The organism is Streptomyces sp. NPDC048291, from assembly GCF_043201715.1.
Classification (GTDB): domain Bacteria; phylum Actinomycetota; class Actinomycetes; order Streptomycetales; family Streptomycetaceae; genus Streptomyces.
Genome location: NZ_JBICZC010000006.1, coordinates 226,868 through 283,356, shown reverse-complemented (window position 1 = coordinate 283,356; position 56,489 = coordinate 226,868). Strand labels below are relative to the sequence as shown.

The 56,489-nt window shown below is 69.9% G+C and carries 54 protein-coding genes and 2 tRNA genes (1 of these 56 cut by a window edge); 31 read left to right on the top strand and 25 right to left on the bottom strand.

Annotated features, from left to right (window positions below; translation table 11 throughout):
* Positions 1-204: 204 nt before the first annotated feature.
* Positions 205-277 (bottom strand) — tRNA-Ala (locus tag ACGF5O_RS18065).
* Between the two features lie 184 nt (positions 278-461).
* Between ACGF5O_RS18065 and ACGF5O_RS18060 the strand changes: the two genes are divergently transcribed.
* Both ACGF5O_RS18060 and ACGF5O_RS18055 read left to right on the top strand, forming a co-directional pair.
* Positions 462-1,010 carry a DNA-binding protein gene (locus ACGF5O_RS18060; RefSeq protein ID WP_089100435.1) on the top strand — a complete coding sequence of 183 codons (549 nt, stop codon included), beginning with the start codon at positions 462-464 and terminating at the stop codon, positions 1,008-1,010.
* 164 nt (positions 1,011-1,174) lie between these two features.
* Complete coding sequence (locus ACGF5O_RS18055; RefSeq protein WP_393810841.1) at positions 1,175-2,923, top strand: protein kinase; 1,749 nt, start codon at positions 1,175-1,177, stop codon at positions 2,921-2,923.
* On the opposite strand, the gene ACGF5O_RS18050 is transcribed toward ACGF5O_RS18055, so the two are convergent.
* Complete coding sequence (locus ACGF5O_RS18050; protein WP_393810840.1) at positions 2,887-4,197, bottom strand: hypothetical protein; 1,311 nt, start codon at positions 4,195-4,197, stop codon at positions 2,887-2,889. The two genes, ACGF5O_RS18055 and ACGF5O_RS18050, sit on opposite strands and share 37 nt — an antisense overlap.
* A 211-nt stretch (positions 4,198-4,408) precedes the next feature.
* Complete coding sequence (locus ACGF5O_RS18045) at positions 4,409-4,537, bottom strand: DLW-39 family protein (RefSeq protein ID WP_003999697.1); 129 nt, start codon at positions 4,535-4,537, stop codon at positions 4,409-4,411.
* A gap of 351 nt (positions 4,538-4,888) precedes the next feature.
* Here ACGF5O_RS18045 and ACGF5O_RS18040 point away from each other — a divergent pair, with 351 nt between their 5' ends.
* The 3 genes from ACGF5O_RS18040 to ACGF5O_RS18030 all read left to right on the top strand — a co-directional run bounded on the left by ACGF5O_RS18040 (position 4,889) and on the right by ACGF5O_RS18030 (position 6,984).
* A complete protein-coding gene (locus tag ACGF5O_RS18040; RefSeq protein ID WP_393810839.1) occupies positions 4,889-5,230 on the top strand; it encodes a DUF6344 domain-containing protein in 342 nt (113 codons plus the stop codon).
* A 207-nt stretch (positions 5,231-5,437) separates the two neighbouring features.
* The gene (locus ACGF5O_RS18035) at positions 5,438-6,226 is read left to right on the top strand and encodes a GntR family transcriptional regulator (protein WP_393810838.1); all 789 of its coding nucleotides are present in this window, start codon (positions 5,438-5,440) and stop codon (positions 6,224-6,226) included.
* Positions 6,223-6,984, top strand: coding sequence for a glycosyltransferase family 2 protein (locus ACGF5O_RS18030; RefSeq protein WP_393810837.1), 762 nt, complete (start codon positions 6,223-6,225; stop codon positions 6,982-6,984). The genes ACGF5O_RS18035 and ACGF5O_RS18030 overlap by 4 nt, the downstream gene beginning before the upstream one ends.
* A gap of 31 nt (positions 6,985-7,015) precedes the next feature.
* On the opposite strand, the gene ACGF5O_RS18025 is transcribed toward ACGF5O_RS18030, so the two are convergent.
* Genes ACGF5O_RS18025 through ACGF5O_RS18015 form a run of 3 tightly spaced genes read right to left on the bottom strand, consistent with a single transcriptional unit; the run spans position 7,016 to position 9,411 of the window.
* Complete coding sequence (locus ACGF5O_RS18025) at positions 7,016-7,942, bottom strand: FkbM family methyltransferase (RefSeq protein WP_393810836.1); 927 nt, start codon at positions 7,940-7,942, stop codon at positions 7,016-7,018.
* Positions 7,943-7,945: 3 nt separating this feature from the next.
* Positions 7,946-8,152 (bottom strand): ferredoxin, encoded by a 207-nt coding sequence (locus tag ACGF5O_RS18020; protein ID WP_393810835.1) that lies wholly within the window; start codon positions 8,150-8,152, stop codon positions 7,946-7,948.
* A 47-nt stretch (positions 8,153-8,199) separates the two neighbouring features.
* On the bottom strand, positions 8,200-9,411 hold the full coding sequence (locus tag ACGF5O_RS18015; RefSeq protein WP_362580618.1) for an amidohydrolase family protein: 1,212 nt from the start codon (positions 9,409-9,411) through the stop codon (positions 8,200-8,202).
* Positions 9,412-9,646: 235 nt separating this feature from the next.
* Here ACGF5O_RS18015 and ACGF5O_RS18010 point away from each other — a divergent pair, with 235 nt between their 5' ends.
* The 3 genes from ACGF5O_RS18010 to ACGF5O_RS18000 all read left to right on the top strand — a co-directional run bounded on the left by ACGF5O_RS18010 (position 9,647) and on the right by ACGF5O_RS18000 (position 15,162).
* Positions 9,647-10,096 carry a DoxX family protein gene (locus ACGF5O_RS18010; protein ID WP_393810834.1) on the top strand — a complete coding sequence of 150 codons (450 nt, stop codon included), beginning with the start codon at positions 9,647-9,649 and terminating at the stop codon, positions 10,094-10,096.
* 102 nt (positions 10,097-10,198) lie between these two features.
* A complete protein-coding gene (locus ACGF5O_RS18005; RefSeq protein WP_393810833.1) occupies positions 10,199-10,675 on the top strand; it encodes a hypothetical protein in 477 nt (158 codons plus the stop codon).
* Positions 10,676-11,019: 344 nt separating this feature from the next.
* Positions 11,020-15,162 carry a hypothetical protein gene (locus ACGF5O_RS18000; RefSeq protein ID WP_393810832.1) on the top strand — a complete coding sequence of 1,381 codons (4,143 nt, stop codon included), beginning with the start codon at positions 11,020-11,022 and terminating at the stop codon, positions 15,160-15,162.
* Positions 15,163-15,701: 539 nt separating this feature from the next.
* Here ACGF5O_RS18000 and ACGF5O_RS17995 read toward each other — a convergent pair.
* The 3 genes from ACGF5O_RS17995 to ACGF5O_RS17985 all read right to left on the bottom strand — a co-directional run bounded on the left by ACGF5O_RS17995 (position 15,702) and on the right by ACGF5O_RS17985 (position 17,903).
* Positions 15,702-15,866, bottom strand: coding sequence for a hypothetical protein (locus tag ACGF5O_RS17995; protein ID WP_393810831.1), 165 nt, complete (start codon positions 15,864-15,866; stop codon positions 15,702-15,704).
* Positions 15,867-16,073: 207 nt separating this feature from the next.
* Positions 16,074-16,253, bottom strand: coding sequence for a hypothetical protein (locus tag ACGF5O_RS17990; protein ID WP_393810830.1), 180 nt, complete (start codon positions 16,251-16,253; stop codon positions 16,074-16,076).
* Positions 16,254-17,144: 891 nt separating this feature from the next.
* The gene (locus tag ACGF5O_RS17985; RefSeq protein ID WP_393810829.1) at positions 17,145-17,903 is read right to left on the bottom strand and encodes a GntR family transcriptional regulator; all 759 of its coding nucleotides are present in this window, start codon (positions 17,901-17,903) and stop codon (positions 17,145-17,147) included.
* A 189-nt stretch (positions 17,904-18,092) separates the two neighbouring features.
* Here ACGF5O_RS17985 and ACGF5O_RS17980 point away from each other — a divergent pair, with 189 nt between their 5' ends.
* The 13 genes from ACGF5O_RS17980 to ACGF5O_RS17920 all read left to right on the top strand — a co-directional run bounded on the left by ACGF5O_RS17980 (position 18,093) and on the right by ACGF5O_RS17920 (position 25,517).
* Positions 18,093-18,428, top strand: coding sequence for a hypothetical protein (locus ACGF5O_RS17980; protein WP_362559180.1), 336 nt, complete (start codon positions 18,093-18,095; stop codon positions 18,426-18,428).
* Positions 18,429-18,430: 2 nt separating this feature from the next.
* A complete protein-coding gene (locus ACGF5O_RS17975) occupies positions 18,431-19,768 on the top strand; it encodes an FtsK/SpoIIIE domain-containing protein (RefSeq protein ID WP_393810828.1) in 1,338 nt (445 codons plus the stop codon).
* An 84-nt stretch (positions 19,769-19,852) separates the two neighbouring features.
* The gene (locus ACGF5O_RS17970; protein ID WP_393810827.1) at positions 19,853-20,017 is read left to right on the top strand and encodes a hypothetical protein; all 165 of its coding nucleotides are present in this window, start codon (positions 19,853-19,855) and stop codon (positions 20,015-20,017) included.
* A 39-nt stretch (positions 20,018-20,056) separates the two neighbouring features.
* A complete protein-coding gene (locus ACGF5O_RS17965) occupies positions 20,057-20,713 on the top strand; it encodes a DUF2637 domain-containing protein (RefSeq protein WP_393810826.1) in 657 nt (218 codons plus the stop codon).
* A gap of 17 nt (positions 20,714-20,730) precedes the next feature.
* Entirely contained in the window at positions 20,731-20,916 is a 186-nt protein-coding gene (locus ACGF5O_RS17960; RefSeq protein ID WP_393811086.1) for a mobile element transfer protein, read from the top strand.
* 20 nt (positions 20,917-20,936) lie between these two features.
* Entirely contained in the window at positions 20,937-21,260 is a 324-nt protein-coding gene (locus tag ACGF5O_RS17955) for a SpdD protein (protein WP_393810825.1), read from the top strand.
* A 91-nt stretch (positions 21,261-21,351) separates the two neighbouring features.
* Positions 21,352-21,534 carry a hypothetical protein gene (locus ACGF5O_RS17950; RefSeq protein WP_393810824.1) on the top strand — a complete coding sequence of 61 codons (183 nt, stop codon included), beginning with the start codon at positions 21,352-21,354 and terminating at the stop codon, positions 21,532-21,534.
* A gap of 5 nt (positions 21,535-21,539) precedes the next feature.
* On the top strand, positions 21,540-21,782 hold the full coding sequence (locus tag ACGF5O_RS17945; RefSeq protein WP_393810823.1) for a hypothetical protein: 243 nt from the start codon (positions 21,540-21,542) through the stop codon (positions 21,780-21,782).
* The gene (locus ACGF5O_RS17940) at positions 21,775-21,972 is read left to right on the top strand and encodes a hypothetical protein (RefSeq protein ID WP_393810822.1); all 198 of its coding nucleotides are present in this window, start codon (positions 21,775-21,777) and stop codon (positions 21,970-21,972) included. Before ACGF5O_RS17945 ends, ACGF5O_RS17940 begins: the two co-directional genes overlap by 8 nt.
* Entirely contained in the window at positions 21,969-22,784 is an 816-nt protein-coding gene (locus ACGF5O_RS17935) for a phosphoadenosine phosphosulfate reductase (RefSeq protein WP_393810821.1), read from the top strand. Before ACGF5O_RS17940 ends, ACGF5O_RS17935 begins: the two co-directional genes overlap by 4 nt.
* A complete protein-coding gene (gene repSA, locus ACGF5O_RS17930; protein ID WP_393810820.1) occupies positions 22,781-24,175 on the top strand; it encodes a replication initiator protein RepSA in 1,395 nt (464 codons plus the stop codon). Before ACGF5O_RS17935 ends, repSA begins: the two co-directional genes overlap by 4 nt.
* The gene (locus tag ACGF5O_RS17925; RefSeq protein ID WP_294011435.1) at positions 24,172-24,363 is read left to right on the top strand and encodes a helix-turn-helix domain-containing protein; all 192 of its coding nucleotides are present in this window, start codon (positions 24,172-24,174) and stop codon (positions 24,361-24,363) included. The genes repSA and ACGF5O_RS17925 overlap by 4 nt, the downstream gene beginning before the upstream one ends.
* Positions 24,360-25,517: a tyrosine-type recombinase/integrase gene (locus tag ACGF5O_RS17920; protein WP_393810819.1), complete on the top strand. Its 1,158-nt coding sequence runs from the start codon at positions 24,360-24,362 to the stop codon at positions 25,515-25,517. The genes ACGF5O_RS17925 and ACGF5O_RS17920 overlap by 4 nt, the downstream gene beginning before the upstream one ends.
* 69 nt (positions 25,518-25,586) lie before the next feature.
* Here the strand turns inward: ACGF5O_RS17920 and ACGF5O_RS17915 are convergent.
* The 9 genes from ACGF5O_RS17915 to dnaA form a co-directional block, all read right to left on the bottom strand.
* Positions 25,587-25,663: transfer RNA gene (locus ACGF5O_RS17915), tRNA-Ile, on the bottom strand.
* 111 nt (positions 25,664-25,774) lie between these two features.
* On the bottom strand, positions 25,775-26,548 hold the full coding sequence (locus ACGF5O_RS17910) for a DUF3566 domain-containing protein (protein ID WP_393810818.1): 774 nt from the start codon (positions 26,546-26,548) through the stop codon (positions 25,775-25,777).
* Positions 26,549-26,566: 18 nt separating this feature from the next.
* Entirely contained in the window at positions 26,567-29,170 is a 2,604-nt protein-coding gene (gene gyrA, locus ACGF5O_RS17905; RefSeq protein WP_393810817.1) for a DNA gyrase subunit A, read from the bottom strand.
* 42 nt (positions 29,171-29,212) lie between these two features.
* Entirely contained in the window at positions 29,213-31,294 is a 2,082-nt protein-coding gene (gene gyrB, locus ACGF5O_RS17900) for a DNA topoisomerase (ATP-hydrolyzing) subunit B (RefSeq protein WP_393810816.1), read from the bottom strand.
* Positions 31,295-31,668: 374 nt separating this feature from the next.
* A complete protein-coding gene (locus ACGF5O_RS17895; protein WP_362580630.1) occupies positions 31,669-32,196 on the bottom strand; it encodes a DciA family protein in 528 nt (175 codons plus the stop codon).
* Positions 32,193-33,314, bottom strand: coding sequence for a DNA replication/repair protein RecF (gene recF, locus ACGF5O_RS17890; RefSeq protein WP_393810815.1), 1,122 nt, complete (start codon positions 33,312-33,314; stop codon positions 32,193-32,195). The genes ACGF5O_RS17895 and recF overlap by 4 nt, the downstream gene beginning before the upstream one ends.
* A 72-nt stretch (positions 33,315-33,386) precedes the next feature.
* Positions 33,387-34,262 carry a phosphogluconate dehydrogenase (NAD(+)-dependent, decarboxylating) gene (gnd, locus tag ACGF5O_RS17885; RefSeq protein ID WP_393810814.1) on the bottom strand — a complete coding sequence of 292 codons (876 nt, stop codon included), beginning with the start codon at positions 34,260-34,262 and terminating at the stop codon, positions 33,387-33,389.
* Positions 34,263-34,450: 188 nt separating this feature from the next.
* Positions 34,451-35,581: a DNA polymerase III subunit beta gene (dnaN, locus tag ACGF5O_RS17880; RefSeq protein ID WP_365695064.1), complete on the bottom strand. Its 1,131-nt coding sequence runs from the start codon at positions 35,579-35,581 to the stop codon at positions 34,451-34,453.
* Positions 35,582-36,538: 957 nt separating this feature from the next.
* A complete protein-coding gene (gene dnaA / locus ACGF5O_RS17875; protein WP_393810813.1) occupies positions 36,539-38,500 on the bottom strand; it encodes a chromosomal replication initiator protein DnaA in 1,962 nt (653 codons plus the stop codon).
* 373 nt (positions 38,501-38,873) lie between these two features.
* Here dnaA and rpmH point away from each other — a divergent pair, with 373 nt between their 5' ends.
* The 9 genes from rpmH (at position 38,874) to ACGF5O_RS17830 (ending at position 45,884) form a co-directional block, all read left to right on the top strand.
* On the top strand, positions 38,874-39,011 hold the full coding sequence (gene rpmH, locus ACGF5O_RS17870; RefSeq protein WP_015659252.1) for a 50S ribosomal protein L34: 138 nt from the start codon (positions 38,874-38,876) through the stop codon (positions 39,009-39,011).
* A gap of 21 nt (positions 39,012-39,032) precedes the next feature.
* On the top strand, positions 39,033-39,404 hold the full coding sequence (rnpA, locus tag ACGF5O_RS17865) for a ribonuclease P protein component (protein ID WP_362580638.1): 372 nt from the start codon (positions 39,033-39,035) through the stop codon (positions 39,402-39,404).
* Positions 39,401-39,766 (top strand): membrane protein insertion efficiency factor YidD, encoded by a 366-nt coding sequence (gene yidD / locus ACGF5O_RS17860; RefSeq protein ID WP_093500828.1) that lies wholly within the window; start codon positions 39,401-39,403, stop codon positions 39,764-39,766. Before rnpA ends, yidD begins: the two co-directional genes overlap by 4 nt.
* A gap of 3 nt (positions 39,767-39,769) precedes the next feature.
* Positions 39,770-41,080, top strand: a complete 1,311-nt coding sequence (gene yidC, locus ACGF5O_RS17855) for a membrane protein insertase YidC (protein WP_393810812.1) — start codon at positions 39,770-39,772, stop codon at positions 41,078-41,080.
* A gap of 15 nt (positions 41,081-41,095) precedes the next feature.
* On the top strand, positions 41,096-41,608 hold the full coding sequence (locus tag ACGF5O_RS17850; protein WP_393810811.1) for a protein jag: 513 nt from the start codon (positions 41,096-41,098) through the stop codon (positions 41,606-41,608).
* 117 nt (positions 41,609-41,725) lie between these two features.
* Positions 41,726-42,442 carry a 16S rRNA (guanine(527)-N(7))-methyltransferase RsmG gene (gene rsmG, locus ACGF5O_RS17845; protein ID WP_362580644.1) on the top strand — a complete coding sequence of 239 codons (717 nt, stop codon included), beginning with the start codon at positions 41,726-41,728 and terminating at the stop codon, positions 42,440-42,442.
* Between the two features lie 298 nt (positions 42,443-42,740).
* Positions 42,741-43,814, top strand: a complete 1,074-nt coding sequence (locus ACGF5O_RS17840; RefSeq protein ID WP_393811085.1) for a ParA family protein — start codon at positions 42,741-42,743, stop codon at positions 43,812-43,814.
* Positions 43,811-44,932, top strand: coding sequence for a ParB/RepB/Spo0J family partition protein (locus tag ACGF5O_RS17835; protein ID WP_393810810.1), 1,122 nt, complete (start codon positions 43,811-43,813; stop codon positions 44,930-44,932). Before ACGF5O_RS17840 ends, ACGF5O_RS17835 begins: the two co-directional genes overlap by 4 nt.
* 334 nt (positions 44,933-45,266) lie before the next feature.
* Complete coding sequence (locus ACGF5O_RS17830; protein ID WP_393810809.1) at positions 45,267-45,884, top strand: GNAT family N-acetyltransferase; 618 nt, start codon at positions 45,267-45,269, stop codon at positions 45,882-45,884.
* 61 nt (positions 45,885-45,945) lie between these two features.
* Here ACGF5O_RS17830 and trxA read toward each other — a convergent pair whose 3' ends face one another.
* From trxA to ACGF5O_RS17795, 7 genes are all read right to left on the bottom strand, one after another.
* On the bottom strand, positions 45,946-46,278 hold the full coding sequence (trxA, locus tag ACGF5O_RS17825) for a thioredoxin (protein ID WP_089100462.1): 333 nt from the start codon (positions 46,276-46,278) through the stop codon (positions 45,946-45,948).
* 49 nt (positions 46,279-46,327) lie between these two features.
* A complete protein-coding gene (trxB, locus tag ACGF5O_RS17820) occupies positions 46,328-47,296 on the bottom strand; it encodes a thioredoxin-disulfide reductase (protein WP_362580651.1) in 969 nt (322 codons plus the stop codon).
* A 193-nt stretch (positions 47,297-47,489) separates the two neighbouring features.
* Positions 47,490-48,383 (bottom strand): anti-sigma factor family protein, encoded by an 894-nt coding sequence (locus tag ACGF5O_RS17815; RefSeq protein WP_393810808.1) that lies wholly within the window; start codon positions 48,381-48,383, stop codon positions 47,490-47,492.
* Entirely contained in the window at positions 48,380-49,105 is a 726-nt protein-coding gene (gene sigM / locus ACGF5O_RS17810; RefSeq protein ID WP_393810807.1) for an RNA polymerase sigma factor SigM, read from the bottom strand. The genes ACGF5O_RS17815 and sigM overlap by 4 nt, the downstream gene beginning before the upstream one ends.
* A 35-nt stretch (positions 49,106-49,140) precedes the next feature.
* A complete protein-coding gene (locus ACGF5O_RS17805) occupies positions 49,141-50,865 on the bottom strand; it encodes a protein kinase family protein (protein WP_393810806.1) in 1,725 nt (574 codons plus the stop codon).
* Positions 50,866-50,983: 118 nt separating this feature from the next.
* Positions 50,984-53,317 (bottom strand): murein biosynthesis integral membrane protein MurJ, encoded by a 2,334-nt coding sequence (gene murJ, locus ACGF5O_RS17800; RefSeq protein WP_393810805.1) that lies wholly within the window; start codon positions 53,315-53,317, stop codon positions 50,984-50,986.
* Positions 53,318-53,363: 46 nt separating this feature from the next.
* Entirely contained in the window at positions 53,364-55,835 is a 2,472-nt protein-coding gene (locus tag ACGF5O_RS17795) for a DUF6049 family protein (RefSeq protein ID WP_393810804.1), read from the bottom strand.
* A 289-nt stretch (positions 55,836-56,124) separates the two neighbouring features.
* Here ACGF5O_RS17795 and ACGF5O_RS17790 point away from each other — a divergent pair, with 289 nt between their 5' ends.
* Positions 56,125-56,489, top strand: partial view of a CCA tRNA nucleotidyltransferase gene (locus tag ACGF5O_RS17790; RefSeq protein ID WP_393810803.1) — the beginning only. It continues 1,078 nt past the right edge of the window; only the first 365 of its 1,443 coding nucleotides appear in the window; the start codon lies at positions 56,125-56,127; its stop codon lies off the right edge, out of view.

The window sequence follows — 56,489 nt, the reverse complement described above, 5'->3', positions numbered from 1 at the left end:
CGCGGCCGTCTTCGAGCGGCTGCCCCGCACCGCACGGCCGACGGGAGAGACCGGGCCACGGCAGTGCGCGGCCCCGCCTACGGCAGCGGCCTGGTCGGTGCCGCTCCGGACACGTCGGTCGATCACACGGCCACACCGGCCCGGAAAATCGGCAGAAAAGAACCCCCCTGACCGCGTTTCCGCAGGTCAGAGGGGCTGTACGAGTGGAGCCTAGGGGAGTCGAACCCCTGACATCCGCCATGCAAAGACGGCGCTCTACCAACTGAGCTAAGGCCCCGTACGGGAAGCGACCGGCCAGCGGAAGATCCGCGGGGTCGGTGCCGCAGACCAGAGTACCGGGTCACCCCCCGAACCTCGCAAAAAGATTGGGGGTCCCCGCAGATGACCACTCTCCGTAAGATGCTCGACGGGGTTCGCTGTAGCGAACCGTGGTTTTTTTGGGGAAGCGATGGGGAGACGCAATGGACGCCGCACAGCAGGAAGCCACCGCCAGAGCGCGGGAGCTGCAGCGGAACTGGTACGGAGAGCCGTTGGGGGCGCTCTTCCGTAAGCTCATCGACGACCTGGGGCTCAACCAGGCACGTCTCGCGGCGGTCCTCGGACTGTCCGCGCCCATGCTGTCGCAGCTGATGAGCGGACAGCGGGCGAAGATCGGCAACCCGGCCGTGGTCCAGCGGGTGCAGCTGCTCCAGGACCTCTCGGCTCAGGTCGCGGACGGCAGCGTGAGCGCGGCCGAGGCGACCGAGCGCATGGACGAGATCAAGAAGTCCCAAGGGGGCTCGGTGCTCAGCAACACCACGCAGACGACGAGCGGTTCGGGGGCGCCGACCGTCAAGCGGGTGGTCCGGGAGATCCAGTCGCTGCTGCGCTCGGTGGCCGCCGCCGGCGACATCATCGACGCGGCGGACACGCTCGCTCCGACCCACCCGGAGCTGGCGGAGTTCCTCCGGGTCTACGGAGCCGGCCGCACGTCGGACGCGGTCACGCACTACCAGTCGCACCAGAGCTGAGCCACGGCCCGGCACACCGGAGGGGGTCCGGTGAACCGGGCGGGGCCAGGCTCTGGCAGAGGGGGTCACGCGAGAGGGGTCGTATCGCTCATCCGGGGGAAGCAAGGGGGGTAACAGGCAAGGGGGGTGGCAGGGGAACCCGAGGGGGAGGGGTACGGGCAGTCATGGGTGAGGTCTTCGCGGGCCGGTACGAACTGGCCGACCCGATCGGTCATGGCGGAGTGGGCGCCGTCTGGCGTGCCTGGGACCACCGGCGCAAGCGCTACGTGGCGGCCAAGGTGCTCCAGCAGAGCGACGCCCACGCGCTCCTGCGTTTCGTGCGGGAGCAGGCGCTGCGCATCGACCATCCCCATGTGCTGGCTCCGGCCAGTTGGGCCGCCGACGACGACAAGGTCCTGTTCACGATGGACCTGGTCGCCGGCGGCTCGCTGGTCCACCTCGTCGGGGACTACGGTCCCCTGCCCCCGCTGTTCGTCTGCACCCTCCTCGACCAGCTCCTCGCCGGCCTCGCCGCGGTGCACGGCGAGGGTGTGGTCCACCGGGACATCAAGCCCGCGAACATCCTGCTGGAAGCGACCGGCACCGCCCGTCCCCGGCTGCGCCTGTCCGACTTCGGCATCGCCATGCGGTTCGGCGAGGCCCGGCTGACCGAGACCAACCTCGTGGTCGGTACGCCGGGTTACATCGCACCCGAGCAACTCCTGGGCGCCGAGCCCGACTTCACGGCCGATCTGTTCGCCGTCGGCCTGGTCGCCCTGTATCTCCTGGAGGGCGCCAAGCCCGACGCCAAGGCGCTCGTCCAGCACTTCGCCGAGCACGGCACCCCAGGAGCGCCCAAGGGCATCCCGGACCCGCTCTGGCAGGTCGTCGCCAGTCTTCTCCAGCCGGACCCGCGTGCCCGTTTCCGCACGGCCACGGGAGCCCGCAGGGCCCTCGCCGAGGCCCGCGAGCTCCTCCCGGAGACGGACGCCGACAACGAGTCGATCGAGATCTTCGACCAACTGGGCCCGCTGCCCCCGGGGTTCGCGCCGACGGGTCCGGTGCGGCTGGCTTCGGGGGTCGACACGGCGCACGGGGCGCCGGGGACTTCGACAGCTTCGACAGGCTCTGACGCGCCGGGGACGTGGACGAAGACGGGTTCAGGGACGGGTTCTGGGACGGATCCAGGGACGGGTCCAGGGACGGGGGCTCGGGGAGCGGCGACACCGGGTCCGGCGGCACCGGGTCCGGACACGACGACCGTGACGGGGGCGCGGGCGGCCGCAGCCGTCCCGGGTCGGCAGGCCGCCGACGAATGGGCCGCTCAGGAACCGGCCGCCGCGGCGGGCACGGGGACGGGCTCGGGTACGGGCTCGGCACCCGGCTCAGGCACGGGTCCGGGTGCGAGACCGGCCACGCCAGCCGGGGCGGGACAGGGCCCGGCGTCGGGAGCGGGCCCGGCCACCGCGGCACCCGGGGCCGAGGACGGGACGGGGACGGGGGCCCGGGCGGGAGCGGAGGGCGTCGACAGGTCGGCCCCCGTCTCCATGTCCGAGACCGGCAGCTTCCGGCTCCCCCCGCCCAGGACGCCGGTCAGCCCGACCCCCACCACCGGGCGGCCCGGCCCGGCCACGCCCTACCCGCCTTACTCCCGGCCACAGGCCGCCCAGGTCGCGCAGCCCCACACGCCCTGGCCGCCCGCGCAGCCGCTCCCCCCGGTCCAGCCGTCGCACACGGACACCCCCACCCCCACCCCCACCGCCACGTACACCGCGCGGGACCCGCAGACCGCGACGCCGTCGGTCCGTACCCACGGCCGACGACGGCGGCGGCGGGCGCCCCGGCCCGGGCCGCCCGCCAAGGCGGCCGTGCCCATCCTTCTCCTCGCGCTGGCCTGCTACGCCGTCGGTTTCTGGGCGCTGACCCGGCTCTGAGCGCGCCGCGCGGTCAGGGTCCACACGCCGAGGACGAGCAGCAGGGCGGTGCCCGTGCCGATGCCGCCGGCCGCGAGCGCCCGCATCGCCGTGTCGTCGTCGCCCCCCGCTGCCAACAGGCCGCCTCGGTCCCAGGACACGCCGAAGATCCCCTTCGGGACGGATGAACCGGCGTACGCGGGACCGGAGTTCGGGGTGCCGTCGACGCGGACCCGGAGGGTGACGCCGTACGGCCCCTGCCCGAAGGTGTCCGCGGTCTGCCCGGTGAGGTGGACGACGAGGTAGTAGGCGCCGGCGAAGCGGACGGCGTTCTCCGTGCCGGAGGCGGCGTACCGGTTGGCGTAGGCGACGGGCGGCAGGGGGTCGAGGGAGGACGACTTCTGGGTGCCGTCGTAGCCGAGGGAGACGTCGTCGACGGGGCCGCGGACGGGGTTGTAGAGGGAGAGGTTGAGCGCGGCGCTGACATAGCCACGGGCGTCGCCGCCGGAGCTGCCGAGGTCGACGGTGGCGTGGAGCTGCTGGCCCCAGTCGACCGGGACGGCGTAGTAGAGGGTCTGGCCGGGTGTGATGCCGGTCTGCCAGACGCCCTGGTCCAGGGTGCGGGCCGTGCTGAAGCCGGCGCCCCCGGTGCGGTGGCGGGGGTCCGAGGTGAGCGGCTCGGGTGACGCGGAGTTCCAGACCTCGGGGGCGGTGGTGGCGCCGGCCCTGGCCAGGGCCGGTTCGGTGACGGGGGCGATCTCCAGGTCCCAGCTGCCCGGGGTGGTGGTCCGTGAGCCGGACACGACCCGCTCGACGACCACGTAGTAGGTGCCGGCGCCCTGGCACAGCGCCTTGCCCGCGTCCCGCCGCCCCACCGCGGTGACCGGCCGGGGGCTGAGCCCGGCGCCGAAGCGGGCACTGTCGTAGTCGCAGGCGGTGCCGTTGGCGTCCTCGATCGAGACCTCGATGCCGTCGCTGGCCGAGACCGTCGCGGCGGCGGGCGGAACGGCGGTGACGGGGACGTAGGCCGTGGTGCCGGCGGTGAGTTCGAGGCGGAAGTACCGCTCGCCCTTGTCGGGGAGGGTGCTGCGGTAGGTCGTGCCGGGGTCCAGCGGTACGGCGTCCGTGGTGCTCGCCGCTCCGGTGACGGTACGGGCGTCGGGGGCGAAGGCGTAACCGCCGTCACCGTCCGCGGAGGCGGCCGAGGCGCCGGTGGCCGGCAGCAGTGCCGTCAGTGCGAGGGCGGCCGTCACGCAGATGCCCCGCCATGCCGCCGTACGCCACCGCCGTGTCACGCGCGCCCCCAGTCGTCGTCCGCCGACCGCCGGAGTCACGGCCCGGCCGGGCCCCATACTGCCCCGCCCGCCTCCGCGCCACCCGACGATCCGCACGACCGTCCGAAACGCCCCCCGTGAAACCCCCGCAACGCACCGCGCGGCCGTCCCGGCAACGCAAAACCCCGACCGCGCCGGCGGTCGGGGTCTCAGTGTCGTCTGTTGTCGGTACTCACGAACCCGTGGGCACGGAGTCAGTCGCCTCCGTCCACAGATCCTGCTCGGCGCGATCCGCCTGGATCTGGCGGTACACGAGGAGCCCGCCGATGGCGGCCAGTGCGACCAGGAGAAGCTTCTTCACCGCGCGACCTCGTCTCTTCCTTGACGTAGGGGACCTCTGGCGCCCGACTATACACACCGACCGATACCGATCGGTGACCTGGCTTCCGACCCCCAACTCCGGTCCGCCGCAAGGCGTTGCACAAGGTCGGACCGCTCCGATCGGAGGGTGATCACACCCCCACGGACGGTTACTTTGCTCCCCCTCGACTGCGTTCATGACCCTTTCTTGGGATTTTTCCCACGCCATGCACCCATCCGTGTGGTGTTCATCAGAACATCGACGCGCCACAGGCCGACGTCCCCCACTTCGCGACCCCCATACACATCATGAGGAAAGTACGCAAATCGCCCAACCCGAAAGTGAGGGGCCATGGCCCGGAACTCCAAGGTCATGAAGCTGTGGACCGCCATCGTCACCGCCTTCCTCGCGCTGTGCACGGCGCTCGGATTCGTCTCCGCCGCCACCGCCGCCGCGGTACCGCAGACCGAGACCCCGCGCAACAGCACGGGCGAGGAGCACGGCACGGACCGGGTGACGATCCCGGCACAGACCCACTGGCTCTGGTCCCAGGCAAGGTCCCTCCCGCCCACGATGAAGCAGCGGATCCGGGCCGAGGCCCACGGCAAGACCCCCAGCTGCCGCCAGCGCCCCGTGGACACCACCGAGTCGGAGAACCCGGCCGAACCCCCCGCGGCACCGCTCGACTGCTGACCAGCCCAGGCTGGAGACGGATCGGACGCAACGGCGCAGGGCGACTTGCGTACGTACCAGCGCCTACTGCGACACAGACCCGCGACCGGGATCTATCCGGCCGCGGGCCTCCGCACGTCCACGGACGGGTCTCCCGACTCCCTCCCGACCACCTCTCTGCTCCCTCCCGACTCCTCAACTCCTCTTCAGGAGTCGTACGCTGATCATGTGCCCAAGGCCTACGAGGAGATCGCCGACGATCTCCGCCGCTCCATCCGGCAGGGCGAGCCCAAGCCGGGCGCCCGGCTCCCCTCGGAGGCGGAGCTGGCCCGCCGCTACGGCCGCAGCGTGCCGACGGTCCAGAACGCCCTGCGGCTGCTGAGCGCCGAGGGACTGATCGACAAGCGGCACGGCAGCGGCACCTTCGTGCGCCGCCCGCGCACCCGCGCGGTCCGCGACAACGGACGGCACCAGTGGGAGAAGGACCGCGCCCGCATGCCGGAGGCCACCCGCGCCGAGACCGGTGCGACCGAGCGCGACACCGGCCTGGTCATCGACGACCTGGTGTTCTTCGCCCGCTACCGAGAGCTGACCGCGCCCAGCGACCTGGCCGACGCGTTCGGGGTGCCCGAGGGCACCGTGCTCCTGGAGCGCACCTACCGGACCCGGCACGCCGCCGAGACCGCCCCCTTCAGCCTGGTGACCTCCTACCTCGTCCGCGACCTGATCGCGGCCAACCCGGACCTGCTGGACGAGGCCAACGAACCCTGGCCGGGCGGCACCCAGAACCAGCTGCACACCGTCGGCATCGAGGTCGACCGCGTCGAGGAGCGCTTCACCGCCCGGCCGCCGACGCCGGAGGAGGCCCGGGAGCTGGACCTGCCGGCCGGCACCTCGGTGATCCTGCTGCGCAAGACGTCGTACGACACCCACGACCGCATCGTCGACATCACCGCCGTCACGCTCCCCGGCGACCGTACCGAGCTGCTTTTCACCACACACCTGGAGAGGTGGTGAGCGCTGCCGTGACCCGGCGCGTCACCGTCGTCACCGCGGTCCACGCGCCGTCGGCCCGCTTCCTGCCCGAGGCGTACCGGTCGCTGTGCGAGCAGCGGCTGCCGGACGGGTGGGAGTGGGAGTGGCTGGTCCAGGAGGACGGACACAGCGAAGAGGTCCGCGCCCACGTCCCCGACGACCCGCGGGTGTCGTTCCGGCAGGGCCGCGCCGGTGGCCCCGGGGTCGCCCGCACCATGGCGCTGGCCCGGGCGCAGGGGCCGTACGTCAAGGTCCTCGACGCCGACGACCAGCTGGCGCCCGGCGCGCTGGGCCGCGACCTGGCCGCGCTGGAGTCCCGTCCCGACCTCGGCTGGGCCACCTCACGGGCCCTGGACCTGCTGCCGGACGGCTCCACGGCCGGTTTCCCCGGCGACCCGGAGGAGGGCCCGATCGAGCGCGGTACGGTGCTCGGCCACTGGTCGGCGAACGACTTCCGCGCCCAGGTGCATCCGGCCACCCTCTGCGTCCGCCGCGAGCTGCTGCTGGCCCTCGGCGGCTGGATGGCGCTGCCCGCCTCCGAGGACACCGGGCTGCTGCTCGCCCTCGACGCCGTCAGCCGGGGCTGGTTCTCGGCGGAGGTCGGCCTGCTCTACCGCAAGTGGGAGGGTCAGGTCACCGGCCGCCCCGCGCACACCGACCCGGTGGAGCGGGAGGCCCGGATGACGGTCGTGGCCGCCAGGGCCCGGGCCCTGGCGGCACTCGGCTGGCGGTACGGCTGACGTCCACGGGAGCGTGCCGCGGCGCCCCTCCTCACAGGGTCGCGGCGTCCACCCGCGAGAACACCAGGTCGCTCTCCTCGGTCACCGGGCGGTCCCAGCGGACCGGGACCACCGGTTCGCCGTACAGCGCGCGGGGGTAGCTGTCGGCCGCGTAGCTGTTGGCGAGCCGGTAGACGTGGTAGCCGGCGTCGGTCATGGTGCGCAGCAGGTCGTCGGCGGAGTCGCCCAGCTGGGCCATCCGGTCGGGGGTGACCTCGACGGTGATCTCGGCGTCCGGGCGGAGCTTCTCCAGCAGCGGGGCGAGCCCGCGCACCACCGCGCCCTCGGCGCCCTCCACGTCGATCTTGACGACCCGCGCGGTCCCGATCTCCTCCGGCCGGAGCAGTTCCGGCAGCGGTACGGCCTCGATGTCGAAGCTGGACTCGGCCGGGCCGTCCCACGGGACGATGCTGTTGGCGCCCATGTTGCGGGAGCTGGCGAGCACGAAGGTCAGGGTGCGGTGGGTGTCGGAGACGGCGGCGTTGACCGCGCGGATGTTCCGGCATCCGTTGAGCGCGCTCTGCTGTTCCAGGCGGCGGTGGAAGGCGGGGGAGGCCTCGACCGCCACCACCCGGCCCTGCTCCCCGACCAGCCGGGAGGCGAGGACGCTGAAGACGCCGATGTTGGCGCCGACGTCGACGAAGCAGTCCCCCGGCGCCAGCCGGCCGCGCAGCCAGCGGGTCATGTGCGGCTCCCACACCCCGAAGAGGTAGAGGTAGCGCTGGATGAGGTCCTGGGTGTCGACCGCGAACCGGTCGCCGGAGAGCGTCTCGACGACGCGCCGGCGGGGATGGTCGCGCAGGTAGGGGTTGAGCGCGCGGGCCGCGAGGGTCTTGCCCCAGGGGCCCGGGAAGTCGCGGACGTAGCCGCGGCCGAGGGTGGCCAGGAGTTCGGTGAGTTCCGTGCCGGTGCTGCGCATCCGCTAGTCAGTGACCTTCTTGCCGTCGATCCGGATCGCCTGCGACGGGCAGCGCTCGGCGATGTCCCGGATCAGCTCGTCCTCGTCCCCGGGCTCCTCGCGTCCGGGCAGGACGAAACCGTACCCGTCCTCGAAACCGAACACGGCGGGTGCCCGGAAGGCACACTCGCCCGACCCGTAACAGACGTCGGCATCGACGGAGACCTTCATGGAGGGTCCCCTGCCCAGCAGGGGACCCGCTGAACCGGCCCTTCGACCTATGTGAAGGGCAGCTCCAGCATCCGGATCGCGTTGCCGCGCAGCAGCTTGTACGCGACCTCGGGGTCCAGTCCGCCCACGTGTTCCTGGGCCACCCGCTTGGTCTCCGGCCAGGTCGAGTCGACGTGCGGGTAGTCCGTCTCGAACGTGGCGTTGTCCACGCCGATCGTCTCGATCGCCTCGATGCCGTGCCGGTCCCGGAAGAAGCAGCAGAAGATCTGCCGGTAGTAGTACGTCGAGGGCGGCTCGGGGATCAGGTCCTTCACCCCGCCCCAGGCGCGGTGCTCCTCCCAGACGTCGTCGGCGCGTTCCAGGGCGTACGGGATCCAGCCCATCTGGCCCTCGCTGTACGCGAGTTTCAGCCGGGGGAACTTCACCAGGACCCCGGAGAAGAGGAAGTCCATCATCGAGGCCATGGCGTTGTTGAAGCTGAGCGAGGCCTGGACGGCGGGCGGCGCGTCGGGCGAGGCGGCCGGCATCTGCGAGCTGCTGCCGATGTGCATGTTGACGACCGTGCCGGTCTCCTCGCAGGCCGCGAAGAACGGGTCCCAGTAGCCGGAGTGGATGGACGGCAGGCCCAGGTAGGTGGGGATCTCGCTGAAGGTGACCGCGCGGACGCCGCGTTCGGCGTTGCGCCGGATCTCGGCGACGGCCAGGTCGATGTCCCACAGCGGGATCAGGCACAGCGGGATCAGCCGGCCGCCGCTGTCCCCGCACCACTCCTCGACCATCCAGTCGTTGTAGGCGCGGACGCAGGCCAGCGCGACCTCCTTGTCGTCGGCCTCGGCGAAGGTCTGCCCGCAGAAGCGGGGGAAGGTGGGGAAGCAGAGGGAGGCCTCGACATGGTTCATGTCCATGTCCTTGAGGCGTTCCTTCGGGTCCCAGCAGCCGGGCCGCATCTGCTCCCGGGTGATGCCGTCGAGCGTCATCTCGTCCCGGGAGAAGCCGACGGCCGCGATGATCCGCTTGTACGGGAAGAGCAGGCCCTCGTACTCCCACCAGTCGGTGGTCTGGCCCGCGGGGTCGGTGGTGAAGCGGTACTTGCCGCCGACGTAGGCGAGTTCGCCGATGCCGGCGGTGAAGGGCTTGGGCCCCTTGTCGCGGTACTTGCCCGGCAGCCACCGCTCGAAGAGGTGGGCGGGCTCGATCACGTGGTCGTCCACGCTGATCACCCTGGGCAGATCCTGGGTGCCGGTCGCGTTCTCTGCCATGCCTACCCCCTGCTGCCTGCGGAGTTCCGAGTTTATCTGACGGTCCATCAGATAAACCGTCGGCATTCAGGCTAGGCCCAGGAGCCCGCACCAGCAAGGCCCACCGCGCCCCGCCCGCCGTCCGGCGCCTGTCGCCCGGAGTTCGTCCCGCCCTCCCCCTTGCGACGGGCGCCGCCTTCCGCTGAACTGACGAACCGTCAGATAGATGGTCCTGGGGATCCGGGGAGGGTGCGGGATGCGATCAGCCTTGCTGAACGGTGCCGAATGGTTCGCGGTGCTCCGCATCGGGCTCGGTCTGTGGTGGCTGGAGAGCTGGCGGCACAAGGACAAGAAGCAGTGGTTCGGCGGCGGAGGCATCCGGTGGGCGGCCGGTGTCGCGGAGAAACACCGCTGGCCGGTGGTCCGGCGGGGCTTCGACACCGTCGTCGCGCCGCGCCCCCGCCTGATGGCCCACGTCGTGGCCTACGCGGAGCTCGCCCTCGGCCTCGGACTGGTCGCCGGCCTCCTCACCCCGATCGCGCTGGCGGCCGGGTTCCTGCTCAACCTGATCTACCTGGTCCTCATGATCCACGACTGGGCGGAACAGGGGCAGAACCTGATGATGGCCCTGATCTCCGTGGTCGGCCTGTTCGCCATGAGCTGGCAGAGCTGGTCGCTGGACTCGGCACTGGGACTGTTCGGCTAGCGCGGACGCGCCCGAAGGGGCGCGGGGAACCGTGCGACCGGCCCCCACGTACCCGCGGCGACGCTCTGCCCCAGCACGGCACCCCTCGGCCAGGAGGCACAGATGACGACCGACACGACCGACCCCTCGGAGTCCCTCTCGGCAGAGGCCTTCAGGAAACTGCACGCGGCCCGCGCCCGCAGCGCGTACGAGCGTGCGGTGGCCGCCTGCCGCCACGCGGGGATCGACCCCGACGCGGCGCAGACCGTCCCGACCGGTCCGGTGGGCCGGGCCGCGAACGCGCTGCGGCTGTCCGCCCAGTCGCTCACCACGCTGACCGGTACCGCACCCGACCCGGCGGCGGACGCCCGCTGCGCCCGCAACGCCGCCGCCACCGCGGCACTGGCCGCACAGGTGGCCGCCGCCCTGGACGACCGCACCGAGACGGCTACGGCCCTGCGCGCGGCCCTCGCCGCCTCGCAGGCCGCGGCGACGGCGGCAGGCGGTACGGCGGCGGGACAGGACGCCGCCCTGACCGCGAAGGCCGACGCCACGGAGGAACACGCGGTCGAGGCGGCACGTACGGCCGGCTGGATGTGATCCCGTGCCGTTCGGCACCGGTCCCTCCCCACGTGGGGACCGGTGCCGAACGGCGCGGGAGGTGGAGGGCCGCCGCCTGTGCCGGACGCCGGCTCAGTGGGACGGGAGCAGCTCGCGTGGTACGGCCACTCCGGCGAAGGGCCGCCGGCCGAAGGTGACCGAGAACGTGCGGTGCCGTGAGCTGTCCCTGCGCATGCTGAGCTGGTCGGCCGGTCGGGACGCCCCCGATCACCGCGTTACTGCGGTGAAATCCTGCCAGTCGAGGGGCCCGGATGAGGAGGGCAGGACGTCCGGTCCAGGGCTTCGCCGCAGGTCAGCCGTATAAAGTGGGTTTTCCGGTCCGGATGGCCAGCAGCGGCGGAAGTAAGGGGTGGAGAGCCTTGGGTCCCGACGCAGGGGCACGGACAGCCTTCGCGGAACGCCTCGCGTTGCTGTACAAGGAGGCCGGCAATCCTCCGCTCAAGCGCGTCGCCGAGGCGGTGGACCGACTGCATCGCGTCGACGAGCGGGGCCGGCCGGTCCGGGTCTCCGCCCAGCGGATCAGCGACTGGCGGCGGGCGAAGAACGTGCCCGCACAGTTCGTCGCCCTCTCCGCCGTCCTCCAGGTCCTGATCCCGCAGGCCCGCCGCGCCCAGCCGACGCCGGTGTCCGCCGGGCTCTACGACATGGTCCAGTGGCAGAAGCTGTGGGCGCGGGCCGTGGCCGATCCGGTCGGCGACCTGCCCGCGCCGGAGGCCGAGGAGACGGAGCAGCCGCCGCCGGTCGACAGCGTCTGCCCCTACCGGGGCCTGGCCTCCTACCGCCGCGAGGACGCCCGCTGGTTCTTCGGGCGGGAACGCAGTACCGACGCACTGGTCGCCCAGCTCCGTTCCGCGGAGGCGGAGGGCGGTCTGGTGATGCTGGTCGGCGCCTCGGGCGCCGGGAAGTCCTCACTGCTGAACGCCGGCCTGGTCACCGCGCTCCAGAGCGGCGCCCTCGCCGCCGACGAGGACCGCGACCGCCCGCGCCGCGTACTTCAGCTCGTCCCGGGTGCGGACCCCGTCAAAGAGCTGACCCGCCGGATACCCGAGCTGGCCGAGCCGACGGACCTCGACGATCCCGGCGCCGTACGCAGGGCGGTCACGGCCTGGGCCCGCCAGGAAGCAGGGGCCGAGCGCACGGCGACCGAGCACACGGCGACTGAGCGCACGGTGTCCGGGGACACGGTGCACGGGCAGACGGCTGCCGGATCAACCGTCGATGTTTCACGTGAAACACGACCGCCCTCGCGACCCCGTCCGGGCCTGCCGGCCCGCCCGGTCCTGATCGTCGACCAGTTCGAGGAGACCTTCACCCTCTGCGCCGACGAGGCGGACCGGCGGTCCTTCGTCCAGCTCCTGCACGCGGCCAGCACCCCCTCCGTCCCCGGAGAACCGGCCCCCGCACTGGTCGTCCTGGGCATCCGTGCCGACTTCTACGAGCAGTGCCTCGGCTACCCGGAGCTGGCCGACGCACTCCAGCACCGGCACATGGTGCTCGGCCCGCTGACCACCGCCGAACTGCGCGAGGCCGTGACCGCGCCCGCCAAGGCCGTGGGCCTGGAGCTGGAGCCCGGTCTCGCCGAGCTGATCGTCCGTGAGGTGAGCGCGGACGGCCCGCGCGGCGCCCATGACGCCGGTGTCCTCCCCCTCCTCTCCCACGCCCTGCTCGCCACCTGGCAGCGCCGCAAGGCGGGCCGGCTGACACTGGCGGGTTACCGGGCGGCCGGCGGCATCCAGGGCGCCGTGGCGGCGACCGCGGAACGCGCCTGGTCGAGCCTGGACCCGGCCGCCCGCACCGCCGCCCGGCTGCTCCTGCTCCGGCTGGTACGGCTCGGCGAGGACACCCAGGCGACCCGTAGACGCGGCACCCGACGCCAGCTGGCCGCGGAGTCCACCGACCCGCACAAGACGGAGGAGTCGCTGGAGGCCCTGGTGCGGGCCCGGCTGGTGACCCTCGACGCGGACACCGTGGAGATCACCCACGAGGCGCTGCTGCACGCCTGGCCCCGGCTGCGCGAGTGGCTCGACGAGGACCGCAACGGCAATCTGCTGCGCCAGCGCCTGGAGGAGGACGGCCGGGCCTGGGAGGAGTCGTCCCAGGACTCCGCGCTGCTCTACCGGGGATCCCGCCTGGAGCAGGCCCACACCTGGGCGAAGTCCGCCGGTGACACCTTCCTGACCCGCAGCGCGGTGGAGTTCCTGGCGGCCTCGGTACGGCTGCGCCGGCGCACGGTCTGGCTCAGCCGGGCCGCCGTGTCGGCGCTGGTCGTGCTCGCGCTGCTGGCGGCCGGCTCCGCCGTGATCGCCCGGCAGCAGCGGGACGACGCGGTCTTCGAGCAGGTGGTGGCGGAGGCCGACCGTTTCCAGTACTCCGACCCGTCGCTCTCCGCTCAGCTCGACCTGGTGGCCCACAACCTGCGCCAGGACGACGAGGGCGCCAACAACCGCCTGATCTCCATCGTCAACGCCCCGCTGGCCACCCCGCTGCTCGGTCATACCGGCGCCGTCTACCTCACCACCTTCAGTCCCGACGGCAAGGTCCTGGCCACCGCCGCCTACGACCGCACGGTCCGGCTGTGGGACGTGAGCGACCCGACCCGGCCGAAGCCCCTGGGCAAGCCCCTGCTCGGCCACACGAGCTGGGTCTCCAGCGCGGTCTTCAGCCCGGACGGCAAGACCCTGGCCAGCGCCGGCGACGACGGCACGGTCCGCCTGTGGGACGTCTCCGACCCGAAGCACCCGACCGCCCTGGGCTCCCCGCTGGCCGGCCACGACGGCACCGTCTACCTGGTCGCCTTCAGCCCGGACGGCAAGACGCTCGCCGCGGCCGACGAGGACCACACCGTCCGCCTGTGGGACGTGCACGACCCGCGCCGGCCCGCCGCGCTGGGCACCCTCACCGGCCACAGCGAGGCCGTGCGCTCCATCGCCTTCAGCCCCGACGGCCGCACCCTCGCGGCCGGCAGCGACGACAACACGATCCTCCTGTACGACGTGTCCGACCCCCGCCGCCCCGAGCGCGTCGGCACTCCGCTCACGGGACACACCGGGACCGTGCACTCGGTGGCCTTCAGCCCGGACGGCCGCACCCTCGCGAGCGGCAGCAAGGACGACACCGTACGGCTGTGGGACGTGAGCGACCGGGCGCACGCCAAGGCCCTCGGCGCACCGCTCACCGGCCACACCGGGCCCGTCTGGTCGGTGGCCTTCAGCCCCGACGGATCCATGCTCGCCGCGGGCAGCGCGGACTCCACGGCCAGCTTGTGGAACGTCGGCAACCCGGCCTTCCCCTCCCAGGTGGGCGAGCCGCTCGCGGGCAGCAGCGGCGAGATGTACGCCGTCGGCTGGAGCCCCGACGGGCACACCCTCGCCACCGGCAGCGGTGACGGCAAGGTGCGGCTGTGGTCGATCCCGGGCTCGGACATGATCGGCGCGGCGGGGGCGTTCAGCCCGGACGGCCGGGTCCTGGCCACCGGCGGCGGCGACAGCCGGATGCGGCTGTGGAACATCACGGATCCGGCCCGGCCCACCGCGCTCGGCACGCCGTTCACGACCGGGTCGCGGGACCTGCGGTCGATGGTGTTCACCCGGGACGGCCGCACCCTGATCATCCTGACCAGTGAGAACAACCTCAGCTGGGTACAGCTGTGGAACGTCTCGGACCCCGCGCGTCCCGTCCAGTACGGTGCGCCGGTCCGGCTGGACACCCGGTACGCGGGTTCGGAGGCGCTGGCGCTGAGCCCCGACGGGCGGACCGTGGCCGCCGACTACGACGACCGCACGGTCCAGCTCCTGGACGTCAGCGACCCGGCCCACCCCAAGCGCCTCGGGGAGCCCCTCAGGGGCCACACCGGGTACGTGAACGCGCTCGTCTTCAGCCCGGACGGCAGGACCCTGGCCAGCGGCAGCGCCGACGGCACCGTCCGCCTCTGGAACGTCTCCGACCGGACCCGTGCCAGGCCCCTCGGCAGCCCCCTGAAGGGCCACCTGGGCCCCATCAACACCCTCGCCTACAGCCCCGACGGCCACACCCTGGCCAGCGGCAGCGACGACGACACGGTCCGCCTCTGGGACGTCTCCGACCCGGCCCACGCGACCCGCCTCGGCTCGGCCCTCACCGGCCACACCGAGGCGGTGGTCTCCCTGACCTTCAGCCGGGACGGCCGCACCCTGGCCAGCGGCGGCAACGACAACACGGTCCGCCTGTGGAACGTGTCGTCCCCGTCCGCGGCCCACCCCATCGGCCAGTCCATGAGCCCCAACGCCAAGACGGGCAACTTCCTCTCCTTCAGCCCGCGGAGCAACATGCTGGGCGTCTCCAGCGGCGCCGACACGGTCCGCCTGTGGAGCCTCGACGTCGACCGGGCGGTCAGCCGCATCTGCGCGGTCACCCGCAACGTCCTGACGCCCGCCAAGTGGCGCGAGTACCTCCCCCGCCTGGCCTACGACCCGCCCTGCGACACCTGATCCACCCCCACCCCTGACCGCCTTTGAGTGATCCCGATCACAACTGCTCACGACGGCCGAGAAGTTGACTCCCACCGCACAGGCCACCTTGTTAGGCTGACCACAACCCGGTCGCTGGTGCATCCCCCGTCGCCAGCGATCGGGCTTTTCCATGCCCGCCCCTGGACTCCCGGCGATCGCCCGTTCGCCGTCCCGGCTTCAGCCCCCGGTGCCGGCCCGAAGAGCCCTGGCGAGCTCTCCGGCCCGGATCTGCAGCACCGCACCGAGCACGACGAACCCCAGGGCAACGGTGGAAACAACCAACGCCACCCCGGACGAGACGCCGAGAACCCTGGCTCCGCCGTCCAGGACGAAGCCGCCCCCCATCGCCACCCGCCCCCAACCGGACCTGCGCGACCGCGCATGCGGTGCGACTCCCCGACCGATCAAGGCCAACACGCCCACGGCCACGACAAAGCAGCCGGCTCCCAAGGTGACCCACGCAGACATGACAACCCCCTCCGCGAGGAGGCTACTCCCGCGGCCGGTCGACTGTCCCGCTACACCTGACTGATCAGCACGCCGACAGCACACAGGGCGAACGCGAGCCCGATCAGACTCTTCTTCGCGCGGCGACCGGCAGCCTGCTGCCGGAGTTCCCGCGCACCGAGCAGGGCCCCGCAGAGCATGAAACTGCCGGCGACGACACGTCTGACCACCTGCATGATCGCCCCCACCGTAGATGACGAAGACCCCCGGACCAGATGGTCCGGGGGTCTTCATTCCGGTGGGGCTAACAGGATTTGAACCTGTGGCCTCATCCTTATCAGGTCGATCAGGGAGGACCGTTGAGCCAGGTGCTCCGTGACTACCCAGCCTGGCACTGTCCGTTTCGGTCCGCCCTGATCTGCCTGTGTCCGTGCCTGTTGGTGTCAGACGTTGGTGTCAGACAAAACGCCGGGCTTGACAGATAGTCCCGGAAGGCTTACGGCAACGGCCTGCACGATGATCAGAACGATGATCGCGACAACAAGCCAAGTCGCTTGGCGGAGCGCTCCGCTCACGGTGTCGCCATTGATCACACAGGCAAGAACAACCGCTACGGAGATCATGGACTCCTTGCGACTGTCAGTGCCGCATGCGACAGTACGAAGCAGGTGGCTATCCAGTATCGAAGTGCCACCGAGAGCCGGGATGGGCATAGGTCCTCCAGGGTCGAAGTTGGGCGCGCCTGTTTTCCTTCGCCAAGGGGTAGGCGCGCCCTTCCTGTTACTCCGCCCACGTTAGGGCACCGCACTGACAGATGCGTCTCCCCCAGAGTGCAGCCAATGTGACCTGGGCTTAGGCGAGTTGATCGCCCCTGTGGACGCTCGTGTGCACAGGCGTATACGAGTTGGGAAATGGAAAAGCCGTTTACCCTGCGTGAGCCTCGTACGTGTAGGTACACAAGCCTGTGGACGACGTGTGTCACAGCCTGTGGACAACCACCCTATTGTGACTTAAGCCACATTGATCGCCTCGTGTGTCACTATGCCGACTACTTCGCTTCCTCAGCCCAACCCACCACCCACCCCGGCTCCCATCCCGTCTGCCGTCGGCCCACACACCGTGGAGCGGGCGTGGTTCAGGGCGTCCAGGTGGAGCGCGCCACTGTACGAACGACCTGGACGCCCTGGGCCGCGTCTGCTCGGCTCTGCCTGGGTCGATGGCAGACGGGATGGGAGCACCCACGCACGCCACTGACTCGCCGGCACTCGCGAACGGCGCCCCCGCCATCTCGGAGCCTGAGCGCCCCCGCCGGAGGCTGTTCTGACCGTGGCCGCTTCTGTACGGTGATCGACCCATGACCCGGCTCTCGTCGCGTGGGCGCGCGTCGGCGCAGCGCGGGCGGAGCGGGCCGAAGGCAGGAGCGTCGCCCGGAGCGGAGCCGGGAGCGCGCCCGGCGGAGCGGAGCGCAGCCGGCTTGATGAGGTAGAGAAACCTGTAACAAGATCCGCGTCGACCTACGCGTCGAAGTCGTACTCCAGGATGTATGAGGCCGCGTCCAAGGTCATCTCGTTGATCTCGACCGGGCGCCCTTCGTCCGCGAACGCGGTCCGGCAGATCAGGATGACGGGTGTGCCGGAGGAGATGCCCAGCTGCGACGCCTCATCCTTCGAGGGCATGCGCGAGCGGATCTCTTCGCGGAAGTGCACCGGCTTGTAGCCGAGTTCGGCAAGGCGAGCATAGATCCCACCTGACCCCGGATCCGCGTGCGTGATGGCGGAGCCTCCCACCACTGACGTGGGGAGGTAGCTGGTCGCCAGCAGCACGGGCTTCCCGTCCAGGACGTACCGCCGCCGGCGGACACACACCATCTCCTCATCGGCAAGGTCAAGCACGCGCCCGATGTTCTCCGGGGCGGCTTCCTCCGACACTGCCACCTGGTCCACTTCGAGCGTCCGGTTCTCGGTGTCGGCCGCCCAGATGGATCGACCGCTACCCCACTGCTCCTCGGAAAGCCGCTGGATACCTCGGCGCCGCAGCGGTCGGAAGGACCGGACGAAAACGCCGGCGCCCTTGCGGGCCTCGGCAACGCCTTCGTCCTTGAGCACGCCCAACGCCTGACGGGCAGTCATGCGGGCCACGCCATGCGCGGCCATCAGCTCGTTCTCTCCCGGAAGCCGATCACCGGGACCGTATTCGCCCGACTGGATCGCCTCGCGCAGGGAGTCTGCGATCCGCTGGTACTTCGGCCGACGGTCGTCGTCGGTGGTGGCCATTCGGAAGCCCTCCTCTCTTCTCTAGACAGCCTAGGGCATGGGCAGGTCACCCGCTCAGTGCGTGTAACCGCAATCCTTCACTCTCAACATCTCTAGACATCTCCCTTGACGACGTCTCTAGAGATGTGCTTCCATCGAGATGTCTAGAGAGGTTGCGTAAGGCCGCCTCCAAGAACGAGGGATGTGCTCATGCCGTCTTTCAAGGTCGACCTTTCGACCGCTGTGGTGTTCGTGGCGACTGCGCCCGAACCGAAGATGGTCAACAAGCGGACCGGTGAGCGTGCCGTGGACCGGGACAACCCCAACGTCGGCATGTCCACCGTGGGCCTGCTGGTCTCGGACGAGGGGGAGGGCAACCTCTACCAGGTCACCGTCCCGGAGACCGGACTGCCGGAGGGACTCGCGCCGGGCACCATGGTCGCCGTGACCGGCCTCAAGGCCCGCGACTGGGAGAACACGTTCAACGGCGAGAAGCGCCACGGGATCTCGTTCCGCGCGGTCGCGGTCACCCCGCTGGGGGCCTGACCATGACCGACGTCACGCCCTGGCTGGAACTGGGCAGCGTCGCTGCCGGTGCCGGCGGGCTCGGCTACGCGAAGGTCCGCGCCCCGCGCGTGTACTGGTCGCTGGTCGGCCTGCCGGTCACCTGGGGCCGGTTCACCTGGACCTACGGTTCGACCATGGAGGTGTGCGGGCTGACGGTGCAGCCGTCCCGCCTGCGGGCCTTCATGACCCGCACCATCGCCCACTCCGAGGTGCGACCGGTCCCGCCGAAGGTCCGCCGGGTCCGGGGCACCTCGACCGGACTCGTGGTGACCCTGCGGCTCCCGGCCGGTCTGGAACCGGCAGACATCGCCGCGTCCTCGGAGCGGCTCCGGCACGCCTTCGGGGTGCGGTCGGTGACCGTGTCCGAGACCAAGCCCGGTTACGTGGAACTGCGGATGACCGGCTACGACGTCCTCAATCGGGTCCGTATGCCGCGCACAGCCAAGCCCCGTGACCTCATCGTCCCGGTCGCGCTGCGCGAGGACGGTTCGGTGTACGAGCGGGACTACCGCAAGGTCCCGCACGGTCTGATCCTGGGCGCGAACCAGTCCGGGAAGTCCATGCTCCAACGCAACCTGGTCAAGGGGCTGGCTCAGCTCCCGGTCGGGCTGGTCGGTATCGACTGCAAGCGCGGTGTCGAGCAATCCCGCTACGCCCCGCGTCTGTCGGCGCTCGCGACCGATCCGCAGTCCGCCGGCCTGCTGCTCGACGCGCTGGTCCGTGAGATGGAAGAGCGCTTCGACCTGCTCGCCCTGCACGGCGCCTCCGACCTGTGGGACCTCCCGGAGGACGTTCGCCCGGTGCCGCTGGTCGTCCTCATCGACGAGATCGCCGAACTGTTCCTGGTGACCTCGAAGAAGGACGAGGCGGCTCGCGACCACACCGTCATGCAACTGGTGCGGCTCGGGCAGATGGCCCGTGCGATCGGGATCTACCTGGAGGTCTGCGGGCAGCGCTTCGGCTCCGACCTCGGCAGGGGCGCGACCGCTCTGCGTGCCCAGCTCACCGGCCGCGTGGTCCACCGCGTCAACGACAAGCAGACCGCTGAGATGGGCCTGGGGGACATCGCCCCGGACGCGGTGTCGGCCGTGACCGCGATCCGTGCGGACCGTCCCGGCGTCGCGGTGGCCGGCGACACCTCCGGCGGCTGGTCCCGCGTCCGCACCCCCGAGGTCACCCCCGACGAAGCGGCGGCCGTCTGCCGCGAATTCGCGGACCTGACACCGGAGTTGGCGTTCCTGGACCCGTTCCGGCCCGTCGTCCGCAGCGCGCCGGTGAAGGCTCCCGCACTGGTAATCCCGGAGCCGGTCACCGACTGATCCCCCCTTCGCACCACGGTCCGCGCGACCGCTTCGCGCCAGGTCCCTACCCGCTCCATGCCCGAAACCGAGAGGAGATCGCTCATGGCCAGGAAGAAGGCCCCGGAGCCGAAACCCGCCGCGTGCGAGGTCTGCAAGGGCACGGGTGAGGTCTCCCGCACGGTCGAGGTCGGCCGCAAGCGCCGCGCGGTCGGCCAGCAGACCGGGTTCTGCCTCAACTGCCTCGGATCCGGCGAAGCCCCCGAATAGTCCCCTGACCTGCTCCAACGCCCTGAAGGAGGTGAAGACATGAAGCTCTCGATCCGACCGGACGCCGTGCTGGTGCAAGCCGTGATCGCGGGGGCGTTGTCCTTCGCCCACCTGCACGACCTCGCCCAAGCCGCCGGACAGACCGGCTGGAAGGCCTGGGCCTACCCCGTCTCCGTCGACCTGCTGCTCGTCGCCGCCTGGCGCCGGCTGCGCGCCCAGCGCTCCCGGCTGGCCTGGTGCTGGTTCCTTGTCGCCCTGGTCGCCTCCCTCGGCGCGAACATCGCCACGGCCGGCTTCCTCGACGTGGAACACCCGCCCGCCCTGCTCCGCCTCGGCGTCGCCGGCTGGCCTGCGGTCGCCTTCCTCGGTGGCACCCTCCTCGCCCACCAGCACACCGACCACACCCCGGACCCGGCACCGGAACCCGCTTCCGAGCCGATACCGGAGCCGCGTGCCGTGGTCGAAGTCGACCGCCCCCAGACGCCTGAACCCGCCCCGGAGATCCCTGAGCCGGAACCGGTCCCGGCGCTGCCCAAGGCCACTGTGAGCGTGCCCCCGGCGCTCATCGACCACGCCCGCAAGGTCGCCACCGACCACCGCGCCCGCACCGGAGCAGACATCGACGCGGCCACCCTGCGCGCCCGCCTCGGCCTCCCGGAAGACCTCGCACTCGCCATCATCACCCAACTCGCCTGACCACGAAGGGAGGTTCCATCGTGCGCCCGAACCGCTTCTACGACGTGATCCGCATCGGGCCGGTCAAGGTCGCCACGTTCAACAACGGCCGTGGCCAGACCAAGCACATCGCCGCCTGCACCGCCCCCAAGTGCGGCGCCTCGAACGAGTACTTCGACCGAGCCGCCGCCGAACTTGCCGCCCGCACCCACACCTGCACCTGACCCCGAAGGGAGATCCACCGATGTTCACCCCGAAGTACCCCACCCCCGACACCGCTCCGACCCCGGCACCCGCCGCGCCCCAGACCACCGCCCCGGCGCCCCTCGTCCCGACGGTTCCCGCCCCGGCCCCGGTCACCCAGGTGGCCCCGGTCTCGGCCCGGCCGACCGTTCAGCTCACCCCCGGCTCCACGCTCGCCCTCGCGGCCGGCGGCGGCGCCGTGGTCCTGGTCGTCGGCGCGGTCCTGGTCTCCATGCTCCTCGTCGTCGCCATCACCGCCGTCTCGGTGGCCGTGGTCGCGGTCGTCCTCAAGTCGCTGCTGAAGGACCTCAACAACCAGCGCTGAACGGCCCCGGGGCGGCTCTCTCGCCAAAGATCCGCCGCCCCGGCGCCTGCACCCATTCCTGATCCAACGGACCCGAAAGGGAAGCCCCATCATGCCCCGGAACACCCCGAGCCCGCGCCCCTGCCGCGACTGCGACGGCTTCGCCACCGCCGCCATCGCCACCGGCACCCGCAACCCGGACGGCACCCGCACCACCCTCCGCGTCGACTGCCCGGCCTGCCACGGCACCGGCACCACCGCCCCCGCCCCGGCGCTCGCCCGGACCGGGAGGTGACGGCTGTGGAGAACCTCACCGTCTCGGCCCACATCGAGCCGGACACCCGTTTCCGCGTCACACCGTTCGCGGACCGCACCCGCCCCTTCGTCAGCCTCCGCATCGGCGGCGACAGCGTCGAAATCGCCCTTCTCGCCGCCCCCGGCACCTCCGAGGCCCTGCGCATCCTCGCCGCCGCCGCGATCGAAGCCGCCGACGCCCTGGACGCCATGACCGCCGACGCGCCGGAGGTGACCGGCCGTGGCTGACCTCACCCCGACCCCGGACCGTCCCGGCCTGCACGTCAGCAAGCCGTCCCCGGACGCCCCCGCCACCGCATCGGCCGTCTGCCACTGCGGCGCCCGCGCCACGGCCACGGGCGACACCCAGGTCAAGGCACTGGTCGACGGCTACACCGCCAACCACGGCCCCGCCCACAGCAAGGAGGGCCAGCGATGACGAACCTGCGTACGTTCAGCTTCGGCGGGGGCGTCCAATCCGTGGCCTGCCTGGTGCTGGCTGCACAGGAACGGATCGACTTCCGTACGTTCCTGTTCGCCAACGTCGGCGAGGACTCCGAAGACCCCCGCACCCTGGCCTACTTCCGCCAGTACGCCAAGCCGTACGCCGAAGCCCACGGCATCCGCCTCGAAGAACTGCACCGCACCAAGCGCGACGGCACCCGCGAGACCCTGTGGGGCCGCATCACCAAGCCCGGTTCCCGCTCGCTGCCGATCCCGGTCCGCCTCTCCCCGAGCGGAGCGCCCGGCACCCGGGCCTGCACCGGAGACTTCAAAATCAAGGTCATCGGCAAGTGGCTGAAGAAGAACGGCGCCACTGCTGACAACCCGGCCACGGTCGGCGTCGGCATCAGTCTGGATGAGATCCAGCGCGCCAACAGCCGCCGTAGCGAGGCGTACGAGCAGATCACCTACCCCCTGCTTGACCTCGGCCTGCGCCGTACGGACTGCCAGCGCATCATCCGGGACGCCGGTCTGCCGGTGCCGCCCAAGTCGGCGTGCTTCTTCTGCCCCTTCCACAGGCCCGAGGACTGGCGCGAGATGCGCCGCACCGCTCCCGACCTGTTCGCCAAGTCGTGCCAGCTCGAAACGCTCCTCAACGAGCGCCGGGAGATGCTCGGCAAGGATCACGTCTACCTGACCCGCTTCCTCAAGCCCCTTGACCGGGCGATCCCGGACGGCTGGGACACCCTGCCATTCGACGAGTGGGACGCCGACGGGCTGTGCGACTCCGGGCGGTGCTTCACGTGACCAACGCCGCCACCACGGCGGGCCTGGAGGACCCGGCCACCCTCGCCGACGTGCTGAGGCTGGCCGGGTCCCCCGGCTTCGACCGCGTCCAGGACCAGATCCGCCGTACGGGCGGCTGCTCCGACCCCATCCACCTGCAAGGCTCCACCGTCACCCGCGACCGCACCACCGGCCAGATCCTCCACCGGTACGACACCGACACCGAACCCGGCGGACGGCTGCGGATCGCGTGCGGCAACCGCCGCGCGTCCCGCTGCCCCGCCTGCGCCTGGACCTACGCCGGAGACACCTACCACCTCATCCGCGCCGGCCTCGTCGGAGACCCCGCCAAAGGCACCCCCGAGACGATCCGGGATCACCCGCGGGTCTTCGCCACCCTGACGGCGCCCTCGTTCGGCCCGGTCCACAACCGTCCAGGTAACCGCCCCTGCCGCTGCGGCCAGCGACACAGTGAGGACGCGCCCGAACTCGGCACCCCGCTCGATCCGGAGACCTACGACTACGCGGGCGCCGTGCTATGGAACAACCACGCCTCCGACCTGTGGCGCTACTTCACGATCTACCTCCGTCGCGAGATCGCCCGCCGCGTCGGCCTCACCCAGAAAGAGGCTCGCGAACAGTCCCGGGTGGCCTTCGGCAAGGTCGCCGAATACCAGAAGCGCGGAGCCGTCCACTTCCATGCCGTGATCCGCTTCGACGGTCCCGACGGACCCGACAGCCCGCCGCCGGCCTGGGCCACACTCAACGTCCTCACCGACGCGATCCGTGCCGCCGCCGCCCGCGTCGCTGTCGACGTACCGCCCGCGGGAGACCAGCCTGCCCGCCTGCTGCGCTGGGGCACCCAGCTCGACGTACAGCCGATCGGCGCCTTCGGCCACGGCGAGGAGATCACCGAACAGGCGGTCGCCTCCTACGTCGCCAAGTACGCCACCAAAGCCGCTGAGACCACCGGCACGGTCGACCGCCGTATCGGCAACAAAGAGGCCCTGGTCCTGCTCGACGTACCGGACCACCCCGCCCGGCTCATCGCCGCGTGCCTCGACCTGCATGCCCTCTACCCGGACCGGAAGCTTCGCGACTGGGCTCACATGCTCGGCTTCCGGGGCCACTTCTCGACCAAGTCCCGCCGCTACTCCACCACCCTCGGCGCCCTCCGCCAGACCCGCGCCGACTACCGCGCCGCCCAGCAACGCGAAGCCCTCGGCCTGCCCGACCTCGACGACACGGAGACAACCACGCTCACCCTCGCCCACTGGACCTACGCCGGGCACGGCCACACCCCCGGCGAATCCTGGCTCGCCGCCAACATCCGCCGGGAGATCCAGCTCAACCGCGACACCGCCCGCGAGGAACTACCTGCCCTGCTCGACCGGGAAGGAGCCGCCGCATGACCACCGCCGCACCCGAGTTGCTGACCGTGCCGGAGGTCATGGCGAGTCTCAAGGTGGGCCGGACCAAGGTCTACGACCTGATCCGTACTCACCGCCTGGTCTCGATCAAAGTCGACGGCTGCCGTCGCATCCCGGCTGACTCGGTCGGGGACTTCATCCGCAGGCAGATCGAAAGGGGCGACCGGTGACCAAGAGGCGCCCCAACGGCGGCGGCACGATCTCAAAGCGGGCGGACGGCCGGTACATGGGCCGCGCGTACGTCACCGACACGGACGGCAACCGTGTCCGTAAGACCGTGTACGGCGCCACCTGGGACGAAGCCAACGAGAAGCTCGGCAAGCTCCAGGATCAGGAGCGCAACGGCGTCCCGGTGCCCTCACGCTCCTGGTCGCTCGGGGAGTGGCTGGCCTACTGGCTGGAGCACATCGTTGAGCCGGACTCCGAGCACAACACGTACGTCAAGTACGAGTCCAAGGTCAGGCTGTACCTGATGCCGCACCTCGGTAAGAAGTCGCTGGTCAAGCTGACTCCTGCCCAGGTCCGCGCCTTCATGGCCACGCTGAAGCGGGACAAGGTGCCGGCGCCCACGCGGTTCGAGGTGCTCCGTGTGCTCCGGAACGCCCTCAACCGGGCCATCCGCGAGGAGCTTCTGACGCGCAACGTCGCTCTCCTGGTCGACATGCCCAAGGTCAGCAAGGACAAGGGCACTGCATGGAACGCCCGTGAGGCGGTCACGTTCCTCCGCGCGGCCCGTGCGCATCGCCTCTACGCGGCCTGCGTGCTCGTCCTGGTGCTCGGTCTCCGCCGTAGTGAGGTGCTGGGTCTGCGCTGGCAGGACGTCGACTTCGAGGGGAGGCAGTTCACGCCGGTCAGGCAGGTGCAGCGTGAGAAGGGCGTCGGCCTGGTCCTCAAGGATCTCAAGACCGAGTCGTCACAGGCAGTGCTCCCCATGCCGGAGTTCTGCGCTCGCGCCCTGGAAGAGCGCCGGGAACTGCAAGAGCTGGAACGGAAGATCGCCGGTGAGCACTGGGCACAGGAACCGGATCAGGACCTGATCTTCTCGTCCGAGCATGGCGGCATGCTCGATCCGGTGGGCTTCTCGCGGACCTTCGGGCGGCTCGTGAAGCGCGCCGGCGTCCGTCGCATCACGGTCCGGCTCGCCCGGCACACCTGCGGGACCCTGCTCGCCTTCCTAAAAGTGCATCCCAAGGTCGCACAGGCGATCCTCCGGCATAGCCAGATCAGCATGACGATGGACGTCTACACGCACGTGGTGGGCGACAGTGAGCGGGAAGCCGTCGCGATGCTCGCCGAGCTGCTGGAAGATCCGCTCATCGGCTGACCGTCGCTGTTGGTGTCAACCGTGGGTGTCAAAAGACCACCTGCTCACGTGAGCAGGTGGTCTTTTGGCTGGTGGGGCTAACAGGATTTGAACCTGTGGCCTCATCCTTATCAGGGATGCGCTCTAACCAACTGAGCTATAGCCCCGCCGCGCTGTGCGGTGTATGTCCCGCGCGCTGACTCCTGAAGATTAGCGCACGACCGGGGCAGTCCCAAAATCGGTTGTCGGGGGACCGTCGGGCGAGGTTTGAAGTCCGGTTACTCGTCCTCGGCCAAGGTCAGCTCGATGCCGCCGACGAAGCCCGCGGAGAGGTTGTAGATGAAGGCTCCGAGGGTCGCCAGCGCCGTCGCGAGGACGACGTCGATGACCGCGATGATCGCCGTGAACGTCAGGACGTGCGGGAGGGAGAGGAAGGCCTGGAGGTCGAAGCCGTTCGACTCGTTGGAGCCGGTCGCCTCCGAGATCGTTCCGCCGACCGTGGAGAACACGCCCATCGCGTCCAGCACCATCCACAGCACCGCCGCCGCCACGATCGAGCAGATGCCCAGCGCGATGGAGAGCAGGAAGCTGACCTTCATCACCGACCAGGGGTCGGCCTTGGCGACCCGCAGCCGGGCCTTGCGGGTGCGGGGCGCGGTGCGCGTCCCGGCAGTGCCCGTACGCGGCCGTCGTACGCCCGCTGCGGGCGCCTGCGCGGCCTGCGCCGCCGGGTAGGCCTGCGGCGGGTGGTAGGGCCCGGCGGGCTGCTCGCCACGCCGTTCCCCGGGCAGCGGGGAAGCCCCCTGCTGCTGCGGCTGCGCGGGCGCCGGTCGGTCGCCCGGCGCGGCCGGCCCTCGGGTGTCGGTCACGGTTCCCCCCTGCGATCCCGGTGCGTCCGGCGCGGGCGCCTTGATCGCCTTCAGCTGGGTCGTGTGCGTGTCCGGCGGCTGCGGCGCACCGCCCCCGTCGGACGCGGCGGAGCCACGGGCGCCGCCGTCCGCATCCGTACCCGTCGAGGTACCGGCCGATCCGGCGCCCGTGGCTCCGCTCACGATGACTCTCTCCTCGTGCTACTCGGCCGAGGGCGCCTCACCCTCGTCCGTACCGCTGGTCTCGAGACCCTCGGCGGTCTCGGCGGTCTCGTCCACGGTGTCGTCACCGTCGACTTCCTCCGCCTCGCTGCCGGCCTCGGCGTTACGTGCGATACCCACGACGGCATCGCGCTTGCCCAGGTTGATCAGTTGGACGCCCATGGTGTCACGGCCCGTCTCCCTGACCCCGCTGACTCGCGTGCGAATCACACCGCCGCCCAGGGTGATGGCGAGGATCTCGTCGTTCTCCTCGACGATCAGCGCGCCGACCAGCGAACCGCGGTCCTCCACGATCTTGGCGGCCTTGATGCCGAGGCCGCCGCGGCCCTGGACGCGGTACTCGTCGACACGGGTCCGCTTCGCGTACCCCCCGTCGGTGGCAGTGAACACGAACGTACCGGGTCGAACAACATTCATCGACAGAAGTTCATCCCCCTCACGGAAACTCATGCCCTTGACACCGGAGGTGGCCCGGCCCATGGGTCGCAGAGTGTCGTCGGAGGCGGTGAACCTGATCGACTGTGCCTTCTTGCTGATCAGAAGCAGATCGTCGTCCGCCGAAACCAGCTCGGCACCGATCAGTTCGTCGTCGGAACCGTCCTCGCTCTCCCGCAGGTTGATCGCGATGACACCGCCGGAGCGGGGCGAATCGTAATCCTTCAGAGGCGTCTTCTTGACCAGACCGGCCTTGGTGGCGAGCACCAGGTAGTCCGCCGCGTCGTAGTCGCGGATCGCGAGGATCTCGGCGATGGCCTCGTCCGGCTGGAAGGCCAGCAGGTTCGCCACGTGCTGACCGCGCGCGTCCCGGCCGGCGTCCGGCAGCTCGTAGGCCTTCGCCCGGTACACCCGGCCCTTGTTCGTGAAGAACAGCAGCCAGTGGTGCGTGGTCGAGACGAAGAAGTGGTCGACGATGTCGTCTTCCTTCAGCTTCGTGCCGCGCACGCCCTTACCGCCGCGCTTCTGCGCCCGGTAGTCGTCCGTCTTGGTCCGCTTCACATAGCCACCGCGCGAGACGGTGACCACGATGTCCTCCTCGGCGATCAGGTCCTCGATGGACATGTCACCGTCGTAGGGCACCAGCATGGTCTTGCGGTCGTCGCCGTACTTCTCGACGATCGCGGCCAGCTCCTCGCTGACGATGCCGCGCTGGCGGACCGGCGAGGCCAGGATCGCGTTGTACTCGGTGATCTTCGCCTGGAGCTCGTCGTGCTCCTGGATGATCTTCTGGCGCTCCAGGGCGGCCAGCCGGCGCAGCTGCATCTCCAGGATGGCGTTGGCCTGGATCTCGTCGATCTCCAGGAGCTGCATCAGGCCCGTGCGCGCGATCTCGACCGTGTCGCTGGCCCGGATCAGCGCGATGACCTCGTCGATCGCGTCCAGCGCCTTGAGCAGGCCGCGCAGGATGTGCGCCCGCTCCTCGGCCTTGCGCAGCCGGAAGCGCGTCCGGCGGACGACGACCTCGATCTGGTGCGTCACCCAGTGCCGGATGAACGCGTCGAGCGACAGCGTCCTGGGGACCCCGTCCACCAGCGCCAGCATGTTGGCGCCGAAGTTGGACTGCAGATCGGTGTGCTTGTAGAGGTTGTTGAGGACGACCTTGGCGACCGCGTCCCGCTTCAGCACGATGACCAGCCGCTGGCCCGTGCGCGACGAGGTCTCGTCACGGACGTCCGCGATGCCGCCGACCTTGCCGTCCTTCACCAGGTCGGCGATCTTCTGCGCGAGGTTGTCGGGGTTGGTCTGGTACGGCAGCTCCGTGACCACCAGGCACTGGCGGTTCTGGATCTCCTCGACCTCGACGACCGCGCGCATGGTGATCGAGCCGCGGCCCGTGCGGTAGGCCTCCTCGATGCCCTTGCGGCCGACGACGAGGGCGCCGGTCGGGAAGTCCGGGCCCTTGATCCGCTCGATCAGCGCGTCCAGGAGCTCCTCGTGCGAGGCCTCCGGGTTCTCCAGGCACCACTGGGCGCCGGCCGCGACCTCGCGCAGATTGTGCGGCGGGATGTTGGTCGCCATGCCCACCGCGATACCGGCGGAGCCGTTGATCAGCAGGTTCGGGAAGCGGGCCGGCAGGACGGTCGGCTCCTGGGAGCGGCCGTCGTAGTTGTCCGTGAAGTCGACGGTCTCCTCGTCGATGTCGCGGACCATCTCCATCGACAGCGGCGCCATCTTGCACTCGGTGTACCGCATGGCGGCCGCCGGGTCGTTGCCCGGGGAACCGAAGTTGCCATTGGAGTCGACGAGCGGCATGCGCATCGACCAGGGCTGGGCGAGGCGGACCAGGGCGTCGTAGATGGAGGAGTCGCCGTGCGGGTGGTAGTTGCCCATGACGTCGCCGACGACACGGGCGCACTTGTAGAAGCCGCGCTCGGGGCGGTAGCCGCCGTCGTACATCGCGTACAGCACGCGGCGGTGGACGGGCTTGAGACCGTCCCGGACGTCGGGCAGCGCACGGGACACGATGACGGACATCGCGTAGTCGAGGTACGAGCGCTGCATCTCCGTCTCGAGCCCGACGGGCTCGATCCGCATCACGACGTCGCCGCCCTCTTCAGGGGTGACAGGAGTGTTCTCGTCGGCCATTGCTGGTGAAGATCCTTCCTGGTGCGGTCAGCTGAGACCGACTCAGATGTCGAGGAAGCGGACGTCCTTGGCGTTGCGCTGGATGAACTGGCGGCGGGCCTCGACGTCCTCGCCCATCAGGACCGAGAACAGGTCGTCGGCCTGGGCGGCGTCGTCGAGGGTGACCTGGCCGAGGACCCGGTGGTCGACGTCCATGGTGGTCACGCGCAGCTCCTCGGCGTTCATCTCGCCGAGACCCTTGAAGCGCTGGATCGAGTCCTCCTTGACCCGCTTGCCGCGCTGCCGGCCCAGCTCCAGGAGGGCGTCGCGCTCGCGGTCGGAGTAGGCGTACTCGACCTCGTCCCGGCCCCACTTGATCTTGTAGAGCGGGGGACGGGACAGGTACACGTGCCCCTGCTCCACCAGGTCGCGCATGAAGCGGAACAGGAAGGTCAGCAGCAGGGTGTTGATGTGCTGGCCGTCGACGTCGGCGTCCGCCATCAGGATGATCTTGTGATAGCGGAGCTTCTCGATGTCGAAGTCCTCGTGCACACCGGTGCCGAAGGCCGAGATCAGCGCCTGGATCTCCTGGTTCTGCAGGATCTTGTCGATCCGCGCCTTCTCGACGTTGAGGATCTTGCCTCGGATCGGGAGGATCGCCTGGTACTGCGGGTTGCGGCCGGACTTGGCCGAGCCGCCGGCGGAGTCACCCTCGACGATGAAGATCTCGCACTTGGTGGGGTCGTTCGACTGGCAGTCGGAGAGCTTGCCCGGCAGGGACGCCGACTCCAGCAGGCCCTTGCGGCGGGTGAGGTCGCGGGCCTTGCGGGCCGCCACGCGCGCGGTGGCCGCCTGGATGCCCTTGCGGATGATGTCCGCGGCCTCCACCGGGTTGCGGTCCAGCCAGTCGTTCAGGTGCTCGTAGACCGCCTTCTGCACGAAGGTCTTGGCCTCCGTGTTGCCCAGCTTGGTCTTCGTCTGGCCCTCGAACTGCGGCTCGCTCAGCTTGACCGAGATGATCGCGGTCAGACCCTCGCGGATGTCGTCACCGGTGAGGTTGTCGTCCTTCTCGCGGAGCAGCTTCTTGTCGCGCGCGTACTTGTTGATCAGCGAGGTGAGCGCCGCGCGGAAGCCCTCCTCGTGGGTGCCGCCCTCGTGCGTGTGGATGATGTTGGCGAACGAGTAGACGCCCTCGCTGTAGCCGCTGTTCCACTGCATGGCGACCTCGAGGGACAGGCTCTTGTCCTTGTCCTCGGCCTCCAGGTCGATGATCGTGGGGTGCACCACGTCTCCCTTGCGGGAGTTGAGGTACTTCACGTAGTCGACGATGCCGCCCTCGTAGTGGTACGTGACGGTCCTGACCTCGGCCTTCTCGTCCGCACCCGCCTCGTCCGCACCGGCGACGGCCTTCGCCTGCTCGCGCTCGTCGGTGAGCCGGATCGTCAGGCCCTTGTTGAGGAAGGCCATCTCCTGGAAGCGCCGCGACAGCGTCTCGAAGGAGTACTCGGTGGTCTCGAAGATGTCCGGGTCGGCCCAGAACGTGACCGAGGTGCCGGTCTCGCCGGTCTCCTCGTGCTTGGCCAGCGGAGCCGTGGGAACGCCCAGCTTGTAGTCCTGCGTCCAGCGGTGGCCGTCGGTCCTGATCTCGACGGAGACCTTGGTCGACAGCGCGTTCACGACGGACACACCCACACCGTGCAGACCGCCGGAGACGGCGTAACCGCCGCCGCCGAACTTGCCGCCCGCGTGCAGCACGGTCAGCACGACCTCGACGGCCGGCTTGCCCTCGGACGCCACGATGCCGACGGGGATGCCACGGCCGTTGTCGACGACGCGCACGCCGCCGTCGGCCAGGATCGTCACGTCGATCGTGTCCGCGTGGCCCGCCAGAGCCTCGTCGACAGAGTTGTCCACAACCTCCTGCACCAGGTGGTGCAGGCCGCGCTCGCCGGTGGAGCCGATGTACATACCGGGTCGCTTGCGGACCGCGTCCAGCCCTTCGAGCACGGTGATGGCGCTGGCGTCGTACGAGGCGGAGGCCGGGCCAGAACCAGCGGCCTCACCGTGCGCGCCCGCGTCGGTGGACGGGATGTTCTCGTTGGGGTTGCCGGAATCGGCCACGAAGCGCCCTTTCTGGCACAGCACGAGCCGGGCTCGTCGGCGGGTTGCCGGAGCGGCTGCGGCATGTTGCGTTGGTAAGCCTTGATCAGCGTTGCTCAGCTTTTCCCGGACGGTCCCCACGTTCGGGGCGGGATTGTCTTCCAGTCTACCGGTAGCGCCGACAGTGATGGGGGTTTGCCGGTACCTGAGTCCTCATGTGCCGCCCTGAACCGGCCTGTGCCGACTCCCGATATGCGGATGGGGGCTCCAAGAGGCTCACGGAGGCACTCAGCGCTTCCGACTGTCAACCCTTGGCTACTCCGGCGTCAGGTCGCGATTCGCAACCGCGTGCGGTCGTACGACGATCGGCCGGGCCGGCCCTGGAACGGCCTCGCACCCGGCTGCGATCGTGACGTAAGTCACCCGTAGGTATCCCCGGGGCCCGTGCTCCCAGGGGCCCGCAGCGGGCCGTAGCGCCGGGCAGGACCGCCGGGATTGAGCACCTTGATCAGGCGTACGGTGCCGTGCCCCAGGTCCTCGTTCAGCCGGGCGACGAGCGCGGGCGCGAGGTGGCGCAGCTGGGTCGCCCAGGCGGTGGAGTCGCACTGGACGACCAGCACCCGCTCGTCCTCGTCGTACCGCTGCGGCACGCAGTGCTTGGCCAGATCGTCACCGACGATCTCCGGCCAGCGGCCCATGACCCCGCCGACCGCGGCCGGCGTCTCCCAGCCGCGCTCCGTGATCAGCCGGTTGATGGCGGATCCGAGCGCCATGGGGTCGCGGCCGTCGGCGCGCGCGCCGGAGCGCAGGCCACCGCGGCGCGCCTGCTTCTTCTGCTGCGCCGCGTCGCCGCGCGCGCGTGCCGCCTCCTTCGCCGCCCTCAGCGCCACGCGCGCGAGGTCGACACCGGAGGGCTCGTCCTTGGGCGCGGGTCCGTCGGTGCTCATGCCCGCTCCACCGTCCCGTCGGCCACGGCGTACCGCACACCGGCGAGGACGTGCGGCACGTCGTCGTCCACGGCGGCGGTGACCAGCACCTGCTCACCGGGCGCCACCAGCTCCGCCAGCCGCTCCCGGCGCCGCGCGTCCAGCTCGGCGAACACGTCGTCGAGCACCAGCACCGGTTCGTTCCCCTCGGCCCGCAGCAGGTCGTACGACGCCAGGCGCAGCGCCAGCGCGTACGACCAGGACTCGCCGTGCGAGGCGTACCCCTTGGCGGGCAGCTGCCCCAGCTTGAGCACCAGGTCGTCGCGGTGCGGGCCGACCAGGGTCACGCCCCGCTCGATCTCCTGCTTGCGGGCGTCCGCCAGGGCCGCCATCAGCTGCGTGTACAGGTCCTCGCGCGTGTGCGCCTCGCCGGGCGCCGACGGCTTGTACTCCAGCGCGACCGGACCGCCGCCCGGCGCCAGCTGCTCGTACGCCTTGTCGGCCAGCGGCTGGATCGCGGCGACCAGGTCGAGCCGCTGGGCGAGCAGCTCGGCGCCGGCCCGCGCCAGGTGCTGGTCCCACACGTCGAGCGTGGACAGGTCCATGGAACGGCCGCCGTGCCGCCGGGCGAGGGCGGCGGTTTTCAACAGGGTGTTCCGCTGCTTGAGGACGCGCTCGTAGTCCGACCGCACACCGGCCATCCGCGGCGAGCGCGCGGTGATCAGCTCGTCCAGGAAACGGCGCCGCTCACCGGGATCGCCCTTCACCAGCGCGAGGTCCTCGGGCGCGAACAGCACGGTCCGTACGATCCCCAGCACGTCACGGGGTCTGACCTGCGAGGACCTGTTGATGCGGGCCCGGTTGGCCTTGCCCGGGTTCAGCTCGAGCTCGACCAGCTGCTGCCGCTCGCCCTGCCGGACCTGCGCCCGGATGATCGCCCGGTCGGCGCCCATGCGGACCAGGGGGGCGTCGGAGGCGACCCGGTGGCTGCCGAGGGTGGCGAGATAGCCGACTGCCTCGACGAGGTTGGTCTTGCCCTGGCCGTTGGGGCCGACGAAGGCGGTGACGCCCGGGTCGAGCGGGACCTCGACCCGGGCGTAGGAGCGGAAGTCGGCCAGCGACAGATGCGTGACGTGCATGGTGTTCCGCCGACCTCCCCGTGACCTGCTGCTTCGTCTCTGCTCGGTACTGCTCGGTACTGCTTCTCGGTGCTACTTCGCCTCTACGGCGTGGCCGCCGAACTGGTTGCGCAGCGCGGCGATCATCTTCATCTGCGGCGAGTCGTCCTGCCGGGAGGCGAACCGCGCGAACAGCGAGGCGGTGATCGCGGGCAGCGGCACCGCGTTGTCTATGGCGGCTTCCACAGTCCAGCGGCCCTCGCCGGAGTCCTGTGCAAAACCCTTCAGCCGGTCCAGGTGCTCGTCCTCGTCGAGGGCGTTCACCGCGAGGTCGAGCAGCCAGGAACGGATGACCGTCCCTTCCTGCCAGGAGCGGAAGACCTCGCGCACGTCCGTGACGGAGTCGACCTTCTCCAGGAGCTCCCAGCCCTCGGCGTAGGCCTGCATCATCGCGTACTCGATGCCGTTGTGGACCATCTTCGCGAAGTGGCCCGCACCGACCCTGCCGGCGTGCACCGAGCCGAAGTCGCCCTCGGGCTTGAGCGCGTCGAAGACCGGCCGCACCTGCTCGACGTGCTCGGCCGCGCCGCCGTACATCAGCGCGTAGCCGTTCTCCAGGCCCCAGACGCCGCCGGAGACCCCGCAGTCGACGAAGCCGATGCCCTGGGCGGCCAGCTCCTCCGCGTGCCTCTCGTCGTCCGTCCAGCGGGAGTTGCCGCCGTCGACGACCACGTCACCGGGCTCCAGGAGCTCGGCCAGCTCGTCGATCGTGGACTGGGTCGGCGCCCCGGCCGGGACCATCACCCACACCACGCGCGGCCCGCTGAGCTTGCCCACAAGCTCTTCCAGGCTGTGGACATCGGCGAGGTCCGGGTTGCGGTCGTATCCGACGACGGTGTGGCCCGCGCGGCGGATCCGCTCGCGCATGTTGCCGCCCATCTTGCCGAGGCCGACGAGACCGAGCTCCATCAGTTGGTTCCTTAGGTTGCGGTGTGGCAGGAGAGGCACGTTCGTGCCCGCCTCCGAGCCTAATCCCGGCCCTTTGCGCACAGTTGTGGGCATAGCCGCTCACCTGGGGAAACCCACCGGACGCCGGTGCCGGATACCCACAGGGGACACCCGGCACCGTGCACAGCTGTGGACAACTCGGCCGCTGGTCAGCCGCTGAGTCGCACCGGCATGATCAGGTACTTGTACGCGTCGTCCGACTCCGCGTCGAGCGCGGGCTTGCCGCTGAGCAGCGCCGGCTTCGTGGACGTCGTGAACGACAGCTGGGCCACCGGCGAGTCGATCGCGCTCAGGCCGTCGAGCAGGAAGGTCGGGTTGAAGGCGATGGAGACGTCGTCGCCCTCCAGCTGCGCGTCGACCCGCTCCACAGCCTGTGCGTCGTCGCTGGAACCGGCCTCAAGGATCAGCACGCCCTGCTCGAAGCTGAGCCGCACCGGGGTGTTCCGCTCGGCGACCAGGGCGACACGCTTGACGGCCTCCACGAAGGGGGCGGTCTCGATCACGGCCACGGAGTTGAACTCGGTCGGGAACAGCGACCGGTACTTCGGCAGGTCGCCCTCGAGCAGCCGCGTGGTCGTACGGCGGCCGGCGCCCTCGAAACCGATGAGCCCCTCGCCCGCGCCCGAGCCGGAGAGCGCCAGGATGACGCTGTCGCCGCTCGTGAGGGCCTTGGCGGTGTCCAGGAGCGTCTTGGCGGGCACCAGGGCGACCGCGGAGGCCTCCGGGTTCTCCGGCTTCCACAGGAACTCGCGGACGGCGAAGCGGTAGCGGTCGGTGGAGGCCAGGGTGACCGTGTCGCCCTCGATCTCGATCCGCACACCGGTGAGCACCGGCAGCGTGTCGTCACGCCCGGCGGCGATAGCCACCTGGGAGACCGCGGAGGCGAAGACCTCGCCGGGGACCGTGCCCGTCGCGTTCGGCATCTGCGGCAGGGACGGGTACTCCTCCACCGGCAGGGTGTGCAGCGTGAACCGGGACGATCCACAGACCACCGTGGCCCGTACACCGTCTGTGGAAATCTCCACCGGCCGGTTGGGGAGCGCACGGCAGATGTCGGCGAGCAGGCGCCCGGAGACCAGGACCGTGCCCTCCTCCTCGACCTCGGTCTCGACGCTGACCCGCGCGGAGACCTCGTAGTCGAAGCTCGACAGGCTCAGCTGGCCGTCCTCGGCCTTCAGGAGCAGGCCTGCGAGGACCGGCGCCGGCGGACGGGCCGGGAGGCTGCGTGCCGCCCAGGCCACTGCCTCCGCGAGTACGTCGCGTTCCACCCGGATCTTCACCGTAAGCCCGCCTCCTGCTGTTGCCGGGGCTTCTCGCCCTGCTGCGTCTTCTTCGTCGTCTGTCTCGGTGTCGTCGGCCTCTGGGAGGGGAAGAACACCGGGGACCAGTCTGACGCACCGCACTGACAGCTGGTGCCCCTCGGGGTCAAGTCGTGACGAGGCGCGGTCAGGAGCCGAAGAGCGAGTTGTGCACAGGGCCCTCTTCGAAACGGATTCCCAGCTCTCTCTAGTTGTCAGTAGTAGTAGGGGCTGTGGATACCGTGGATAACCTCGTTTGCCCAGCTCAGGGCGGAGATTTTGTCCACTGCCCCTGTGGGTGACACCGGTGGACAACTGGGTGCCGCTGTGGAGAACAGAAAGTTCTGCACACGCCATGCACAGCCCGAGGGGAGTTCTCCCCAACACCGTCCCCAGCTTTACCCACCTTTCCCACAGCCCAACCCGGCACCTTTGTGTGACGCCTTTCACTCGACACGGTGAGCAGGCGCGTCACGTTGCCGAACAGTGGACAGCGGTGTGGAGAAGCTGGGGATCGCTGGGGACAACTACCCCTCAGCCTGTGGGCTACCGGTGGACAACTTCATCCACAGTCTGTGGATTCCGCCTTCGTCCACAGACTGTGGAGATCCGTCATCCACGATTCCACAGCCACTTGAGCTGCCCTGATGCCGTTTCAGCCCCCAGCCTGTGGACGACGTTCGGGACAACTTCACAGTCCCCAGGGTGTGGACGCAAGAAAGTCGGCAAATCTGTGGAGGACGCCCGTAACCAGGCCGGTAATCGAACAGCGGGGGGCGTTTGCCTGTGACCCCGTTCAGGGCACGCGCCCCGTCAGGGGTGCGGGGAACTGCGCGACAAGCCCCCACGGACCCGCAGCGGACCACGCCTCGGCACCACCCCAGGACGCCGAAAGGGCGCCCCGGGATCTCTCCCAAGGGCGCCCTGAACGCCGTAGGACTAGCCGTTCTTGATGCGGTTGGTCAGCTCCGTCACCTGGTTGTAGATCGACCGCCGCTCCGCCATCAACGCCCGGATCTTCCGGTCGGCGTGCATCACGGTCGTATGGTCCCGGTTCCCGAACTGCGCCCCGATCTTCGGCAGCGACAGATCCGTCAGCTCCCGGCACAGGTACATCGCGATCTGCCGCGCCGTGACCAGCTGCCGCCCGCGCGAGCTCCCGCACAGGTCCTCGACGGTGAGCCCGAAGTAGTCCGCGGTCGCCGCCATGATCGCCGACGCGCTGATCTCCGGCGTGGAGTCCTGCCCCCCGGGGATCAGGTCCTTCAGCACGATCTCGGTCAGCCCGAGATCGACCGGCTGCCGGTTGAGCGACGCGAACGCCGTCACCCGGATCAGCGCGCCCTCCAGCTCGCGGATGTTGCGCGAGATGCGGGAGGCGATGAACTCCAGCACCTCCGGCGGGGCGTTGAGCTGCTCCTGGACCGCCTTCTTGCGGAGGATCGCGATCCGCGTCTCCAGTTCCGGCGGCTGGACGTCGGTGATCAGACCCCACTCGAACCGGTTCCGCAGCCGGTCCTCCAGCGTGACCAGCTGCTTGGGCGGCCGGTCGCTGGAGAGCACGATCTGCTTGTTCGCGTTGTGGAGCGTGTTGAAGGTGTGGAAGAACTCCTCCTGCGTCGACTCCTTGTCCGCGAGGAACTGGATGTCGTCGACGAGCAGGATGTCCATCTCGCGGTAGCGCTTGCGGAAGCTGTCGCCCTTGCCGTCGCGGATGGAGTTGATGAACTCGTTGGTGAACTCCTCCGAGCTCACGTACCGCACCCGCGTGCCCGGGTAGAGGCTCCGCGCGTAGTGCCCGATCGCGTGCAGCAGGTGCGTCTTGCCGAGTCCCGACTCCCCGTAGATGAAGAGGGGGTTGTACGCCTTCGCCGGCGCCTCGGCGACGGCGACCGCGGCCGCGTGCGCGAAGCGGTTGGACGCGCCGATGACGAACGTGTCGAAGAGGTACTTCGGGTTCAGGCGGGCGGTCGGCTCACCGGGGCCGCCGGCCGGCGCGGGCTTCGCACCCAGTGGCCCGGGCCCGCCGGCGGTCGGCATGTCCGGTCGTCCGGGCCCGCCCCGGTGCCCCTGGGCCGGCCCGCCCGGGGGCTCGGGCAGCTCACGGCGCCCGGAGTCCCGGTCGTAGTCGGACCGGTCGTGGGCGGACCGGTCATGCGCGGGCCGGTCGTGACCGGCCCGGTCGTAGTCGGAGCGGTCGTAGTCGGGCCGGTCGTAGTCCGGGCGCGGCGATTCGTACTCGGCGCGCTGCTGCTCGTACGGCGGCCGGTCCAGCGGCTGCTGCGGGCGGTACTCCTGGGCGTACGGGTCCTGGCCGCCGTAGCCGTCCGAGCGGTACGCGTCCTGGGACGGCGAGGCATAGGGATCGCGCTCCGGGAAGCCGAGCCGCGGCTGCTGCCAGCTGTACTCGTCCTGTCCGGGGCGCGGCCAGGCGCCGGGCTCGGGGCGCTGGTACTCGGAGGGGTAGGCGGGACGGGCGGTGGGCAGCTGGTCGCGGCCGCCCTGGTCCGGCAGCTGGTCGGCGCGGTGCCGGCCGTACCCTCCGTCGTACGGCGACGGCGGGGGCTCGGGCTCGTCGTAGCGCGGCTTCTGCACGGGGGGCGCCGGCGGGGCCGGGGGCTCGCCCGCGGACTCGTCCACGGTGATCGCGATCCGGATCGGGCGCCCGCACTCACGGCTCAGGGTCTCGCTGACGATGGGGGCCAGACGGCCCTCCAGTACGTTCTTCGCGAATTCGTTCGGTACGGCGAGCAGAGCCGTGTCCGCGACCAGCGCGAGCGGCTGGCAGCGCCTGATCCAGTGTTCGTCCTTCGCCTCCACACCCTGACCGCGGCCCTCACCGAGGAGCTGCTCCAGTACTCGTGGCCACACTGCGGCAAGATCGGCAGGTACGTCAGCCACAGGGCACGCTCTCTCACAGGTCCCACGAACGTGTGGTTCGAGGACGGGTCGGGATGAAAATCAGGTCGGGCGGGGATAAAGGAACGAATCGGAGTTCAGCCACGGTAGTCAGCGTGGCGGCTGCGGTTCAAGTTGTTGTCCCCAGGCTGTGGATAGTGTCTCTCCGTCACCGCTGGTTTGACCGAATGGCGTAGCCCCGCGTACCGTAACCAGGTCGAGTTGTCGATGGCTGCTGCCGCCTGCCTCCGATGGGCACAGATCGCTGAAGGTGATCGGGAAGCGGTGCACTCGGGCGTGATGCGAGCTACTCGTGGGCGCACGGTGACAGCCAGGACGGCACCCGCCACACCGATTTGATTTCTGGAGCCCCCGAGTGAGCAAGCGCACCTTCCAGCCGAACAACCGTCGTCGCGCCAAGACCCACGGCTTCCGCCTGCGGATGCGTACCCGTGCCGGTCGCGCGATTCTCGCGAACCGTCGTGCAAAGGGTCGCGCCAGCCTGTCCGCCTGATCCCGGTCAGGTCATGACGTCGTGCTGCCTACCGAGCATCGGCTGAGGCGGCGCGAGGACTTCGCGACCGCGGTACGACGGGGGCGCCGGGCAGGTCGCCCGTCCCTCGTCGTCCACCTTCGTAGCGGTGCCACGGACCCGCACGCGCCTGGGGAGAGCGCTCCCCCGACGCGTGCGGGTTTCGTCGTGAGCAAGGCCGTGGGTGGTGCCGTGGTGCGCAATGCCGTGAAGCGCAGACTGCGTCATCTGATGCGTGAGCGAGTCGCCCTGTTTCCCCCCGGTAGCCTGGTAGTCGTACGAGCGCTGCCCGGAGCGGGCGACGCCGACCATGCACAGCTGGCCCGAGACCTGGACGCCGCCATCGAGCGGCTGCTGGGAGGGGGCGCGCGATGAAGTACCCGCTGCTGGCTCTGATCAAGCTGTACCAGTGGACGATCAGTCCACTGCTGGGCCCGGTGTGCAAGTACTACCCGTCGTGCTCCCACTACGGCTACACGGCCATCGACCGGCACGGTGCGATCAAGGGCACGGCACTCACGGCCTGGCGCATCCTGCGGTGCAATCCGTGGTCGCTCGGCGGTGTGGACCATGTTCCGCCGCGCAAGCGCCCGCGGTGGCACGAAATGCTGCGTGACGCCTGGCGTGCACGCAGGGGCGGGCCCTCCGCCGCCGAACCGGCCACCGAGGAGAAGCCTCCCTCCGAGCTTCCTTCGAGCCCGGCCGCAGAGACTTCGTCCCATGCCCAAGGAGCATGATTAGTGGACACGATTGCCAGCCTCTTCAGCTTCATCACGACACCCGTCTCATGGGTCATCGTCCAGTTCCACTCGGTGTACGGGAAGATCTTCGGTCCCGACACGGGCTGGGCCTGGGGCTTGTCCATCGTGTCCCTGGTGATCCTGATCCGGATCTGCCTGATCCCGCTCTTCGTGAAGCAGATCAAGGCGACCCGGGCCATGCAGACGCTCCAGCCCGAGATGAAGAAGATCCAGGAGCGCTACAAGAACGACAAGCAGCGTCAGTCCGAAGAGATGATGAAGCTGTACAAGGAGTCGGGTACCAACCCGCTCTCCTCGTGCCTTCCCATCCTGGCGCAGTCCCCGTTCTTCTTCGCCCTGTACCACGTGCTCAACGGCATCGCGACGGGCTCCACGATCGGTGTCATCAACGAGTCGCTGCTCGCCAGCGCCCGTAAGGCCCACATCTTCGGGGCCCCGCTCGCCGCGAAGTTCACGGACGGCTCCTCGAAGGTGGAGGCGCTCGGTGCCTCCCTCACGGACGTCCGCGTCGTCACCGCGGTCATGATCGTCCTGATGTCGGCGTCGCAGTTCTACACGCAGCGCCAGCTGATGACGAAGAACGTCGACACCACGGTGAAGACGCCGTTCATGCAGCAGCAGAAGATGCTGATGTACGTCTTCCCGGTCATGTTCGCCGTCTTCGGTATCAACTTCCCGGTCGGTGTCCTCGTCTACTGGCTGACCACCAACGTGTGGACCATGGGCCAGCAGATGTACGTCATCCGCAACAACCCGACCCCGGGTTCCAAGGCCCAGGCCGCCTACCTGGAGCGCCTCACCAAGCACGTCACGCACCACGGCAAGACCCGTCGGCGCAGCGAGAAGACCATCGTCAAGGCGATCGTCGCCAAGGGCCGGGACCGCAACGAGTTCGAGCGTTCGTTCATCAACGCGCTGACCAAGTCCGGTCTCGTGGCCCAGGCCGACGGCACCGTGGCGAAGGGCGAGGCCCCGGCCGTCGCACAGACCGAGGACGGCGTCACGACCACCGGCGCCGCCAGGCGCCAGCAGCCCAAGCGCCAGACCAAGGCCCAGCGGCAGTCCGGCGTCACGAAGGCGGCCGGCGACTCCGCGTCGGCTTCTTCGGACGCGTCGGATTCCGCCGACGAGGCGGACACGACGACCTCGCTGGAGAAGTCCGACGAGCCGCAGGATGCCAAGCCGGCCGCCAAGCAGGCCCCGAAGGGCGGCTCCAACGGCCGCAGCAGGGCCCAGTCCGGTCAGCGCAAGGGCGGTCCGCAGCGCCCCAAGTCCCCGTCCAAGAAGTAAGAAGGAGCCCATCCCGTGACGGAAGGCACCACCTCCGCCGCTGCCGAGGGTGCAGACACCCTGACCCGCCTGGAGCAGGAGGGCGAGATCGCGGCGGACTATCTCGAAGGTCTGCTGGACATCGCCGACCTCGACGGTGACATCGACATGGATGTCGAGGCAGACCGCGCCTCCGTGTCGATCATCAGCGACTCGAGCGGCCGTGACCTGCAGAAGCTGGTCGGCCGTGACGGCGAGGTGCTGGAGGCGCTCCAGGAGCTGACCCGCCTGGCCGTGCACCGGGAGACCGGTGATCGCAGCCGGCTGATGCTCGACATCGGGGGCTACCGCGCCAAGAAGCGCGCCGAGCTCTCAGAGCTGGGCGCCAAGGCCGCCGCCGAGGTGAAGAGCACCGGTGAGCCCGTGAAGCTCAAGCCGATGACCCCGTTCGAGCGCAAGGTCGTGCACGACGCGGTCAAGTCGGCCGGGCTGCGCAGCGAGTCCGAGGGCGAGGAGCCGCAGCGGTTCGTCGTCGTACTGCCCGCCTGAGCGGTCCCCTCGTTGTACCGGCCCCGTCTGTTGAGCAGGCGGGGCCGAACTTTGTCAGCCTGGTAGTTCTGGTGGCCGGTGCGCGGAGCACCGGCGCTGTACGGAAGGACGGTCCCCGTGACGGAGGCTGCGGAGCTCCCCCCGGCGCCTGAGCAGGCGCGGGAAGTGTTCGGCGAGCGCTTCGCCGATGCGGTCCGCTACGCGGAGCTGCTCGCCGAGGCAGGCGTGCAGCGTGGTCTGATCGGCCCACGGGAAGTGCCCCGCCTGTGGGAGCGGCACCTGCTGAACTGCGCGGTGCTCTCGGAGGCCGTCCCTGAGGGGGTGACGGTGTGCGACGTGGGCTCCGGAGCCGGCCTGCCGGGCATTCCGCTGGCGCTGGTCCGGGAGGACCTCAACATCACCCTGCTGGAGCCACTGCTTCGGCGCACCAACTTCCTGACCGAGGTCGTCGAGCTGCTCGGCCTGGACCATGTGACCGTGGTCCGTGGCCGCGCCGAGGAGGTCATGGGCAAGCTGCCTCCGGTGCACGTGGTCACGGCCCGCGCAGTGGCCCCGCTGGACCGGCTGGCCGCCTGGGGGGTCCCGCTGCTGCGCCCCTACGGCGAGATGCTCGCCCTCAAGGGGGACACGGCGGAGGAGGAGCTGAAGGCCGCGGCCACGGCGCTGACCAAGCTCGGTGCGGTGTCCACGTCGATCCTGCATGTGGGTGAGGGCGTGGTGGATCCGCTGTCGACCGTCGTCCGTGTGGAGGTCGGGGAGAGCCCGGGCGGTGTGCGCTTCGCAGCCAAGCGGGCGAAGGCGGCTCGTACCGGGAGGGCACGTAGGCGCCGCTGATCCGTCCTGACGACCAGACGTACTCCACACAAGCTGCCAAACCTACGCATGACGGAGTGTCGCGGCTTTTCGGAACTGCTCGCTGTGCATCGTGTTTCACGTGAAACGTCGCTCACTGCTGCACGGCATCATCGGCCGGACCCGCGCCGCGGCCGAACCACGCGACCGAAAATCTCTCGGAGCCCTCGGAGAGGGGGCCTCTGGTGACACTCCGTCCCCCTTGAGGGGCACGGAGTTGTCCACAGAGGTGGATTTCTCCACAGAACAACAGGCCTCACTGGTTCATGACCCCGAAGACATGGGAGGCTCTGTTCATTGCGAGCCTGAAGTCGAGGAGAGTGAATCCTTGCGGTCCGACGCCAACATCGCGGGACCGATGACCGATCCGGTCCCCGGTCCCCGTACCGAGTCGATGGGGGCGGATGTTTCACGTGAAACACCGCCTCCGATGGACGACACTCCCATCGGTCGTGCTGCCCAACTTGCGGTGGAAGCCCTGGGCCGCGCCGGCGAAGGACTGCCACGTCCGGAGCAGACCAGAGTCATGGTGGTCGCCAACCAGAAGGGCGGTGTAGGCAAGACGACGACCACCGTCAACCTTGCCGCGTCGCTGGCTCTGCATGGTGCCCGTGTCCTGGTGATCGACCTCGACCCACAGGGCAATGCGTCCACTGCGCTGGGGATCGACCACCACGCCGAAGTTCCGTCCATCTATGACGTGTTGGTCGAGAGCAAGCCGCTGGCGGAGGTTGTCCAGCCGGTGGTGGACGTCGAAGGTCTCTTCTGCGCCCCCGCCACGATCGATCTCGCCGGTGCGGAGATCGAGCTGGTGTCCCTGGTGGCACGTGAGAGCCGGCTTCAGCGGGCGATCCTGGCGTACGAGCAGCCGCTGGACTACATCCTCATCGACTGCCCGCCCTCGCTCGGCCTGCTGACGGTCAACGCGCTCGTCGCGGGCGCCGAGGTGCTCATCCCGATCCAGTGCGAGTACTACGCGCTGGAGGGCCTGGGCCAGCTGCTGCGCAACGTCGACCTGGTACGGGGGCACCTCAACCCCGACCTGCATGTGTCGACCATCCTGCTCACCATGTACGACGGCCGGACGCGCCTTGCCTCCCAGGTCGCGGACGAGGTGCGCAGCCACTTCGGTGACGAGGTGCTGCGGACGAGCATTCCCCGCTCGGTCCGTATCTCCGAGGCGCCGAGCTACGGGCAGACGGTACTGACCTACGATCCTGGATCGAGCGGTGCCCTCTCGTACCTTGAGGCGGCCCGAGAAATCGCGCTGAAGGGCATCGGGGTCAGCTACGACCCGACGCAGGCCCATATCGGCGCTCAGAGCAACCCGAACATGGTGGAGGGGATCCAGTGAGCGAGCGACGGAGGGGGCTGGGTCGTGGTCTCGGTGCGCTGATCCCAGCTGCCCCGACCGAGATGACCCCGGCCCAGACGGCCGTGGGGGGAACGGTAGTGCCGTCCCCCGCCGCGGCTCCGGTGCTGACGACCGACCGCGGCGTCGCTGCGGCCAAGGTGACGACGCTGCCGGCTGTTTCACATGAAACCGAGGAGCCCTCGGTATTCGGCGTGGGGGCGGCGACGCCCGCTCCTCCGATGGGAGCCCACTTCGCGGAGATTCCCCTCGACGACATCACGCCGAACCCGCGTCAGCCGCGTGAGGTCTTCGACGAGGACGCTCTGCAGGAGCTGGTCACCTCCATCCAGGAGGTCGGCCTCCTCCAGCCCGTCGTCGTCAGGCAGCTGGGCCCCTCCCGCTACGAGCTCATCATGGGCGAGCGGCGCTGGCGGGCCTGCCGAGAGGCCGGCCTGGAGGCGATCCCGGCAATCGTCCGGGCGACGGACGACGAGAAGCTTCTCCTGGACGCGCTGCTGGAGAACCTGCACCGCGCTCAGCTGAACCCGCTGGAAGAGGCCGCTGCCTACGACCAGCTGCTCAAGGACTTCAACTGCACGCACGACCAGTTGGCCGACCGCATCGGGCGCTCCCGCCCTCAGGTCTCCAACACCCTGCGGCTGCTGAAGCTCTCCCCGGCGGTCCAGCGCCGGGTGGCCGCCGGAGTCCTGTCGGCCGGGCACGCCCGGGCGCTGCTCTCCGTCGACGACTCGGAGGAGCAGGACCGGCTGGCCCACCGGATCGTCGCCGAGGGACTGTCGGTACGGGCCGTCGAGGAGATCGTGACCCTCATGGGCTCGCGGCCCCAGACGACGACCCGTGCCAAGGGACCGCGGGCAGGCGCCCGGGTCTCGCCGGCCCTGAGCGACCTCGCGACCCGGCTCTCGGACCGCTTCGAGACACGGGTGAAGGTCGACCTGGGGCAGAAGAAGGGCAAGATCACCGTCGAGTTCGCATCGATGGAAGACCTTGAGCGGATCCTGGGCACGCTCGCCCCCGGTGAGGGACCGGTTCTGCACCAGGGCATCCACGACGGTGACCCCACGGCCTCCGAGGAGCCTGTGGAGTCCGAGGACTGACCGTCCCGGGCGTTTCCCGCCCGGTCGGCGCCCTGTCGCCCAGAGAGCGGACCATGTCCGGTGTGTACCGGAACACGGTCCGCTCTTTGCTTTCAGGCGGTATCGATGGAAACGCTGTGTGGATACGATGCGTTCGGTATGGCGCATCCACCTGACAGCTGGCAGCACCTCTGAGAGAGGCGGGGGCCATGCGATCGATGAGCCGCACCGGACTGGTGAGCGCGGGTCTGGGACTGGGCGCGACCGTCGGATTCTTCGGCAGTCTGCTCAGGGAACGCAGCGCTCTGACAGCCGCTCGCGACGCCGCGGGCGAAGGAAGCGAGGAACAGCCTTCATGGGGCGTCGGCTCGTACCGCTCACGCTGGACAACCTTCAGGACCTTCCCCAGCGCTGTCGCTCGTGTGTCTTCTGGGAGCTGGATCCCGTCAGCAGCGAAGCAGCGGTGAGAGCGGGTACAGCCGCGCTGGAGAAGGAATCCTGGATCTCCGCCGTCCTGCTCGACTGGGGATCGTGCGGCCGAGTGGTCTATGTCGACGACGTACCGGTCGGCTTCGTGCTCTACGCTCCGCCTGCCTACGTTCCCCGCTCCACGGCGTTTCCCACGAGCCCGGTGTCATCGGACGCCGTCCAGCTCATGACCGGCTTCGTCATGCCCGGCTATCAGGGGCAGGGGCTCGGACGCGTGATGGTGCAGACGGTCGCCAAGGATCTGCTGCGGCGGGGCTTCAAGGCGATCGAGGCGTTCGGCGACGCCCGCTACAAGGAAGCGGCCTGTCTGCTGCCTGCCGAGCACCTGCTGGCTGTGGGTTTCAAGACGGTCCGACAGCACCCCTCGCACCCTCGGCTGAGGCTGGAGCTGCGGACGACGCTCTCCTGGAAGGAAGACGTGGAGATGGCGCTCGACAGGCTTCTGGGGGCCGTACAGAAGGAGCCGGCGCTGCGGCCGCTCTGAGCGCCTCAAAGCGAATGGGCCAACCCCCAGGGGTTGGCCCATTCGTGTTTCACGTGAAACATCACTCGGCGATGAAGTCCTCGAGGTCGCGGACGAGCGCGGCCTTCGGCTTGGCGCCGACGATGGTCTTGGCGACCTCGCCACCCTGGTAGACGTTCAGGGTCGGGATCGACATGACGCCGTACTTGGCCGCCGTGTTCGGGTTCTCGTCGATGTTCAGCTTGACGATCTCGATCTTCTCGCCGTGTTCGGCGGCGATCGCCTCAAGCGACGGAGCGATCTGGCGGCACGGGCCGCACCACTCGGCCCAGAAGTCCACCAGGACGGGCTTGTCGCTCTTGAGGACGACCTCTTCGAAGTCGGCGTCGGTCACATGCTTCAGAGTGCCGGCCACGGCGGGCTCCTTTACTTGATCGTGCGGTGGTGGGGTGGAAGGGGGAAGGTCAGACGGAGGTCTTCTCGTGCGCGGCCTTCTCCTCGTCCGCGAGGGCGGAGAGGAAACGCTCGGCGTCGAGAGCGGCGGAGCAGCCGGTACCGGCTGCGGTGATCGCCTGACGGTAGGTGTGGTCCACCACGTCACCGGCGGCGAACACCCCCGTCACGTTCGTGTGCGTCGAGGGCGAGGCGACCTTGAGGTAGCCCTCCTCGTCGAGGTCCAGCTGGCCCTTGAAGAGCTCGGTGCGCGGGTCGTGGCCGATCGCGATGAACAGACCGGTCACCGGCAGGTCGGAGAGCTCGCCGGTCTTGACGTTGCGCAGCTTCAGACCGGCCAGCTTCTGCTCGCCCTGGACCTCGGCGATCTCGCTGTCCCAGGCGAACTTGATCTTCGGGTCGGCGAAGGCGCGCTCCTGCATCGCCTTGGAGGCGCGCAGGGTGTCCCGGCGGTGGACGATCGTCACGGACTTGGCGAACCGGGAGAGGAAGGTGGCCTCCTCCATTGCTGTGTCGCCACCGCCGATCACGGCGATGTCCTGGTCCTTGAAGAAGAACCCGTCACACGTGGCACACCAGGAGACGCCGCGTCCGGAGAGGGCGTCCTCGTTCGGCAGACCGAGCTTGCGGTGCTGGGAACCGGTGGTGACGATGACGGCCCTCGCCTGGTGGACCGTGCCGGCGGTGTCGGTGACGGTCTTGATCTCACCGGTCAGGTCGACGGAGACGACGTCGTCCGGAATCAGCTCGGCGCCGAAGCGCTCGGCCTGCGCCCGCATGTTGTCCATGAGATCGGGGCCCATGATCCCGTCGCGGAAGCCCGGGAAGTTCTCCACCTCGGTGGTGTTCATCAGGGCACCGCCCGCGGTGACGGCCCCCTCGAACACCAGGGGCTTCAGCGACGCGCGCGCGGTGTAGAGCGCCGCCGTGTAGCCGGCGGGCCCGGAGCCGATGATGATCACGTTACGGACGTCGCTCACGGCTTGATTCCTCGTCTCTGGTCTACGTCATTCGACCGGTGGGAGCTTCCTCAGAAGCTCTCACCCCACCCAACGGATCCTAAGGGGCGCGCATTCCCGGTGTGTCCGGGCACACGGGCATCCGACACCGTACGGATTTCCACGCTGGGGCGAGACGATGCGTAGAGCCGCTCAGACCGTCGCCGGGGGACGCTCAGGGACGAGCCAGGGACTCCGTCAGGAGGACCTTGCCGGGGGAGGCCGCCCCCTTGCTGTCGCAGGACGCGTCGACGACGTAGGCCGTCACCCGGGAGGCATCGGAGGAGTCGGGGAGCACGACGAGATAGGCGTCCTGCCCCTCGTAGGTCCCCTTCTTCGCGCCGAGGACAAGATCGGTCTGGCTGATGCCCTGGCGCACGCACACAGGCACCTGTGTCGTGGGCTGGAGCTTGACCGTCGGGCTTGGCGTCGAGCTCGGCTTGCCGCTGGGCTGGGACTCCACGCTGAAGGGCTTCTGGGAGCCCCGCTGCGTGCTCGGCTTCGTGCCGAGGAGATCCTTCACCTGGCCCTGGAGGGTGGTCTTGGAGAAGGATCCGGCGGAGGCCGTCGGCTTGCTCTGAGCCGTCGGGGTCCCGTCGCCGCCGAGAGACTGCAGGAAGTAGGAACCGGCGCCGAGAACGGCGGCGGTGAAGACCGCGCCGAGGACGACCGTGTGGCGGCGTCGACCGTGCTTGCGTCCGCGCTCCTTGCGGCCGGGACCGGCGGAGCCACTCGGCCGCCCGGCAGGGCGGTCCCCCGGGGACGGCGTCTCGCGGGGAGATGTTTCACGTGAAACATGAGCCACGGGTGCCGTCGCCTTCAACGGAGCCTCGGCGGCGAGGGCGGCGTCGATACGGTCCGCGACATCGGCCGGCATGCGCGGGGGGCCCGGCAGCGCGCCCAGCAGACCCCGGATCTCCTCCAGCGAGGTATGGACGTCGGCGCAGAGTTCGCACCCGTCCAGGTGCTGTCGTACTTCCTCCGTCCGGGCGGGTGGGAGCAGACCCTCGGTGAGGTCGGAGATCTCCGCGACGTCCGGGTGCCCGGTCGTGTCTGTCGTCGAAGTCATGCTCGCCCACCTCCGCCCTTCACTGCGGCTGGATCACTCGGCCCGGTGTCCTGCGGGCCCCCGTTCTGAGGTCCCGCTGCGGGTGGGACGGATGTCCCCTCCGCCCGGTTCCGTGCCGGGTCCCGGTCGTTTTCGTCACCGGTGCTTTCCGGCCGTAGATGGGTGAGCAGCGGGAGGAGTCTGGCTCTGCCGCGAGCACAGCGGCTCTTCACCGTCCCGGTGGGTACATCGAGGATCCGGGCCGCCTCGGCGACCGGATAGCCCTGCATGTCGACGAGGACGAGTGCGGCGCGCTGGTCGTGGGGCAGGGTGCCGAGCGCTTCCAGGAGCTGGCGGTGCAGATCGTTCCGCTCGGCCGGAGCGGAGGCCGATTCATGCGGTTCCAGCAGCTGCTCCAGCCGCTCGGTGTCGTCGACGGGAGCGGTCTTGCGGGAGGCCGCCTTGCGCGCGCGGTCGAGGCAGGCGTTGACCGTGATCCGATGCAGCCACGTTGTGACGGCCGACTGGCCCCGGAAGGTATGCGCGGCCCTGTAGGCGGATACCAGGGCGTCCTGGACGGCATCAGCGGCCTCCTCGCGGTCCCCCAGGGTCCGCAGGGCGACCGCCCAGAGCCGGTCCCGGTGCCGTCGCACGATCTCACCGAAGGCATCGGGGTCGCCTTCCACATGGCGGGCGAGCAGATCCTGGTCGCTCACTCCGCCGTATCCGGCGCCCTCCGCCATCTGCCCCCTCCGCCTTCGGTGCCGCCGGTGAGACGTCAGCCGGTGAACTTCACCTCGGTGACGGCCTGCTTGTAGCCGGCCTGTGCGTACGCGTCGGGATCCGCACCCGAATTCGGCACGGCGGTAATCCACATGAGCACGTACTGGCTCTTCACCTTCTTGCTGACCTTCACCGTGGCGGTGTTCCCGGTGGTGGTGACGCTGCCGATCTGCGTCATCGAGCTGATCGATCCCGGGTTCAGCGAGTCGGCGGCGTACAGCGCGACCGTTGTGTGATCGCCAGAGTAGCGAAGGGAGATGGTTCCCGTGGTGACTTCCTTCGCGGAGCCCAGGTCGTAGACGATCCCCACACCTGGCTTGTACGGAGCAAGCTCCGGTCCGCTCACGAAGGTGTTCGTCCTCCAGTACGTCGAGGTGCTCCCGTCGTACGTCTTACTGACGTCGTTCGGATGCTGGGCATCGCCCTTGGCGACGTACTCCTGCGCGTCCTGGATCTTTATCGCGGCGGCCGGCGCCGGGCTGGCGCTGTTCTTGTCGCCGTCGTCCGTCGTCTGGGTGTTGGTGGTGTCTCCGCCGGACTTGTCGCCCTGGTCCATCAGGGCGTCCGCGAGCTGCCAGCTGCCCAGGCCCAGGGCGGCGATGAGAAGGGCCGAGACGGCCCATTTCAGCGCCTTGCCGGTACGGCTCTGCAGCGGTGGCGGCGGGGCCTGGAGCGGCTGTGTCACGCCGGGCGGCGTGGGACGGCCGTAGGTGCCCTGCTGGTACGTGGTGCGCTGGTACTCGGGCGGTGCCGTGAACGCCGGCTCCGGCGGACGGATGCGGGGCATCTCGCCGATCGCCTTCACCAGCTCCTCCGGCGTGGTGCACGCGGACTCGTGGCGGGAGGCGGTGGCGCCGTCGTTGACGAGAGCCCGCATGGCGAGCTCGGACAGGCCGCGGTGGACACCGGCACGCACCTGGTCGGGTGCGATCAGGCCGACGTCCTTGGGCAGCCCGGCCAGACCGTAGGCATCGCTCTCGTACGGCCAGCGCTGGGTCAGCGCCGCGTACAGCAGGGCACCGATCGCCTCGGTGTCGGTGCGCTGCGGGGTGTCGGAACTGATACCGCGCAGCGCCGCGTTCACCGCCAGGCCGCGGATGCGCCACTGCCCGGTGGACGTGCGCAGCACCGCGTTCGGGTTCAGGCGCAGATGCGCCAGTCCCTCGCGGTGCGCGGCCGCCATGGCGGAGGCGATCTGACTGACCATCTGGTAGGCGTCGTGCGGCTCCAGCGGTCCGGCCGCGAGCAGCGCGGTCAGCTCCGTCGCGTCCGGCAGCCACTCGTGGACGACGTAGACGAGGTCGTTCTCCTCGACGGCGTCCAGCACCTGCACGAAGCGCGGGTCCCCGAGAAGTGCGGCGGAGCGGGCGGCGGCCAGCACCGCACGGGTCCGTGGATGGTCGGCGGGCAGGATATGGACGCCGACGGCACGGCGAAGCTTCTCGTCGACCGCACGCCAACTGCTGAATCCGTCCAGACGGGTGACGCACTCCTCAAGACGGTAGCGTCTGGCGAGCTTGTGCCCGCTGTGCAGTTCAGGGGGTGCGGCCTGCTTCTCAGCACCCGCGGCCATGCCGTTTCCCTGTGCTTCGTCGCTGTCCGTGTCCCGCTCCGGGTTCTTGGCCACCCCGTCGGCCGTGGACTGGTCCGCCTTGGCGGTCAGCGGCTTGTCACCGCTGTTGTCTGCCACGTCGACGGCAGCCGTGCTCCGTTCCGCCACCGTCGTTCCTGCCTCCCCATCCGTTGCACGCTGTCCGACGCCGAAACCAATTGTGCCCACAGTCCCCCGCTATGCACGACACGCGGCGGCGAACGATGGTTGTGCGCTTACCCCCGCCTCAGCGCCCCAGACGCCCGCGCACCATGCCCACGAGGGAGTTGAGCTCCTCGATGCGCATGCGGCGCGCGGCGACGTAGAAGACGCCGAGCAGGACCGCCCCGCCGGCCAGCAGCGCGGCGAAGGAACCGATCACGCCCTGCCCCAGAGTGTGGCCGATGCCGTAGCAGGCCGCACCACTGAGCAGCGCGGCCGGTACGGAAGCGATGCAGAGCCTGGCATAGGTGCGGGTGACCCGGGAGCCGTCCAGGTCGCCGCCGAGCCGCTTGCGCAGCCGCCGCCAGGCCACCCCGACACCGATCGCGTAGGCCACACCGTAGGAGGCGGCCATGCCCGCCACCGCCCAGCGGGCCGGGAGCAGCAGGTAACAGGCGACCGAGGCGCCCGCGTTGACCGCCGCGACGATGACCGTGTTGTAGAAGGGGGTGCGGGTGTCTTCGTAGGCGTAGAAGGCGCGCAGGACGACGTACTGCACCGAGTAGGGGATCAGGCCGAGGGCGAAGGCCATCAGCATGAACCCCATGTTGGTGGCCTCGCTGATGCCCGAGGAACCGAAGATCAGGGTGCACATCGGGATGCCGAGGGCGAAGAAGCCGAAGGAGATGGGGACGATCGCGACGGCGGTCGTCCTGAGGCCCTGGGAGATGTCGTCGCGCACGGCGCCCGTGTCGTTCTCGGCGGCCGAGCGGGAGATGCGGGGCAGCAGCGCGGCCATCAGGGAGACCGTGATGATGGCCTGCGGCAGGCCCCAGATCAGCTGGGCGTTGGCGTAGGCGGCGAAGCCGGTGCCGTCGACCGGGGAGCTCTTGCCGGCCGAGGTCGACAGCTGGGAGACGACCAGCGCGCCCGCCTGGTTGGCGAGGACGAACAGCACGGTCCACTTGGCGAGGGTCGCGGCCTTGCCGAGGCCGTGGCCCCGCCAGTCGAAGCGCAGCCGCAGCCGGAACCCGGTCTCGCGCAGGTAGGGGATCATCGCCAGGGCCTGGACCACGAGCCCGAGGAGCACGCCGAGGCCGAGCAGCCGCTGGCCCTCCGGCGGAATGGTCGTGACCTTCATGCCGGAGTGCGCGGCCGTGCCGTACACCCAGATGAACAGGCCGAGGGTGACGATGATGACGATGTTGTTGAGGACAGGGGTCCACATCATCGCGCCGAACTTGCCGCGCGCGTTGAGGATCTGACCCATCACCACGTGGATGCCCATGAAGAAGATCGAGGGCAGGAAGTAGCGGACGAAGGTGATGCCGACCTCGTTGGCCGCCGGGTCGCTGGCGACCGAGTCGGACAGCAGGCGGATCAGGAACGGCGCGGCCGCGATGGTGGCCGCGGTGAGCAGGCCCAGCGCCACCATGACGAGGGTCAGCAGACGGTTGGCGAAGGCCTCGCCGCCGTCCTCGTCCTCCTTCATGGCCCGCACCAGCTGCGGTACGAAGACGGAGTTGAGGCCGCCGCCGACGGTCAGGATGTAGATCATCGTCGGCAGCTGGTACGCGACCTGGAAGGTGTCGCCGAGCAGACCGACGCCCAGCGCGGAGACGATCAGCGCGGACCGGACGAAGCCGGTGAGGCGGGAGACCATCGTGCCCGCCGCCATCACGGCGCTCGACTTGAGCAGGCCCGCGGCTTTCCCGCCCTTCTTCGCGGGCGCGGACACCGGGGCGGACGCCGGGGCCGCGGCGGGCACGGCACCGAGGTTCAGGGTCTGGTCGACCGCGGCCGTCGGAGCGGCCGGCGGCGTCGGTGCCTGGTACGGCGGCACCTGCCCGGGCCCTCCCGGGGCGACCGCCGGACCCGGCACCGCCGGGGGCTCAGACGGCAGCCGCCCGCCGTCCTGCTGCGGATTCCGGTAGCCGTTCTGCTGCTGGTTCGGATAGCCGCTCTGCTGCTGGTCGCGGAAGAGATGGGCGAAGGCGTCCGGCTCGTGGCGCTCCTCACCGGAGTGCGACACCAGGTCGTCCACGCCCACGAACTGGGTCGTGCGCGGGTTGTCGCCGTACGGGAGGTACTGGCTCGGGGCGTCCGGCTCCGGCGCCGGGGTCTGGGCCCACACGTGCGGGTCGGGGGCGTACGGCGACTGGGCGGGCTGCCCGTACAGCGGCTGCTGCGGGTAGCTGCCCGGAGCCGGCGGGGGGTGTGCGGCGCGGTCGTAGAGCGCCTCGGCGACCGGGTCCTGGGCGGAGAGGTCGCGTGCCCGGTAGGGGTCCTGGTCGTAGGCGTCCTGGAGGTACATGTCAGCCGCCTGCTGCGGCGGGACCTGGCCGGGCTCCGGCGGCGGCTCGGGGTAGCCCGAACCGGCCGCGCCCTGGCCGCTTTCACCGTCGTACGGCGCGTTCATGGTTACCCCTGCCTCATCGTCCCGGGCCCACCGGCCACGACATCGCTCAACGGTCCACTCTCTCACCCGTCTCGGACGGGTCGGCGCTTTCCGGTGCGGTGTCCGGTGTCGGGTCACTCGGCTGCTCCGGGTCGTCTTCCCGGGACCGGGCGACGGACTCCTCCTGGAGACGATCCCCACGGGCAGCGGGGTTCCCCGGCCCGTCGGCGCCCCCGGTGACCTCGGGGCTCCTGGCCTCCGAGGCGCCGGAAGTCTCCGGGGGGCCGGAAGTCTCCAGGGTGCTGGGAGCCTCCGGGGCGTCGGGAGCGTCCGGAGAGTCCCCGCCCGTCTCGTCGGGGCCGTCGCCCTCCTCGGCCCGCCGGGCGGCCGCCCGCTTGCGCTGGGTGTACATCCGGAAGCCCGCGAGCACCAGCAGCAGCACGCCGCCGCCGATGACCAGCATCACCGTCGGTGTGACCTCGGTGACCTTCACGTCGAACCTGACGGGCGCACCGTACTCCTGGCCGTCCTCGGTGTAGAGCTGGGCGGTGACCTCGACCCGGCCGTTGGCATTGGCCGAGGTGGAGAACTTCACGGACTGGCTGTGGCCGCCGGAGACCTCGACCGGCTGCTCGTAGTAGGGCTTGCCGCCGATCTCCAGCCGCGTCGGCATGGTCGAGGTGAGCCGCAGGACGAGGTGGTCGACACCCTGGACCAGGTTGTTCTGCACGGTCACCGGGATGGTGGCGCTGCGCCCGGAGAGCTTGGTCTCGGACTTGTCGATCAGCTTGACCTGGCCGATGAGGTCGTCGAGCCAGGACTCCACGCTCGTACGGAAGCTGTCCGCCGCACTGCCGCGGCCCCGCCACGACGTGGACATCTCGCGGTTTATGGCCCGCCCGAAGGGGGTCACCACCCGCGACTCGTCGGTGAGGATCACCTGGAAGTTGTCGAGCTTGTCCTGGGTGCGGGCGATCTGCTCGAAAGCCGTCCGGGGCAGTTCCTGCTTGCGCAGCGAGGACGGGTACGCGGACGACGAGGGGATCTTCGTCGTCGCCCCGGGGTCGGGCTTGTCCTTGGCGGCCGCCTCGAGGTCCTGGGACTGCGACCAGTTGCCGTCCTGCAGGGCGGTGATCGCCGTCGCCATCGCCTGGGCCTGGCTTGCCGTGGGCATCCGCTGCGGGGCGACGACGATACTGCGCTGCTTGCCGGTCTGGGTGTTCAGCGCGAGGCTCTGGGCGAGGAACTGCTGCACCGCGAGGGTGGCGGAGTCGGCGTTCGTCAGATCGCCCTGGAACGTCGTGGACAGCCGCGCGTCGGCGACCACCGCCGTAGTGCCGCCGCCGATGGGGCGCGCCGCCGAGGGCGTGTACGTCAGCCCGCCGGTCTCCTGGAGGCTGTCGCTGCGGGCGATCACCTTGTCGGCACCCGCCGAGGTGGCGACCTTGATGATCGAGGGGTCGACGGCGCCGTCCACGGGCCACGCGAAGTCGGTGTTCGGTGTGACATGGAGCACGGTCTTCACGGTGGTGGCGGCCACGTCGGTGGCGTCCTTGAGGTGGCTCAGCGAGCCGGTCACGCTGGTGCCGTTGTGGGCGAGGGAGGCCAGGTCCGGGTCGGCGAAGGGAAGGGCCACCACCTCCTTGTCCGTCACCGCGTCCTGCAGGTTGGCCAGGAACTGCTTGGCCACCGCCTGATGGGTGCCGGCCGTGGTGGTGTCGCCGGTGCCCTGGATCCGGTAGTTGCGTGTCATCGCGTCCACGGAGGCCAGCAGATCCGGGTCGATCACCCAGGTGACGTCGAGATCCTTGCCGAGCGCCAGCATCTGGGCCAGCCGGCCGCCGGGCGAGATCTCCTTGGCGAGGTCGTCGTTCTGGAAGACGGGCGTCTGCAATTCGCCGGCGCCCGTCTTCGCCGTCACGTGGACGGTGGAGATCAGCGGCCAGAGATACGTCGTCTTCGTCTTGGTGTCGGCCTCGGAGGACTGCCACGGCAGGAACGTCCGCTGGATGCCCAGGACCTGGTCCCACTGCTGCGCGGAGGTCTTGCCGGACAGGGAGACGCCGAACTGGTACACGCCGTCCTGGCCAAGGTCCAGCTTGTCGACCGGCACGGAGATGCTGAAGTGCTCCGCGACCCCCGAAGGGAGCGAGTCGAAGTCCTCGGTGTACTTGCCGCCGACCTCGGTGCCCAGGCCCGACTGGAGGTCCTCGGAGTGCCGGGCGGCCGTGTCGATCTCGGAGCGCGTGCTGAGCAGGCCGCCCATCCGCAGGTCCACGTGCGCGTCCGTGACGGCCTGCTTGCCGTTGTTGGTCACCGTGCCGGAGACCGTCAGCGTGTCCCCGTCGCTGGGGGCGCTGGGGCTCAGCGAGTCCAGGGCGACGGACACCGTGTCCGAGCCGGCCGCCTGGGCCGGCGCCGCCGTGGACAGCTGCATCAGTCCGGCCAGCAGGGGCGCACCCGCGAGCAGTGCCCCGGTGCGCCGCAGCCAGCGGCGGGCAGGTGAGGGCGTCCCCTGGAAGTCTGCCGCCTCGGCCACGCGCTCGTCCGTCCCTCGTCGTCGTCAGTGGTCGTCGGAATGTGCGTCCACGCATGGTAACGAGGTGCGCTGAACGGAAGTGCCGCGGTCTGCTCCTCAAGATCGGGAGACGAGGTCGGGCCGTCCCCTATATCCAGTATCGTCAGGAGACTCTGTTAAGCGCCGAACAGATGCGCTTGCGGGAGTACGGAGTGAGATGTCCCACCCCTCCGCAACGGAGGCTTTACATGGGGCGCTGCCGGAATATGGAGGCGCTTCGGACCGTCTGGGGCACGTACCCTGTTCTGTTGTGCCGAACGCCAATGAAGACACTCCTCCTGTCCTGAGCCAGGCGCAGCAGCGCGCGGTGAGCGAACTGCTGCGGGTGGCGCCCGTCGCCGACGACCTCGCCCGCCGATTCCGGGAGGCCGGGTTCTCCCTTGCCCTGGTCGGCGGCTCGGTTCGGGACGCGCTGCTGGGCCGGCTCGGCAACGACCTGGACTTCACGACCGACGCCCACCCCGAGGACGTACTGAAGATCGTCCGGCCCTGGGCGGATGCTGTCTGGGAGGTCGGGATCGCCTTCGGTACGGTCGGCGCGCAGAAGCAGGGCTACCAGATCGAGGTCACCACCTACCGGTCCGAGGCCTACGACCGCACTTCGCGCAAGCCCGA

What these genes read in the sequence shown, in the direction of transcription:
- ACGF5O_RS17995 (WP_393810831.1), bottom strand. Translation starts at nt 15,866, where the DNA reads ATGCAGGTGGTCAGACGTGTCGTCGCCGGCAGTTTCATGCTCTGCGGG.
- ACGF5O_RS18040 (WP_393810839.1), top strand. Translation starts at nt 4,889, where the DNA reads ATGGCCCGGAACTCCAAGGTCATGAAGCTGTGGACCGCCATCGTCACC.
- ACGF5O_RS17840 (WP_393811085.1), top strand. Translation starts at nt 42,741, where the DNA reads ATGGGAGGCTCTGTTCATTGCGAGCCTGAAGTCGAGGAGAGTGAATCC.
- ACGF5O_RS17975 (WP_393810828.1), top strand. Translation starts at nt 18,431, where the DNA reads ATGACCGACGTCACGCCCTGGCTGGAACTGGGCAGCGTCGCTGCCGGT.
- yidD (WP_093500828.1), top strand. Translation starts at nt 39,401, where the DNA reads ATGAAGTACCCGCTGCTGGCTCTGATCAAGCTGTACCAGTGGACGATC.
- recF (WP_393810815.1), bottom strand. Translation starts at nt 33,314, where the DNA reads ATGCACGTCACGCATCTGTCGCTGGCCGACTTCCGCTCCTACGCCCGG.
- ACGF5O_RS18055 (WP_393810841.1), top strand. Translation starts at nt 1,175, where the DNA reads ATGGGTGAGGTCTTCGCGGGCCGGTACGAACTGGCCGACCCGATCGGT.
- ACGF5O_RS17815 (WP_393810808.1), bottom strand. Translation starts at nt 48,383, where the DNA reads ATGACTTCGACGACAGACACGACCGGGCACCCGGACGTCGCGGAGATC.
- ACGF5O_RS17925 (WP_294011435.1), top strand. Translation starts at nt 24,172, where the DNA reads ATGACCACCGCCGCACCCGAGTTGCTGACCGTGCCGGAGGTCATGGCG.
- ACGF5O_RS18000 (WP_393810832.1), top strand. Translation starts at nt 11,020, where the DNA reads ATGGCCAGCAGCGGCGGAAGTAAGGGGTGGAGAGCCTTGGGTCCCGAC.
- ACGF5O_RS17950 (WP_393810824.1), top strand. Translation starts at nt 21,352, where the DNA reads ATGCCCCGGAACACCCCGAGCCCGCGCCCCTGCCGCGACTGCGACGGC.
- ACGF5O_RS17990 (WP_393810830.1), bottom strand. Translation starts at nt 16,253, where the DNA reads ATGATCTCCGTAGCGGTTGTTCTTGCCTGTGTGATCAATGGCGACACC.
- ACGF5O_RS18020 (WP_393810835.1), bottom strand. Translation starts at nt 8,152, where the DNA reads ATGAAGGTCTCCGTCGATGCCGACGTCTGTTACGGGTCGGGCGAGTGT.
- ACGF5O_RS18060 (WP_089100435.1), top strand. Translation starts at nt 462, where the DNA reads ATGGACGCCGCACAGCAGGAAGCCACCGCCAGAGCGCGGGAGCTGCAG.
- ACGF5O_RS18025 (WP_393810836.1), bottom strand. Translation starts at nt 7,942, where the DNA reads ATGCGCAGCACCGGCACGGAACTCACCGAACTCCTGGCCACCCTCGGC.
- ACGF5O_RS17980 (WP_362559180.1), top strand. Translation starts at nt 18,093, where the DNA reads ATGCCGTCTTTCAAGGTCGACCTTTCGACCGCTGTGGTGTTCGTGGCG.
- ACGF5O_RS17970 (WP_393810827.1), top strand. Translation starts at nt 19,853, where the DNA reads ATGGCCAGGAAGAAGGCCCCGGAGCCGAAACCCGCCGCGTGCGAGGTC.
- ACGF5O_RS17895 (WP_362580630.1), bottom strand. Translation starts at nt 32,196, where the DNA reads ATGAGCACCGACGGACCCGCGCCCAAGGACGAGCCCTCCGGTGTCGAC.
- gnd (WP_393810814.1), bottom strand. Translation starts at nt 34,262, where the DNA reads ATGGAGCTCGGTCTCGTCGGCCTCGGCAAGATGGGCGGCAACATGCGC.
- ACGF5O_RS17965 (WP_393810826.1), top strand. Translation starts at nt 20,057, where the DNA reads ATGAAGCTCTCGATCCGACCGGACGCCGTGCTGGTGCAAGCCGTGATC.
- ACGF5O_RS17985 (WP_393810829.1), bottom strand. Translation starts at nt 17,903, where the DNA reads ATGGCCACCACCGACGACGACCGTCGGCCGAAGTACCAGCGGATCGCA.
- ACGF5O_RS17955 (WP_393810825.1), top strand. Translation starts at nt 20,937, where the DNA reads ATGTTCACCCCGAAGTACCCCACCCCCGACACCGCTCCGACCCCGGCA.
- ACGF5O_RS18005 (WP_393810833.1), top strand. Translation starts at nt 10,199, where the DNA reads ATGACGACCGACACGACCGACCCCTCGGAGTCCCTCTCGGCAGAGGCC.
- sigM (WP_393810807.1), bottom strand. Translation starts at nt 49,105, where the DNA reads ATGGCGGAGGGCGCCGGATACGGCGGAGTGAGCGACCAGGATCTGCTC.
- ACGF5O_RS18010 (WP_393810834.1), top strand. Translation starts at nt 9,647, where the DNA reads ATGCGATCAGCCTTGCTGAACGGTGCCGAATGGTTCGCGGTGCTCCGC.
- ACGF5O_RS18015 (WP_362580618.1), bottom strand. Translation starts at nt 9,411, where the DNA reads ATGGCAGAGAACGCGACCGGCACCCAGGATCTGCCCAGGGTGATCAGC.
- ACGF5O_RS17830 (WP_393810809.1), top strand. Translation starts at nt 45,267, where the DNA reads ATGGGGCGTCGGCTCGTACCGCTCACGCTGGACAACCTTCAGGACCTT.
- ACGF5O_RS17935 (WP_393810821.1), top strand. Translation starts at nt 21,969, where the DNA reads ATGACGAACCTGCGTACGTTCAGCTTCGGCGGGGGCGTCCAATCCGTG.
- gyrA (WP_393810817.1), bottom strand. Translation starts at nt 29,170, where the DNA reads ATGGCCGACGAGAACACTCCTGTCACCCCTGAAGAGGGCGGCGACGTC.
- murJ (WP_393810805.1), bottom strand. Translation starts at nt 53,317, where the DNA reads ATGAACGCGCCGTACGACGGTGAAAGCGGCCAGGGCGCGGCCGGTTCG.